We start from the raw sequence: 41,862 nt of genomic DNA on the forward strand, positions 1-41,862 counted from the left end.
CATTCGGCCCTATAACCCAACAACGGAACGGCGGCTAACCACCAATTTACGCCATTCACGGCTGACTAAAACTCGGCAACGCACACTGTCGCGACGCCCCTTCTAAACGCGCGACAAGCCCTAAACCCGCTTCCCCTGCCGCCCCGCCAATTCCACCACATATTGCCACGCCACACGCCCAGACCGGCTTCCCCGCCGCGTCGCCCATTGGATCGCATCCGCCGGCTCGAACACCAGCCCATGCGCCTCGGCATAGCCGCGCACGATCGCGACATAGGTGTCCTGATCGACCACATGGAACCCCAGCGACAGGCCGAAGCGATCGGCCAGCGCCAGATCGTCGTCGATCGAATCGCGCGGGTTGATCGCGCTCGATTGCGCTTCGATGTCGCGCGGCAGCAGATGGCGGCGGTTGGAGGTGACCAGCAGCCGGCAATTGGCCGGCCGTGCCTCGGCCCCGCCTTCCAGCATCGATCGCAGCGCGCGGGCATCGGCGGCGGCGTCGAAGCCGAGATCGTCGATGAAGATCGCGAACGGCCGATCGGTGCCGGCCAGCAGCGCGAACAGATCGGGCAGCGTCTCCAGATGCGTCGTCGCCGCTTCGACCAGCGCCAGCCGCCCGCCCTGCGCCTGCACCTCGCCCACCGCGCCTTTCACCAGCGCCGATTTGCCGGTGCCGCGCGCCCCCCACAGCAGCACGTCCTGCGCCGACGCGCCGGCCGACAGCCGCTCCAGATTGGCGAGGAGCGCGGCCCGCTGCTTCTCCACACCTTGCAGGAAGACCAGCGGCATCGGCGCAAACGCCCGCGCCGGCGCCAGCGCCCGGCCCCGCCACACATAAGCGGGGTGTGCCTGCAGGTCGGCGGGCGGCGCGGGCGGCGGCGCCAGGCGCTCCAGCGCCTCGGCGATGCGGATCAGCGGATCGGTCATATTGCTCCTATAGCCGGTTTCGGGTCGGGAGCGAGCGCACACCCTTGTACTTTGCCGTTATATTCCCTATATGTTCTCATGCCGTTAGCGGCCGCTCTTTGAACGATCCGTCAGCATGTCGCCCTCGTGCGCAAATCCGCGAAGAGCCTAAACTTCCTAAACTTCGGCGTAGCGCAGACGTGAGCAACAAGCAGATCATGGCTCCGATCGGCGGATGAACATGGCCAGACCTGGCCAGCGCCGTGGAAAGTACCGACCTTGCCAAGCATCATCACCTTGCGATTGCTGCAGGGAAGGGTAAACGGATCCAGTGCTTCGTCGTTCAGATCGTTTCGACAAAGAAATTTGGCCGTTGCTGTAACCAATTCGTCGCCTAGCGATTGCAGACCTATGCCTATTCTCGAGTTGATGAAGGAGCTTCCCTGCATGCTGGCACAAAAACCGATCACGCCCGTAATCCTTTCGGGCGGTTCGGGAACACGCCTGTGGCCGATGTCGCGGCCCGAACGCCCCAAGCAGCTTCTCTCGCTCACGGCCGAAGAGACGATGCTGCAGCTCACCGTCCGCCGCACTTCGGGCGAGCGCTTCACCGCGCCGATCATCGTGGCGAACGCCTTTCACACCGATCTGGTCGAAGAGCAGATCGCACATATGGATCTCGCGATCAAAGCGCTGATCCTTGAGCCCATCGGCCGCAACACGGCGCCTGCGATTGCGCTGGCGGCAATGGCGGCGGGCGGCGGCAGCGAGCCGATCCTGGTGATGCCCTCGGACCATGTGATCGGCGATGTCGCAGCCTTTCACGCCGCGATCGAAATTGCCTTGCCGCTGGTCAACGATGGCTGGCTGGTTACTTTCGGCATCGCGCCCGACTCGCCGGAAACTGGCTATGGCTGGATCAAGATCGGCGAAGAACAGCTCGCACCCGGTGTCCACCGCGTCGACCGGTTCGTCGAAAAGCCGCCGCGCGATCGCGCAGAAGCGATGCTCGCATCGGGCGACCATGCCTGGAACGGTGGCATCTTCCTGTTCCGTGCCGACATGTATCTGGGCGCACTCAGCGTGTACGCGCCGGAAATGCTCGTCGCCGCACAGCAATCGATGGACCGGGCCCGGCGTGAGGGCACGCGCATCTTCCCTGATGCTGAAAGCTTTGCCGCCTGCCCTGCCGATTCGATCGACTATGCGGTAATGGAAAAGGCACCGCGCGTTGCCGTTGTGCCGGTTTCGATGGGCTGGAGCGATGTCGGCAGCTGGGATGCGCTGCACGCGATCAGCAATCCGGATGCCGGTGGCAATGTCGTCCGGGGCGACGTGGTCGCGATCGAAGCAGAAAATTGCCTGGTGCAGAGCGAGCCCGGCAAGCGCGTCGCGCTGGTGGGTGTGAAGGATCTGATTGTCGTCGCCTCGGGCGCCGATGTGCTCGTGCTGCCTCGCGGCCGCAGCCAGGAAGTCAAAAAACTGATCGAGGCGATGAAGGGGTGAGACGTGGGGCGCTGCGCCAGCGCCCTGCCATCGACGCAGAAGCCGCCGGCCCGCAAAGCGGACCGGCGGCCCACCGAACTGCATCCGATCTGCGCTTTACTGGGGCGTTTTCACGCTCGCGTCGCGTCCATCACCCTGCGGGGCCGAAAGGATGTCGCGGGTCGTTGTGCCCTTGTCGACCACGTTGGTCGCCGGACTGCCGGCGCTGCTGCGGACACCGGCATCGGCGCTTGCCGCACCGGCCGCGTCCAGCGTGGCGTTCTCCGAAGGGCTGCGTGCGGCCGAACCGCCGAACAGCGCTTCCAGCGCCTGATCGGACGGGTTGGTATCCTGCGGGCGCGCCGCACCCGGCTGCGGCGGACGCAACGAGAAGTCAGGCGGGATCACCAGCGGTGCCTGACGGGCGACGGCGAACTCGTCCGGACGCGCCCGATCATACCCCTTTTTGCCGCACGCCGACAGCGAGGCCACCAGGGCGACGCCGGTCGCGACGAGGATCAACTTACGCATTGAATTTCTTCTCCACAGGGGCAGGCGACTTGGGTGTCTTGTCGCGAACGAGCAGGGCGCGGATCAGCAGGATCACCACGCCGATGGTAATCGCCGCATCGGCGACGTTGAAGACCAAAAAGGGGCGCCACTCGCCGAAATGCAGATCGGCAAAATCGACGACATAGCCGAGCCGGGCACGATCAAGGATGTTGCCGCAAGCGCCGCCCAACACCAAGCCGAGCGCAAGCACATCGCCCTTCTTCCGCTCGCGCAGCATCCACACCAGCACGCCCACCGCAATGGCCGCGGTCATCAGCACCAGCAGCCAGCGTGACGCCGGGCTGTTTGCCGAGAGCAGGCCCAGCGATACACCGACATTCTTGACGAAGCGCAGGTCGAAGATCGGCAGGATCGTCAGCGAATCATTCTGCACCACCAGCCCCAGCGGACCGGTGACGATATATTTGGTAAGCTGATCGAGCAGGAACACGATCAGCGCGGCACCAAAGCCCAATATCCGCACCGATTTCGTCACGACACCACCTCTGCGCAACGGTCACACAGGGCACCGTCCAGCATCACTTCGGGAAGATGCCGCCAACACCGGCCGCATTTGTGGCGATCGGTGGGCCTCACCGTGACATCGGCGGCGGAATCGACCTTCGCGACGATGAACAGCTCGGTGAGCTCCTCCGCCGGCATCGGCAGAGTCGGCACCGTCACTTCGGCCTCCAGACTGGAGCGGACCTTCTTCTCGCGGCGATAGGGCTCGATCGCCTCGGTGACGGTCTGGCGCAGCGCGCGGATCGCGGTCCAGTCATGCTCGACCGACGCGCCTTCCGGCAGCACCGGCCATTCCAGCTCGTGGACCGACCCGTCCTCGCTCGGGAAGCGGCTCTGCCACACTTCCTCGGCGGTGAAGGCGAGGATCGGCGCGGCATAGCGGACCAGCGCGTGGAACAGCACGTCCAGCACGGTGCGATAGGCGCGGCGCTTGGGATCGCTCTCCGCATCGCAATAGAGGCAGTCCTTGCGGATATCGAAGAAGAAGGCCGAGAGGTCCTCGTTCATGAAGTCGCCGAGCGCGCGCGCATAGCGGTTGAATTCGAACGCCTCCGCGGCCGAACGCAGCTCCGCATCGAGCGCCGCCAGCTTGTGGAGCACATAGCGCTCCAGCTCGGGCATGTCGGCAACCGCAACCTTCTCGGCCTCGCCGAACCCGTCGAGCGCACCCAGCAGATAGCGGAAGGTGTTGCGGATCTTGCGATAGGCGTCGCCGGTGCCGGCCAGCACTTCCTTGCCGATGCGGACGTCGTCGAAATAGTCGGTCTGCGCGACCCAGAGGCGCAGGATGTCCGCGCCGCTCTCGCCGATGATCTTCAAGGGATCAACGACGTTGCCGAGCGACTTGGACATTTTCTTGCCCTGGCCGTCGAGCGCGAAGCCATGGGTGAGCACCGCGTCATAGGGCGCCCGGCCGCGCGTGCCCGACGACTCCAGCAGCGACGACTGGAACCAGCCGCGATGCTGGTCCGAGCCTTCGAGATAGAGGTTGGCGCGCACGCCCTCGCCATAGCGCGCCTCGATCACGAAGCTGTGGGTCGAGCCGCTGTCGAACCACACGTCGAGAATGTCGGTGACGACCTCATAATCCTCGGCCCGGTAGTCGGGGCCGAGCAGCGCCTGGTGGTCGGCCTGGAACCAGGCATCGGCCCCGCCGGCGCGGAAGGCGTTGAGGATGCGGGCGTTGACCGCGGGGTCGCGGAGATAGTCGCCGGTGGCGCGGTTGACGTAGAGCGCGATCGGCACGCCCCAGGCGCGCTGGCGGCTGATCACCCAGTCCGGGCGTCCCTCGACCATCGCACGGATGCGGTTGATCGAGCGCTCGGGCACCCAGCGGGTGCGCTCGATCGAATCGAGCGCGATTTCACGGAGCGTGGGGGCGTTGCCTTGCGCTCCCCCTCCCGCCTGCGGGAGGGGGCTGGGGGGTGGGCCCCCGGCCTCCGCGAGTGCATCGCTGGTGGAGAGCGAGGGCCCACCCCCGGCCCCTCCCGCAAGCGGGAGGGGAGAGGGACGGTCCATCGGGATGAACCATTGCGGCGTGGCGCGGAAGATGATCTTCGCCTTGCTCCGCCAGCTGTGCGGATAGCTGTGCTGGAAGTCGTCCGAGGCGGCGAGCAGCGCGCCGGCGGCGCGCAGGTCCGAACAGATCGGGCCTTCGGCGCTGACGAACTTCTTGTTGATCACCGATCCCTGGCCGCCGAGCCAGAGCCAGTCGGCGCGGTACATGCCCGCGCCGTCGACCGCGAACACCGGATCGATGCCGTGCGCCTTGCACAGCAGGAAATCGTCCTCGCCGTGATCCGGCGCCATATGGACGAGGCCGGTACCCGCATCGGTGGTGACGAAGTCGCCGGGCAGGAACGGCCGCGGCTTGGCGAAGAACCCGCCGAGACGGTGCATCGGATGGCGGGCGACGGCGCCGGCGAGCTGGGAGCCCTTCAGCACGTTAGCGAACATCAAGCCCGCATCATCGGCGGGCAGCGAAGCCTCGTCACGGAGACTCAAACCGGTCCGCTTGAGGAATGCATCAACGAGATCAAAAGCAACGAGGTAGGTGCGTCCATCGCTCGCAGGTACGCGAGAGTAAGCGATCCCCTCGCCGTATGCCAACGCCTGGTTCACCGGGATCGTCCACGGCGTGGTCGTCCAGATCACCGCATGCGCGCCGACCAGCTCGGGCGCGTTCGGTGCCTCGGTGATCTCGAACGCCACGTCGATCTGCGTGGACGTGATGTCCTCATACTCGACCTCGGCCTCGGCCAGCGCGGTCTTTTCGACCGGGGACCACATCACCGGCTTGGCGCCGCGATAGAGCTGGCCGCTCTCGGCAAACTTGAGCAGTTCGCCGGCGATCCGCGCCTCGGCGTCGAACTTCATGGTGAGATAGGGATCGTCCCAGTCGCCCAGGATGCCGAGCCGCTCGAACTGGCCGCGCTGCACCGTCACCCACTTCTCGGCATAGGCGCGGCATTCGGCGCGGAAGGCGACGGGATCGACTTCGTCCTTGTTGAGCTTCTTGGCGCGGTACGCTTCCTCGACCTTCCACTCGATCGGCAGGCCGTGGCAGTCCCAGCCGGGGACGTAGGGCGCGTCCTTGCCCATCAGGCTCTGGCTGCGGACGACGATGTCCTTGAGGATCTTGTTGAGCGCATGGCCCATGTGAATGTCGCCATTCGCATAGGGCGGGCCATCGTGCAGCAGGAAGCGCTCGCGGCCGGCGCGGGCCTTGCGCAGCTTCTGGTAGAGATTAATTCGCGCCCAGCGCTCGAGGATGGCGGGTTCCTTGGCAGCAAGGCCGGCCTTCATCGGGAAATCGGTCTTCGGCAGGAAGACGGTGTCGCGCCAGTCGCGCGTGGGATCGGTTGCGTCAGTCATGGGTCGCGCGGGATTAGCGGGTGTGGCGGGGGAAGTCATCCCTTCGTTCTTCTTCCTAGCCCCCCCTTCAGTGGAGGGCTGGGGCTTAGAAGAAGGGATTACTCGTGCGCGCCGTTCGGCTGGGGCGTGACGGCCTTGGCGCGGGCGCCGGACTTGCAGGCCCGGATCGATTCCGGCTCAGGCCGCTCCCCACGCGCCTCGAACACCGCCATATAGCCGCCCGCCGATGCCATCGGCAGCATCGAGACCTGGGCATAGCCCACCGCCGCGAACTCGCATTTGAGCAGCGCCGGCGGAGTTCCGTGATTTTCGGTCGCGCGATCGGCGTCGACCACGATCACCTGCCCGCCCGGCGCGAGCGAGGGGCGCAGCCGCCACAGGAACTCATAGGGCGATTCGATCTCGTGATACATGTGCACCATCAGCACGCGATCGAAGCTGTTTTCGGGCAGCCGCGGATCGGCGGGCAGGCCCAGCCGCACGCTGACATTGTCGAGCTTCTCGCGCACCACGCGCGTTGCAAGCGCGCTGATGTAGTCGGGGACGATGTCCTCGGCGACCACCCGACCCTTGGCGCCGACACGCTGGCCCAGGCGGATGGTGTAATAGCCTTCGCCGGCGCCAATATCGGCCACCGTCATGCCGGGCCGGATGCCCGCCAGGTCCATCACCTTGCCGGCTTCGTTGAGCCGATCGCGTGCTTCCTCGTTCGACCAGCGGGAGGACACGATCGTCGCCACCGGCCGGTCTGCAGCCGGAAAGCCCGAGTTCGCCGGATCGGGGCGCTCTTGGCGCACAGCCCGCGGACTGCCGTCGCACGCCGCCAGCAGCAGCGCTACGCCGAGCAGCAGGGGCCGCGCGGGCAAGCTCAATCGACATCCTCCACCACGACGGCTTCGCCCGTCACGCGCTGTGCTAGCGCGGCAGCCATGAAGCTGTCGAGATCACCGTCGAGCACGTCGCTCGGCGCGGTGGAAGCCACACCGGTGCGCAGATCCTTCACCAGCTGGTACGGCTGGAGCACGTAGGAGCGGATCTGGTGCCCCCAGCCGATATCGGTCTTGGTGGCATTCACCGCGTTGGCCGCCGCTTCCCGCTCGGCCAGTTCGCGCTCGTAGAGGCGGGCGCGGAGCTGGTTATAGGCCTCGGCGCGGTTCTTGTGCTGCGAACGCTGGTTCTGGCACTGCACGACGATGCCGGTGGGCAAGTGGGTGATGCGCACCGCCGAATCGGTGGTGTTGATGTGCTGCCCGCCCGCACCCGAGGCGCGATAGGTGTCGATGCGCAGCTCGCTCTCGTTGATCTCGATGTCGATATTGTCGTCGATCACCGGATAGACCCAGACGGAGGCGAAGCTGGTCTGGCGGCGCGCGTTCGAATCGAACGGGCTGATGCGCACCAGCCGGTGCACGCCGCTCTCGGTCTTGGCATAGCCGTAGGCGTTTTCGCCCTTGAACAGCAGCGTCGCCGACTTGATGCCCGCCTGTTCGCCGGCATGATAGTCGACCAGCTCGACCTTGTAGCCGTGGCGTTCCGCCCAGCGCGTGTACATGCGCTGGAGCATTTCAGCCCAATCGTTCGATTCGGTGCCGCCGGCGCCGGCGTTGATCTCGATATAGGTGTCGTTCGGATCGGCCTCGCCGGAGAGCAGCGCCTTCACCTTGTCCTGCTCCGCGCGATCGGCGAGCTGGCCCAGGCTGGCGGTGCCCTCGCTCGCCATTTCCTCGTCGCCCTCGGCCTCAGCCATCTCGATCAGCTCGACGGTGTCGTTGAGCTCGCTCTCGATCGCCCGCGTCGCGGTGATCGATTCGTCGAGGCGGCGACGCTCACGCATCACGTCCTGCGCCTTCTTGGCGTCGTTCCACAGCGTCGGATCCTCAACGCGCGCGTTCAGCTCGTCGAGGCGGCGCAGCGCGCGGTCCCAGTCGAGCGAGCGGCGCAGCAGCGCCAGCGCGCTGTTGATCTTGTCGACATATGCCTGCGCTTCAGCGCGCATGTTCCAAACCTTCCGAAGTAACCGCTGGCCGCACCACGGACGATGCGGCGATCCAAGCCAATATAGGGTGTGGGCGCCCCGCTAGTAGATTCCGCCCTGCCGTTGCAAGAAATCGCTGTCGCCCTGGCGATCGGCCTTGCGCTGCGTGGTCGGCGCCGCGACGGGTGCCGCGCCTTCATTGGCGGTGCGGCGGGTGCGGCGCGGATCGCTTTCCGGTCGGAACGCTTCCCAAATCACCGGCGACAGCGGATCGTCGCTCGGCCAGCCGCCCTGTACCGGACGGCCGCTGCGCCGATCGATCCGCACCATGCGAACGCCCGGCGGCGCAGTAAAGGGCAGCACGTCCATATCCTTGAACGCCGGCACCGCGAACTGCTTGAAGATCGGCGCAGCGATCGATCCACCCTGGGCATAGCCGCCCAGGTTCGACGGACTGTCATAGCCCAGATACAGGCCGCCGATCATCTGCGGCGTGCCGCCGACGAACCACACGTCGGTCGGGCCGTTGGTGGTACCCGTCTTGCCCATCATCGGCCTGCCGAGATCGCGAAGCACGGTGGCGGTACCGCGCTGGATCACGCCTTCGGTGATATGCACCATCTGATAGGCGACCATCGGATCCAGCACCTGGCGGCCGCGCGCCACCGGCCGCGGCATCGGCTTGCCGTTCCAATCGCTGGCATTGCACCCCTGGCACGGACGCCAATTCGCCGGGAAAATCACTCTGCCCCGGCGATCCTGCACGAAATCGATCAGCGTGGGATTCAGCGCGCGACCATGGTTCACCAGGATCGAATAGGCGTTCACCATCCGCAGCACGGTCGTCTCGCCGGCGCCCAGCGCATAGGAGAGATAGGGGTTGAACCGCGTCTTCGAGATGCCGATGCGCTGGATCATGTCGACCACCTTGTCCATGCCGGTGGTGTTGGCGATCTGCACCGTCATCAGGTTGCGCGACTGTTCGATGCCCCAGCGCAGCGTGCGCGGGCCGGCACCGCGGGCATTGCCGAAGTTGCGGAAGCATTTCTGCCCCAGCCCTGCGCCCTGCCACACACAGAACGGTCCATCGACAACGATCGAAGCGGGGGTCATCCCATTCTCGAGCGCGGCGGCATAGACGATCGGCTTGATCGTCGAGCCCGGCTGGCGGGTCGCCTGGGTGGCGCGGTTGAACGCCTGTAGCCGGGCATCGAAGCCGCCCTGCATCGCCAGGATGCGGCCGGTGGACGGGTCCTCGACGACCATGCCACCGGAGATCTTGGGCACACTGCGCAGGCTCCACGCGCCGCCTTCGGGGGCCACCGCCAGAATGTCGCCGACCTTGATCGCGTCGAACGCACGCCCGCCCTTGCCCCGCACCGGCATGGCGGCGGCGCCGGCCGGAAGCGTGCCGGTTTCGCCATCGTCGAAGCCGAGCTGGGCCGCGCGGGCATCGCGGGCAATAACCACCGCCGCGCGCCAGTTGTCGTAATCGACGCCGACGTTCTTCGAGGCAAAGGCCGAATACCAGCCATCGCCTTCGAACTGCACCTTGCCGATCGGGCCGGACCAGCCGCGCCCGCGATCATAGCGGAGCAGGCCGTCGCGCAGCGCCCGCTGGGCATAGGCCTGCAGCTGCGGATCGAGCGAGGTGCGCACCCACAGTCCGCCGTCATAAACGCTGTACGGCCCATCCTCGCGCTTCTCGCCGAAGGTGCGGGCGAGCTGGCGTCGGACTTCCTCGACGAAATAGCCGCCTACCCGCTCGAAGCGCGGGGTCTGGCGCGGCACGGTGCCGAGCGGCGCCGCCACCGCCGCGTCGTGCTGCGGCTGATCGATAAATCCGTTGCGCAGCATCTCGCCGAGTACCCAGTTCCGGCGAGCGAGCGCACGGGCGGTATTGCGATCGGGATCGTAATTGGCCGGCCCTTTGGGCAGAATTGCCAGATAGGCCATCTGCGGCAGCGTCAGCCTGTCGAGCGGCTTGCCGAAATAGGCCTCGCTCGCCGCTGCCACGCCGCCGGCATTGCGGCCAAGCTCGATGGAATTGAGGTACAATTCCATGATCTGCTGCTTGCTCAGCGTATCCTCGATCCGCCAGGCAAGGATCGCTTCCTTCAGCTTGCGCATGTAGCTCGCCTCGCTTCCGACGGCGAGGTTCTTGGCCACCTGTTGCGTGATGGTGGATGTGCCGCGCGGCGTCTGCCCGCGGAGCACGCCTTCGCCGGCCGCGCGCACCAGCCCGGGGAAGTCGAGGCCATGGTGCGAGAAGAAGGTGCGGTCCTCCGCAGCCATGAAGGCGCGGACGAGCAGCGGCGGGAACTCGTTATAGCTCAGCTGCACGCGCCGCATCTGGGCATAGGCGTGGATTGGCGTACCATCGGCCGAGCGGACATAGCTTGGCAGTTCCGGCTCGTAACGGCGCAGCGTCTCCACCGAGGGCAGGTGCCGCGCGACCAGCAGCCACAGCAGGAAAACGCCAAGCCCGGCGAGCAGCGCCAGCGTCGCTAGAATGCGGAACCACCAGCGGCGCCGCAGCCGCTGCCAGCGTCCACGCCACCGGCCGGGCTCCCGCTCGATGCGCAAATGGGTGGTGGAAGTGTCGCCGTCGGCCATGCGGCGCGGGGTGTAGCACCTTTTGCGCGCGAGAAAAGGGAGCGGTGCCGGCGGCTTGCCGCAGCTTCAGCGTTGCGGGCCGCGTGTGGCGAGAAAGATTTCGGTGGCGCGGCGCACACGCGCGGCGAGTTGCGCTCGCCCCGCCTCCGACCGGAGAAAGCGAAGATCCTCCGGATTCGAGACATAGCCCAGCTCGAACAGCACCGACGGCATGTCCGGCGCCTTCAGCACCATCAATGCCGCCATCCGCCGCGGCCTGGGGTGCAGCCGCATCACCCCCTTCACCTCGCGGGCCAGCAGATCGGCATAGCGGGCGGAAACCTCCATCGTCCGGCGCTGCGCCAGGTCGATCAGCAGCGATGCGACGTCGGCACCCGCCGCGCCGAGATCTACGCCGGACAGCAGGTCGGCACGATTCTCCCGGGCCGCCAGCCGCGCAGCTTCCTTGTCCGACGCGACTTCCGACAGGGTGTAGATCGTTCCGCCCGCCGCCTTCGCATCCCCCGCATCGTCGCAATGGAGTGACAGGAACAGCGCGGCGCCCATCGCACGAGCCCGATCTACGCGCTGCTGGAGCGATATGAAGCGATCGTCGTCGCGCGTCAGCGCCACCCGCATCCGGCCGGAAGCGCGCAGCGCGTCGCGGATCGCTTGCGCAGCGGCCAGCGTCAGCGCCTTTTCCGGCACCCCGTCCGCGCCGATCGCCCCGGGATCGCGGCCGCCATGGCCGGGATCGAGCACGACCAGGGGCAGATCGCGGCGCTGGGCGGAGGGCGCCGGGCGCGGCGTATCGCTCCGGCCACTGCCGGTCTCGGGCGCAGCCATCGCCAAGCCGGCGATCAGGGCCATTGCAAGCAGCACCCGATCGCTATGCCGCGGCGGCGGCCTGCCGGTCCAGCCGATTTCTCGAGCCGGCATTAACCATATCCCCACCCATCGATGGCATGCCCCGCTGGCGCCCGAGGCGCAGTTCCATCCCAATGGAAAGATCAAGTCGCCTTCTTGCGCCGCCAGTTGCCGCAGCGACAGAGCGGTGCTAGGCAAGTAACGCTTCCGGCATTGCGCCGGATCAGGCCGCGACCCTAAATGTCGCGACAGTTCAGGTTGACGCTCGCATGAGGCAATTTCCCCACCGTCCGCATCGCCAGGCCGTTTCGGCCGGCATCGCGGCGATGGTGGAGCCAGTGGACCGCCGGTCCGGGCGTGCCTGTGCAGCAACAGCAGTTTTTGAAACCCGCGCCACCCGGATCGGCCTTGTCGGTCGTCCGGTGCGCTTCTTGTATCGCGCGCTCGCGCCCCATTCCTTCGAGGAACTGTGCCGGCGCGCCCGGAGAATCATAAATGACCATGCGTATGCTGATCGACGCACGCCACCGGGAAGAAACCCGCGTGGCCGTCGTCAAAGGGAATCGAATCGAGGAATTTGACTTCGAGTCCGCCGAGCGCAAGCAGCTCAAGGGGAATATCTATCTCGCCAAGGTGACCCGGGTCGAGCCGTCGCTGCAGGCGGCGTTCGTCGATTACGGCGGCAACCGCCATGGCTTTCTCGCCTTTTCGGAAATCCATCCCGACTATTACCAGATCCCCAAGGAAGACCGCGAAGCCCTGCTGCGCGAAGAGGCCGAGCATGCCGCGCAGGAAGCCGCGCTGCGCGAGGCCGATGGGGACGATGACGACGATCACCACGACCACGATCATGACCACGACGACCACGAAGACGGCGTCGAGATGGTCGAGCGTGCTCATGACGACGAGGAAGCCTCGGAAGGCGAAGACGCGCCGCAGGGCGGCCGCCGCCGTCGCGGTCGTGGCGGCAATGGCGACGAGGCGGAGGCGCTGCGCCAGCGCCGCATGAATCTGCGCCGCCGCTACAAGATCCAGGACGTGATCCGTAGGCGTCAGGTGCTGCTGGTCCAGGTCGTCAAGGAAGAGCGCGGCAACAAGGGTGCGGCGCTGACCACCTATCTCAGCCTCGCCGGCCGCTACTGCGTGCTGATGCCGAACACCGCGCATGGCGGCGGCATTTCGCGCAAGATCAACTCGGCCGCCGATCGCAAGCGCCTCAAGGGCATCATGGCGGACCTCAAGCTGCCGCCGTCGATGGGCTGTATCGTCCGCACCGCCGGCCTTCAGCGCACCAAGACCGAGATCAAGCGCGATTTCGATTATCTCGCCAGGCTGTGGGACGAGATTCGCGAGAAGACGCTGTCTTCCTCCGCGCCCGCACTCGTCTATGGCGACAGCGACCTGATGAAGCGCGCAATCCGCGACATCTACAATCGCGACATCGATGAAGTGATCGTCGAGGGCGAGGAAGGCTATCGCCAGGCGAAGGACTTCATGAAGCTCCTGATGCCGAGCCATGCCCGCAAGGTGAAGCAATATGCCGATGCGGTGCCGCTGTTTCAGCGCGCCGGCGTCGAGGAGCAGCTGTCGGCGATGTACCATCCGGTGGTGCAGCTGAAGTCCGGCGGCTATCTGGTGATCAACCCGACCGAGGCGCTCGTCTCAATCGACATCAACTCCGGCCGTTCGACGCGCGAGCACAATATCGAGCAGACCGCGACCGCAACCAATCTCGAAGCCGCCCAGGAAATCGCCCGCCAGCTCCGCCTGCGCGACATGGCGGGCCTGGTCGTCATCGACTTCATCGACATGGATCATTCGTCCAACGTCCGGAAGGTCGAGAAGGCGATGAAGGAGGCGCTGAAGAACGATCGCGCCCGCATCCAGGTCGGCCGCATCTCGCCCTTCGGCCTGATGGAAATGAGCCGCCAGCGCCTGCGCACCGGCGTGCTGGAGGCCTCCACCCGCACCTGCCCGCATTGCGAGGGCACTGGCCTGGTCCGTACCGCCTCGTCGGCGGGCCTGTCGGCGCTGCGCATGATCGAAGACGAGGCCGCCCGCGGCCGCGGCTCGGAAATTCTGCTGCGCGCCAGCCAGGAAGCGGCGTTCTACGTGCTCAACAAGAAGCGCGGCGAGCTGGCGGAGATCGAGGATCGCTACGGCGTGATGATCGAAGTCGCCGCCGATGGCGAGCTCGAAGGCGCGCGCATGACGGTGGAGGCCTCGGGCCCGCCGCCGGCCTATGCGCCGAAGATCGAGCCGCTGCTCGAGGAGCCCGAAGAGGAGTTCGTCGAGGAGATCGAGGACGAGGAAGAGGAACTCGAAGCCGAGGCAGACGCCGAAGCCGCCGAGCCGCGCGACCGTGGTGAGCGGAGCGAGCGGAACGACAACGAAGGTCGCGCCAAGCGCCGTCGCCGCCGCCGGGGCCGCGGTCGTCGCGGTCGCGAGGAAGGCGGCAGCGATGCCGGCCAGGATGAGCAGGCCGACGCCGAAGCACCCGAAGGCGATGCCGACGAAGCGCCGGCCGAGGCCGACATGGTTGCGGAAGGCGAAGAGACCGTCGCCCAGCGCGAGGAAGGCGAGCGGAACCGCAAGCGCCGCCGTCGCGGACGTCGCGGTGGCCGTCGCGGTGGCGGCGACGAGGGCAGCGAGCAGTTGGCAGAGGACGGCAGCGAGGCAACCGACGCCGAAGCACCGGCCGAGCCGGTCGCCGAAGCGGCACCTGCTCCCGCCGCGGTAGAAGCCGAAGCGGAAGCCGAGGCCGAACCCGCCCCGGCACCGAAGAAGCGCACCCGCCGCAAGAAGGCAGATGCCGAGGCCGCACCAGCCGCCGAAGCGCCGGCCGCCGTCGAGGCTCCGGCCGAGGAGGCGCCCGCCAAGCCCAAGCGCACCCGCCGCAAGAAAGCGGATGCCGAAGCCGAAGCCGCCCCCGCGGTCGAAGCCCCTGCCGCTGTCGAGGAAGCGCCGGCCAAGCCCAAGCGTACTCGCCGCAAGAAGGCCGACGTCGCGGCCGAAGCGGCGCCCGAAGCACCGGCCGTCGAAGCGCCCGTGGCGCAGGACGTAGCGCCGGTCGAGGACGCTGCGGCAGCCGAGTCCGCGCCGGCTGAAACAACGTCGCAAGCCCCTGCAGAGGATGGCCAGCCGCGTCGCGGCTGGTGGCAGCGGACCTTCGGCGCTTGATGGGATCGCCCCGGCCGGGACGCCTTGCGCCGGGCCGGGGCGCCACCCACCATTAAGGGCGGCCGCGCCAGGGCGCCCGGCGTAGGAGTGCAGGAGTTCGATATGGCGCGTATCCATCGTCTGGCCACGCTGCTCGCGATGCTTTGCCTCGCGCTCTTCGCCGCACGGCCGGCGCTCGCGCAATCCGTTCTCCGCGACGCCGAAACCGAAGCGCTGCTGGCGGACATGGCGAATCCGCTGTTCAAGGCCGCAGGCCTCTCGCCGGCCAGCGGGCAGGTCGTGCTCATCGGCGATCCGTCGATCAACGCCTTCGTCGCCGGCGGCCAGATCGTCTATATCAATGCCGGCCTGATCGACGCCGCCGATAGCGCAAACCAGGTCCAGGGCGTGATCGCCCACGAAATAGGCCACATTATCGGCGGCCATGCCGTGTTCCAGCGCGACGGCGGCTATGGAAACATCTCGATCCTCAGCCTGCTGCTGGGCGCCGCGGCGATGGCGGCCGGCTCGGCGGAGGCGGGTACCGGTATCCTGATGGCAGGCCAGCGCGCCGCGATCGGCAAGTATCTCGCCTATAGCCGCGTCCAGGAATCTTCGGCCGATGCCGCCGGCGCGCGCATCCTCAACGGCGCCGGCGTAACCGGCAAGGGCATGATCGGCTTCTTCGAGAAGCTGACGCAGCAGATGCACCAATATGGCTATTACACCACCGGCCCGGAAGTGGATCCGTTCGCGCAGACCCACCCGCTGTCGCAGGATCGCGTGCAGACGCTGACGGCGGACCTGCAGAATGCGCCGAGCTGGAGCAAGCCGCTCGACCCCGATCTGGAACGACGCTTCAAGCGCGTTCAGGCCAAGCTGCGCGGCTATGCCAACGATCCCAAGGCCACGCTGCGGATCTATCCGAAAACCGATACGTCGGTGCCGGCGCACTATGCCCGCGCCTATGCCTATCACAAATCGGGATATCCGGAGCAGGCCGCGGCCGAAACGCAGGCGCTGGTGAAGCTAGCGCCCACCGATCCCTATTTCCTCGAGCTGGAGGGCCAGATCCTACTGGAGTCCGGCCAGCCGCGCAGCGCGCTCGAACCGCTGCGCAAGGCCACGCAGCTGTCGAACAATGCCCCGCTGATTGCCAGCACTTTCGGCCACGCGCTGGTCGCGACCGAAGACAAGGCCAATCTGAAGGAAGCCGAGCGCGTGTTGCGCGATTCGCTCACCCGCGATCGCAACAATCCCTTCGCCTGGATCAATCTGGGCACCGTCTATGATCGGCTGGGCGACGAGCCACGCACCGCGCTCGCTACCGCCGAGCGCGCCAATCTTATTGGCGATCCGCGCACCGCGCTGATCAGCGCGCGGCGTGCCATGGGCGGGCTGGCGCAGGGTTCGCCCGACTGGGTCCGCGCGCAGGACATCGCGATGGTCTCCGAACAGGCGATGAAGGACGACAAGCGCTATCGGGGCGGACGCTGATGGCACGCTGGTTCCGCCATCCGCTGGCGCTGATCGCCGGGTTTCTGGTGGCCGCGATCCTGGGCGGGGCGGTCGCGCTGGGCCTGCAGGCGGCGCTGCCCGGCCTGGGGGGTAACAAGGCGCAGGTGGAGCGCATCGTTCGGGCTTATCTGCTCGACCGGCCCGAAATCCTGCGCGAGATGATGGAACGGCTGCAGCAGCAGGAAACTGCCCAGCAGCAGCAGGCGCAGGAAGCGGCGCAGGGCGCGATCGCCGCCCAGATGCCCGCGCTCACCACCGCCTTCGGCAGCGCCTGGGCGGGCAACCCCAAGGGCGATGTGACCGTCGCCGTGTTTATGGACTATGCCTGCGGCTATTGCCGGGCGAGCCTGCCGGCAGTGGCGGAACTCGTCGCCAAGGACCCCAATGTCCGCATCGTTTATCGGGAATTCCCGGTGCTGGGGAATGCCAGCGTCACCGCCGCGCGCTTCGCGCTTGCCGCTGCCCAGCAAGGGAAGTTCCGCGCCTTCCACGATGCCTTGTTCGCTGCCGACGGGCCCAGCGACGCAGCGATCGCCGACGCGCTCACCAAGGCCGGGCTCGACCGGGCGGTCGCGGAAAAGGCAGCCGCATCGGAAAGCGTGACGCGCGAGATCGAAAGCAATCACAAGCTGGGTGCCCAGCTGGCGATGAATGGCACGCCTTCCTGGGTCGTGGGCGGCAAGATCCTGTACGGCGCGCGCGATTATGCCGCGCTGGCGGAGGCGGTGGCAGCGGCACGCAAGGCCAAGTAGAGCCATATGCCCTTGCCGCTCCGGCGGCTGCCCCCTACCTAACGGCTTCCTTCCGGCCGGGGCTTTCTTCCATGCAACCCATCCTGTCGCTACGCCAGGTCAGCAAGACCTACGCGTCGGGCCATACCGCGCTTGATCACGTTGATCTCGACATCCGGCGCGGCGAAATCTTCGCCCTGCTCGGCCCCAATGGCGCCGGCAAGACGACGCTGATCTCGATCATCTGCGGCATCGTTACTCCCAGCACCGGCACGATCCTGGTCGATGGCGACGATGCGATCCGCCATCCCCGTACTGCGCGCGCGAAGATCGGGCTGGTGCCCCAGGAAGTGGCGGTGGACATGTTCTCGCGCGTCGGATCGGCCGCCCGCTTTTCGCGCGGCCTGTTTGGCAAGGCGCCGGATTCCGCCTATTGCGACCAGCTGCTGAAAGACCTGTCGCTGTGGGACAAGCGCGACGCCAAGGTGATGGAGCTTTCCGGCGGCATGAAGCGGCGCGTGATGATCGCCAAGGCGCTTGCGCACGAGCCCGAGATCCTGTTCCTGGACGAGCCGACCGCCGGCGTTGACGTCGAGCTGCGGCGGGACATGTGGAAGCTGATCGGGCGGCTGCGCGATCGCGGCACCACCATCATCCTGACCACCCACTATATCGAAGAGGCCGAGGAAATGGCCGATCGGGTGGGCGTGATCAACAAGGGCAAGCTGTTGCTGGTCGAGGAAAAGGCCACGCTGATGCGTAAGCTCGGCAAGCGCGAACTGGATCTTAGCCTGGTCGAGCCGCTCCATGCCCTGCCGCCAGCGCTGGCCGACTGGCAGCTGAGCCTGGAGGACGAGGGCCGGCGCCTGCGCTACACCTTCGATGCCCAGGCGGAGCGCACCGGCATCCCCTCGCTGCTGCGTACGCTGCACGAACTGGGCATCGCCTTTAAGGATCTCGATACGTCCAAGTCGAGCCTGGAAGATATCTTCGTCGATCTGGTGGGGGCACGCGGATGAGCGGCATCAACGTCCATGGCATCTGGGCCATCTACAAGTTCGAAATGGCCCGCACGCTGCGCACCCTGTGGCAGTCGATCGCGACGCCGGTGATCACCACGTCGCTCTATTTCATCGTGTTCGGCGGCGCGATCGGCAGTCGGATCGATTCGATCGGCGGGGTGAATTACGGCAGCTTCCTGGTGCCCGGGCTTATCATGCTGTCGCTGCTCACTCAAAGCATCGCCAATGCCTCGATCGGCATCTATTTCCCCAAATTCACCGGCACGGTGTTCGAACTGCTCTCCGCACCGATCTCGGCGGTCGAGATGGTGGTCGGCTTTGTTGGCGCCGCTGCCACCAAGTCGGTGGTCATCGGGCTGATTATCCTCGCCACCTCGGCGCTGTTCGTGCCGCTGCGGATCGACCATCCGGCGGCGATGTTTGCCTTTCTGGTGCTGACGTCGATCACGTTCAGCATGTTCGGCTTCATCATCGGCATCTGGGCGCGCAGCTTTGAACAGCTGAACATCGTGCCGTCGCTGCTGGTGACGCCGCTCACCTTCCTGGGGGGCGCCTTCTACTCGATCGACATGCTACCCCAGCCCTGGCACGCGATCAGCCTGTTCAACCCGGTGGTGTATCTGATCAGCGGTTTCCGCTGGAGCTTTTTCGGCAAGGGCGATGTGGCGATCGGCTGGAGCCTTGGCTTTACCGGCGGCTTCCTGCTGCTGTGCCTCGCCTTGATCGTTTGGATCTTCCGCACTGGATATCGCCTGAAGAACTGACGTAACGGCGTGCTGCGTTACAGCAGCACGTCCACTGCATGGATGGCAACGCCCACCATGCCGCCCACCAGCGTGCCGTTGACGCGGATATATTGCAGGTCGCGGCCGACGGCGTTTTCGAGGCGCGACGTCACCGTGCGCGCATCCCAGCCGCGGATCGTGTCGGACACCAGCCGGACGATCCCGTCGCCATAATCGGATGCCGCGCCGACGGCGGTGCGGCGGACGAAGCGATTGATCGTGCGGGCCAGCCGCGCGTCGGTCTGCAGCGTGCCGCCGAACTGCCGCAGCGCCTCGCCCATGCGGCCGCCGAGCGCGCGTTCGGGATCGCGGGCCAGCCGCAGCATCGCCGCGCGGCTCTGTTCCCACAGTCCGTCTATCCAGCGCTGGAAGCCCTGGTTCTCCAGCATCTCGAGCTTGAACGCCTCTACCCGCGCCTGCAGCGCCGGATCGTGCTGAAGCCGTTCGGCCAGGCTTTCCAGCCCTTCCTCCACCTTGGCGCGCACGGGGTGCTCGGGGTCCTCGGCCATCTCGTCGATCAGCTTCTTCAGCCCCTCGATGATCTTTGTGGCGAGCGTCTCGTCGAGCCCGGTCCAGCGCATCACCGTTCCGGCGCGGGCGTGCACCATGTCGCGGATCAGATGTTCGTTGGCATCGAGGATGCGGGCGCCACCACGAACCATTGAGTCGAGCAGCGGCAAGTGGCGACCATTGGCGATCGCGGCTGCCAGCGCCTGGCCGAACAGCGGCGCGACATCGATCGCCCGGAGGCGGGAGGCGATCGCACCCTTCGCCATGCCGCCCAGCCGTTCCTGATCGAGCGATTCGAGCACGCTGGCCGCCAGCCGAGATGCCCCCGCGCCGATGCGGCCTGTGCCGTGCGACGGCGCCGCCAGCCAGCGCCCGGCAGCGCCCGCCACGTCCAGCCGCTGCATGCGCCGGGCGACGACCCTGGGAATGAGGAAGTTGTCGCGCAGGAACTGGCCGAGCGTCTCGGCAATGCGATCCTTGTTGCGCGGGATGATGGCGGTGTGCGGGATCGGCAGGTGCAGCGGATGCCGGAACAATGCCGTCACCGCGAACCAGTCCGCCAGACCGCCCACCATCGCTGCTTCGGCGAAGGCGCGCAGAAAGGGCATGACGGGATGCAGGTCCGCATACTGACGCGCCAGCAGGAACAGTGCCGCCATCAGCAACAGCAGTCCGGTGGCGACGCGACGCATCCGGCGAAGGCCGGGAGGAACGCTGTCGGCGGACGAGGGAGAAAGCGGGGTCATGCAACGTGCAACGCGGTTCAGCGCCGCATGCTCCCCGGATCACGCGGGCAACGAGATCGGGAGGACATCATACAGGCGCACATGCGCCGGACCATGCCCTCCCCCGCCCGCCCCCGCAAGCATGCGGGAGGCGGTTACTCCGCCGGCTGGACGTTGTCGTCGCCCGGCTTGTGATCGATCGCGGGCTTGTTCTGCGCCGGCCCGAGCACGATGCTGCCATCGTCCCCCGGCCGATAGGTGAGCAGCCGCCGCGACAGGCGCGGGCCGAGCCAGCCTTCCAGCCCCACGGCCAGGCTGAACAGCGCCGGCACGATCACCAGCGTGAGCAGAGTGGACACGATCAGGCCGCCGATCACCACCACGCCCATCGGCGCGCGGAACGAGGAGTCGCCGTTGATCGACAGCGCCGTCGGCACCATGCCCGCCACCATCGCGATCGTGGTCATCACGATCGGCTGGGCGCGCTTGCGGCCGGCATCGACGATGGCGACCATCTTCGGCACGCCCTTCTCCATCTCCTCCAGCGCGAAGTCGACGAGCAGGATCGAGTTTTTGGCGACGATGCCGAACAGCATCAGCATGCCGATATAGACCGGCAACGACACCGGCATGCCGAGGATCGCCAGCGCGATCAGCCCGCCCAGCGGCGCGTTCCACAGGCTCGCCATGTTGACGATCGGCGACACGAAGCGGCGATAGAGCAGCACCAGCACCGCGAAGACCAGGAAGATGCCCGATGCCAGCGCGATGATGAAGTTGTTGATCATCTCGCCCTGCCACTTGGCCTGGCCCACGGTCATCTCGGTCACGCCGAGCGGCAGGTTCTTCATGATCGGGAGATTGTGGATCTCCTTCATCACGTCGCCCGAGACATAGGGCTTGCCGGTCGCGGGATTGACGCCCAGGTCCGCGCCCACCACCAGGCGGCGCTGCAGGTTCAGCCGCTCGATCTTGGTCGGCCCCGCGGCAAAGCGGATATCCGCCACCACCGACAGCGGCACCGATCCGCCGGTCTGGGTCTGCACGCGCATGTTCTGGAGCGTATCCAGCTTCGTGCGGGCATCCTCGTTCAACGCGACGCGGATCGGGATCTGGCGATCGGAGAGCGAGAAGCGCGCACTGTTCTGTTCGATATCGCCCAGCGTCGCGACGCGGATCGCGTTGGACAGCGCCGCGGTGGTCACGCCCAGATCGGCGGCGAGATCGAGCCGCGGCGCGATCACGATTTCCGGCCGCTGCAGATCGCCCGAAACGCGCGGTGCGACCGCAGACTTCAGCCCTTCCATCTGCTTCACCAGCGTCAGCGCGGTCTGGTTGAGCAGTTCCGGATCCTCGCCGCCCAGCGTGATCGTCAGGTCACGCCCCGACGAGCCCCAGCCGAACTGCGACCGGAAGTTGACGCGCGCATCGGGAATGGCGCGCAGCTTCGGCGCAACGCGCTTCTCGAACTCGGTGCTCCGCTCGGCCCGCTTTTCGGCGAGATCGGCGGTGACCCGGCCGCTGCCGACCAGCGTGCGGGCATAGGTATGCTCCACGCCCGGTTCGGCGCGCAGGATGCCGGCGACCTGCTGCACGACGCGGTCGGTCTGCTCGAGCGTGGTGCCGGGCACCATTTCGATGGTCGCGGTGACGCTGTCCTGGTCCTGCGCCGGCTGGAAGGTCTGCGGCATGGTGACGAGCAGGCCGATGGTGCCGGCAAGCGACAGCACATAGGCGAGGATCGCTACCCAGCGGTGCATCAGCGTCCATTCGAGCAGCCGCACATAGCCGCGCATCACAGCGCCGCCGCCATGTTCGGTATGGCCGTGCGCCTTCAGGAAATAGGCCGCGATCATCGGCGTCAGCATCCGGGCCACCGCCAGCGACATCAGCACGGCGGCAACGACGGTGAGGCCGAAATTTTTGAAGAACTGGCCCGAGATGCCCGGCATCAGGCCCACGGGGAGGAACACCGCGACGATCGACATGGTGGTGGCGAGCACCGCTACACCGATCTCGTCGGCGGCATCGATCGATGCCTGATAGGCCGATTTGCCCATGCGCATGTGGCGAACGATGTTCTCGATCTCCACGATCGCGTCGTCCACCAGCACGCCCGCCACCAGGCTGAGCGCGAGCAGCGTCATCTGGTTGAGCGTGAAGCCCAGCATGTCCATGAACCAGAAGCTCGGGATCGCGGACAGCGGGATCGCCAGCGCCGAGATCACCGTCGCCCGCCAGTCGCGCAGGAACAAGAACACGACGATGACGGCGAGCACCGCGCCCTCGATCATCGCCTCCATCGCGGTGTGATACTGCTCGAGCGCATATTTGCTGGCATTGTCGAGCAGCTCGAAGCGGACCTTCGGGTTGCTCTTTTCCAGCGCGCGCAGCTTCTTCTGGGTTTCGTCGAAGATGGTGACGTCCGACGCGCCCTTGGCGCGCTGGATGTCGAACGAAATCACCGGATGGCCGTCATAGCGGGCGAAGTTGCGCTGCTCGGCATTGCCGTCCTTCACCAGCGCGATATCCGCCAGCCGCACGACGCGGCCGTTACCGGTGGAGATCTGGGTCTGCCCCAGCGTATAGGCGTCCTTGGCGTTGCCAACGACACGCAGCGACTGTTCGAAGCCCGAAATCTCGGCGCGGCCGCCGGCGGCGTTCAGGTTCACCTGGCGCAGCTGCTGGTTCACCTGGCTCGCGGTAAGGCCGAAGCTGGCGAGCTTCACCGGGTCCAGCACCACGCTGATCTCGCGGCTCACCCCGCCGTTGCGCTGCACGGCCGCCATGCCGCTGATCGACAGCAGTTCCTTGGTGACGGTGTTGTCGATGTACCAGGAAAGCTGCTCGACCGTCATGTCGGTGGCAATGGCGGTGAAGCTGGCAACTTCGTTGGCGCTGGCGGCGTCGACGCGGCCGACCTGCGGCTCCAGGATGCCGTCGGGCAGGTTGCCGCGGATCTGCTGGATGGCGCTGCGCACATCTTCCACCGCGCGGTCGATCGGCGTGCCGATCGCCAGCTGGACCACCGTCTGGCTGTTGCCTTCGGAAACGGTGGAGTTGATCTCGTCGATGCCCTGCAGGCTGCGCACCGCGGATTCAACACGCTGCGTCACCTGCGTCTCCAGCTCGCTCGGCGCGGCGCCGGGCTGGCTGATCGAGATCCAGACGATCGGGAAGTCGATGTCCGGATCGTTGTTCACGTCCATGCGCGAAAAGCTGACCAGCCCCGCGATGGTGAGGAACAGGAACAGGACGATCGGCGGGACCGGGTTACGGATCGCCCAGGCAGAGATGTTGCGAAAGCTCATCGCGCCGGTCCCTTACTTTTTCTCGAGTTGGGGAATGACCTTCTGGCCCGGGTTGAGGAACGCGCCCGCGGTCATCACCACGCGCTCGCTGCCGTTCAACCCGCTCGTAACCCGCACGCCCTGATCCGTAACATCGCCCGTGGTGACGGAACGGCGCACCGCTTCGTTCTTTTCGTTCAGGATGTAGACGAAATTGCCCTGCCCATCGCTCTGCACCGCAGATTGCGGCAGCACCACCGCCGTCACCGAACCGGCGACGATGGTCGCACTGGCAAAGCCGCCGGGGCGGAGCGCAGGATTATAGGGCAGCTCGACGCGAGCGATGCCCTGCCGCGTCGACGGATCGATCACCGGCGACACCTGCCAGACCTTGCCTTCGAACCGCAACTGCGTGCCGACCGGCGTCACTTCGGCGGGCGCGCCCACGCGCAATTTCTGGATGTCCGCTTCGGCAAGCTGGGTGCGCAGTTCGAACTGGCCGCCCATCGCCATGCGGAACAGCGCGCCCGAGGCGGAGCTGACGATCTGGCCCGGCTCGATCTGGCGAGCGAGCACCAGCCCCGCTTCCGGCGCGCGGATATCGAGCCGATGGTTGCGGGCCTGGGTCTCGGCGAGCTGCGCCTTGGCGACTCGCACGCGGGCAAGCGCCTGGTCGCGGGTGGCGGTGCGCTGATCGATATCGGCGCGCGAAATGAAGCCGTTGCTCACCAGCTTCTGCGCACGCTCGAGATTGGCCTGGGCGAGCTTCGCCTCGGCTTCGGCGACGCGGATCTGCGCGGCGAGCGACTCGGCGGTCTGCACCTGCACCGAGCGATCGACCGTGGCGAGCACCTGTCCCCGCTGCACCCAGCTGCCTGCATCCACCAGCACGCGCGTGACGATGCCGCCTTCGCCGGCAACGCCCACCGGCATTTCGCGCTTGGCGGCCAGCGATCCGGTACCGGTGACGATCGTGGAGATCGTCTGGCGGCCCGGCGCGGCGACGGTCACCGTCTGCAGCTGGCCCTGCGCCTTGCCGCCCTTGGCGGCTGGCACCTGCTCGCTGCCGGAACGGCTCATCATCAGGAAGGCGGCGATCACGACCAGCGCAAAAGCACCCAGCCCGATCCACAGCCAGCGCCGCCCCCGCCGCGCCGGTTCCCCCTCGAAACCGAGCTGCTCCTGCCGTCCCAACATGCCTGCCTCGTAATTCATGCGCCTACCCCGCTCAGGACGAGCGATCGCCCCCGGTCGCACTGTATTATCGGAATATATCACCGCCGACAAGCCGGTGTCTTGCCGCGGCAAGAAATGCCCGGTTCCACGGTCACGCGCAAGTCGCCACCAGAAAATGCCATGTATATGCGATTGCTTGCAAGTAACGACGGGCCCGTGGGCCCGAACAATCCGTTCAGGCTGCATTCGTCTGCAACCGTCGACAAGCCGGGGCAGATCAACGATCAAACCGAGGAGACCTTCATGATCCGCACCCTGCCGCTGGCCGCCGCACTGCTCGCATGCGCTGCGGCGCCGGCCGCCTACGCCCAGGCGATTCCCTTGGCACAGGCGATTCCGGCCGATGGCACCGTGCTCGATGTCGTCGCCGACGGCACCACCACCCGCGTACCCGATCTCGCGTTGATCCGGGCCGGCGTCGTAACCGATGCACCCAGCGCGGCAGAGGCGCTTCGGCTGAATGCCAGCCGCATGGGGGGCGTGCTCGCGGCGCTGCGCAAGGCCGGCGTCGCCGAACGCGACTTGCAGACCACCGCCGTCAGCCTGGCGCCGCAGTATCGCTATCAGGAAAACAAGCCGCCAGTGATCACCGGCTATCAGGCATCCAACCAGGTGACGGTGCGGTTCCGCGACGTGGCGAAAAGCGGTCCGATCCTCGATACCCTGGTCGCTCAGGGTGCGAACAACATCAGCGGCCCTGAACTGACGCTATCCGACGCGGACGGCGCGCTCGACGAGGCGCGCCGAGACGCGATCAGCCGCGCTCGTGCGCGGGCAACGCTCTATGCCCAGGCGGCGGGTCTGAAGGTGGAGCGCATCCTGGTGATTTCGGAGGCCGGCACCACCGCTCCGCCTGCCCCCATGCCGATGCTGATGCGCGCCAAAGAATTCGCGCCGCAGGCCGATACCGCCATCGTGCCGGGTGAACAGAAAATCACCGCCAGTGTTTCGGTGCGCTTCCTGCTGAAGTGAGCTAACTGCGGCAGAATGCGCCAACCAAGAAAAAAAGGGCCGCCCCCATGGGGGCGGCCCTTTTTGATAGTCGCGTTCGTGCTTAGCGCACTGCGCCACGACGAACCAGGTTGACGATCGCGAGCAGGATGACAGCACCCAGCAGCGACACCAGGAACGTCATCGGGGTGATGACACCGCTGTTGATGTTCCCGCCGAAAAGCAGGCCGCCGATGAAGGCGCCCACGATGCCGACGACGATGTTCAGGAAGATACCCTGCTGGGCATCGGTCCGCATGATGATGCTGGCAAGCCAACCGACGACGCCGCCGATGACGAGCCAAATGAGAAAACCTACCATTCGTCCCTCCTTTACTTGCCCGGCGTCCCGGGCGACATGGAGGAAATCAATCAATGCCACAGTTTGTTCCGGAAGCATATTTTCGCGGATCGGCGGAACCGGAATGCAGGCAGCCAACATGGCAAGGCGGCCGAAACGAAGTGGCATGAAGTTGCCATACGACGGGCAACGATGTGGCGGCGCTCCCCCTGCCGAGCGCGCGCCAGGATCTTCAGAATTTCTGCTGCCGCTCGTACAGTGATCGATAGTGCTGGATCCGCGTGACGCGCAGACCGGGCATGCCGGATCGATCGATCGCCCGCTGCCATCCGGCGAATTCCTCCACCGTAAGGCCGTAACGCTCGCACACCTCGTCGACGGTCAGCAATCCCCCGTTCACCGCGGCGACGACTTCCGCCTTGCGGCGCACCACCCAGCGGGTAGTCTCCGGCGGCGGCAGCGTCTCCAGCGTCAGCGGTTCGCCGAGCGGACCGATAACCTTGGCGGGACGGATCTTCTGGTTCTCAATCATCTACCAACCTCTTCGGGGCGAGGCCCTCGTTACGCAAACACGGCAGAGACTGTTACGCATCCGCCTTGAACATCGGCTAAAATGGCAAGGTAAACACGCACTTCACTCTTCCCGCCACCGGCTGAGCGCCGCCGCCGCTGCATGGTGGAAGGCACCATGGGCAGGGGCGAGCAGCGCCGCGCGCGGCATCGGCATAGAAAGGCGCGTCTGGATGCGCGCGGTGGGGCTTGCCGCCTGCCGCGTGGCAATGCCGACCAGCAGCACCGCGAGCCCGATGGGCATCGCGGCGGCCGCAGGATCGCTAGCCAAACGGGCAAAACTCAAATCCACCAACGCATTCCAGTTCGCTCTGTCTACAATGGGCGTGTACGCCAACAGTGCTGAAGGGCGGGTAAAAGCCGTGGGAACGGTAGCTTAACCTGGGTTCCCGAAGGCTTTCCACCCGCACCGGGTAGCGTCCGCATCGGGAAAACCCTATTTGGCCGCGCATGAACCTAGGTGATTTCCAGCTGCCCGAGCCGCTATCGGCGCGCAGAATCGTCGTTGCCATGTCGGGCGGCGTCGATTCTTCGGTCGTGGCCGCGCTCGCCGCGCGCAGCGGCGCGGAGACGATCGGCATCACGCTGCAGCTCTATGATCATGGCGAAGCGGTGGGGCGTGCCGGCAGTTGCTGCGCCGGCCGCGACATCCGCGACGCCCGTGCCGTATGCGACAAGCTGGGCATTGCCCATTACGTGTTCGATCACGCCAGCAGCTTCCGCACCAACGTGATTGACGATTTCGCGGACGAATATCTCGCCGGCCGCACCCCAATCCCCTGCGTCAAATGCAATATGGGACCGAAGTTCACAGATCTTTTCGCGCTCGCCCGCGATCTGGGCGCAGACTGCCTGGCGACCGGCCATTATGTCCGCCGCGTGGTCGGCACCGAGGGTTCAGAACTGCACCGCGCGGCCGATCCGGCGCGAGACCAGAGCTATTTCCTTTTTGCGACGACGGCAGCACAGCTAGACTACCTGCGATTCCCGCTTGGCGGCCTGCCCAAGCCGGCCGTTCGCACCCTGGCCGCCGATCTGGGCCTGGCCGTGGCGGGCAAGCCCGACAGCCAGGACATCTGCTTCGTGCCCGACGGCGATTACGCGTCGCTGGTAAAGAAGCTGCGGCCGGAGGCGGAGGACGGCGGCGACATCGTCGACGAGACAGGCCGCAAGCTGGGCGAGCATCGGGGACTGATTCATTTCACCGTGGGCCAGCGCCGCGGGCTGGAGATCGGTGGAGCCGCCGAACCTTATTATGTGCTACGGCTAGATGCGGCGACCCAGCAGGTGGTCGTAGGGCCGCGGCGGGCCCTGGCGGTTGCGGCAGCGCGACTGGAAGGCGTGAACTGGCTGGGAGGCGCGTACCGCGGCCCGATGCGCGCCAAGGTCCGCAGCCTTGCCAAGCCGATACCAGCCCGTTTCGACGGGAAGCGCGTGGTTTTTGACACGCCTGAATATGGCGTTGCTCCTGGTCAGGCGGCGGTGCTGTATGCCGAGGATCGCGTGCTCGGCGGCGGGTGGATCGCACAGACCGAACGGGCCGAATAGCGGCACGGCGAAGGCACAGGCCCATACGGCCCATGCCTTTCCAAAGACTTGACGATACGCACATAATCACAGAAGCGCAGTCGCCTGCTGGGGCTGCGTGTTTGCGCGACCGGCCATGCTGTGTTCGAGCGAGACCGTATATGCACTCCCTTTTGGCGGCGCCATTCTGGCTCGCTCAACTTGCAACGGGCGCAAAATCCTTTCGCGACAACCCGCTGATCGGCTCGCATCGCCTGAATGCCATGGGGCTGCACGCCGCCCGCGTTCGCATCGCCCACCACCTCGCTTGGCTGCGCCGCCGGCGCCTGGCGGCGGGCGTCGATGCGGAGCAAAGGGCGGCATTTGATCGGGACGGCTTCGTCCTGGTTCCCGATTTTCTTCCCGCTGCGCTGTTCGAGCAGTTGCGGGAACGCATCCTGCAGCAGCGCTTCGAGACACGCGAGATGCGCCAAGGCGACACGATCACCCGCCGAGTAGCGATCGGGCCTTCCTTTCTCCGCAGCGTACCCGAAGTACGCGCACTAATCCGGGATCATCGATTCGCCGGGCTGTGCCGCTATGTCGGCAGTTTTCGCAGCGAACCGCTTCATTATGTGCAGACCATCGTTACCGAATGCGATCCCGGTGATCCCGATCCGCAGACGCGGCTGCACGCCGACACCTTTCATCCGACGGTAAAAGCCTGGTTCTTCCTCAACGATGTCGAGGAAGCCGACGGGCCCTTTTCCTATGTGTCCGGCTCCCATCGCCTGACAGCCGAGCGACTGGAATGGGAGCACCGCCGTAGCCTGGAGGTGGGCCGAAGCGACGACTTCCTGTCCGCACGCGGATCGCTTCGGATCGGCGCGGAGGAACTGGCAGGCCTCAAGCTGCCGCCGCCCCAATCCTTCCCGGTTAAGGCCAATACCCTTGTGGTGGCGGATACCTGCGGATTCCATGCCCGGGTGGCGGCCAGCCGGCCAAGCCGCCGTCTCGAACTCTGGTCGTTCGGACGGCGCAATCCGTTCCTGCCTTGGGCGGGCGGCGATCTGCTGAGTATGCCCGGCATCGCCGAACGCCGGATAGAAGCGATGTGGTCAGCCCGCGACCGACTCCAGAAGTGGATGGGGCAACCGTGGCAAACAAGCGGCAGTAAGAGGGTATTCGACGATTGATCTCGTCGGCAAGTCTTGCGCTCGGCCGTGATGCCTGCAAGAAGCGGGCCGGAATTTATTGGATTTCAGTGTAGTTGATCGGGACGCCCTTGCGGCGTTCGTCACGCACGAGTGGGGAAGTGCGGAGAACGGAATGCGTGTATTGAGCGTAGAATCGATCATCGAGGCGGGCGCGGCGGTTATCCGCCAAGAAGCGGAAGCGCTGGTCCTGCTCGCCGACGAACTCGATCTACAGTTCGCCAAGGCGGTCGACCTGCTAGTGCGCGCACCGGGCCGAGTCGTTCTGGTCGGCATGGGCAAGTCGGGGCACATCGCCCGCAAGATCGCGGCAACGCTTTCCGCCACCGGCAGCGCCGCCTATTTTCTCCACCCGGGAGAAGCCTCGCATGGCGACCTTGGCGTGCTGCGCGAGGGCGATCTGCTGCTGGTCCTGTCCAATTCGGGCCAGACGCCGGAGATCACGGCGGTGCTTTCCCACGCGGAGCGCCTGAACGTGCCGGTGATAGGGATCACGGCGGGCGCGGAATCGATGCTGGCGCGGCGGGCGAACATCACCCTGTTGCTGCCCGGCTGCAGTGAAGCCTGCCCGGAAGGCGTTGCTCCCACTACATCGACGACGATGATGCTCGCGCTCGGCGACGCACTTGCCGTCTCTGCGATGCGCAAACGTGGCGTCTCGCGGACAGAACTGGCCCGCTGGCATCCCGGAGGACGAATCGGCTGGGGCCTGCAAACAATCGAAGCATTTATCGGCCGCAACGAGGCGCTCCCGCTAGTCCGACCGGAAACCAGCGCGCGCGATGTCGTGCTGGAGATGACGTCGTGCGGCAAGGGCATTGCCGGCGTGGTTGATGCGGACGGCGATCTGGTGGGCGTGATAACCGATGGCGACTTGCGGCGCGCGTTCGACCGAATGCTGATCGCGGTCGCTGGCGAGATCATGTCACGCGATCCGGTCACCATTGCCAAAGGCGCTTCGATCGACGATGCCATCGAGCGCATGCAGGAGAACAAGATCACTGTGCTGTTCGTGATGGAGACCGAGACGTCGCGCCGCCCTTGGGGGCTTCTGCATATCCACGATCTTCGCCTGAACGCTTGAAGCCGGTTCAATGGGGCGCGGCATCCTCGTCATTCCGGCCCGCTACGCGTCGTCGCGCTATCCGGGGAAGCCGCTTGCGCCGATCCGTGGCGCTATGGGCGCCTCGCAGTCGCTGATCGCGCGCAGCATTGCGGCTGCGCGATCCGCGCAGCTGGCGCTGCCGTTGTACGTGGCAACCGATGACGCCCGCATTGCAGACGCGGTGACGGCGCTCGGCGAGCAGGCCGTCATGACGCCGGACACCTGCGCGAACGGCACCGAGCGGGTCGCCGCAGCGGTCGAGGCGCTGGGGATAGCGCCTGATTTCGCCATCAATTTTCAAGGCGACGCGCTGCTGACACCGCCAGAGTTCGTCGCCGCCCTGGCCAACTGGATGGAAACCCATCCCGATTGCAAAGTCGCCACCGTTGCCGTGCGCTGTTCCGCAACCGTGTACGCGCATCTGGTGATCGATCAGGCAGCGGGCCGTAGCGGCGGAACGACCGTCGTTGTCGATGCGCAGGGACGGGCGTTGTATTTCTCGAAGCGGGTACTGCCGTTCCTGCCAGAGCCGCCGTACGACGGATCGATCCCGGTGCTGCTGCATCTCGGTCTCTATGCCTATCGACCGGAGGCGCTGCAGCGCTATGGTAGCCTGCCGCCCTCTCCGGCGGAACTCGCGGAGGGGCTCGAGCAGCTGCGATTCCTGCATCACGGCATCCCGGTCGATGTCGTCGTTATGGATGCACCGGCCTGGGATCCGATCGAATTCAATAATCCCACCGATCTGGCGCCGATCGAAGCAATCCTGATGGCGCGCGGAGTCGCCTGACATGATAACCTCGCGGCAGGAACCCATGCCGTTCCTGCGCATCCCTCCCTTCCCCCGGTCGCGTCCGGTGCGGATCGTGGACGTGGCGGACCGATCCGCATCCGACGATGTCGCATACGTCGCGGCGCGGCTTCGCAGCGATCGTGTCGGAGGCGCCTTCTGGGGGGCGCAGCCCGAACTTCCCGCAGGTTGCGATATCCTGCTCGCGCCCGCATCCGCAGCGCAGGGCAACGCGATGGTGCAGGCGCTGCCCGCCGAGCAGCGCGCGCGTGCGCTGGCGTTGGGCCGGGTCGGCCATGGCATTGCAGCGCTTGCACAACGCCGACCCATCGATCCCTGGTGGCTGGCCGAACGAGCCGCCAGCATCCTGGTGGACGCGAACGATGAACTGGCATTGGTCGCGGCGCTCGTCGGCTGCGACGTCCGGTTGTTCGGAACTGGCCGCTTTGCCGGCATTGATACTCCCGAGGGACTTCATCGCGCCCTTCATGCCGAACTGCTCGCCAACCGCACCTATCGCGATCCGTTCACCGGCGCGTCGTGCGGGATCGGGGCAGTCCTTTCGCTGCTGTCGGACTGGCGGCGGTTGATCGACAGCAATCGTAGTATCGGTCAGGTCCTCGGCGTGGCCGGATGGAAGCGGGAAACGGTCGAAGCGCTGCTATGGGATGGCGGCGTGGGGCCGTCCTATCGCCTATCTGCCAGTGCCCGGGGCGCCACCGTGCTGTGGCGCGCGCGGGTACCCGCGTCGGTGCAGCGCCGGATCGAGCGCCGGGCGGCACCGGTCGCCGAACTCGAAGACGGTTTTCTGCGTTCGGCCGGCCTAGGGGCGAACTGCGTGCCGCCGCTGTCGATCGCCATTGACTTCCAAGGCATTCATTTCGATCCCGCGATGCCCAGCGACCTTGAAACGCTGCTTGAGACGGCGGTGTTCGAAGCACCGTTGCTGGACCGGGCATCCGCCTTGATCGAACGCATTGTCAACGCTGGGCTGAGCAAATATGGTCGCGGCGGCCAGCGCCTGAGGCCGCCAGGAGGCGCCAGGCGGCATGTCCTCGTCACCGGGCAGGTCGAGGATGATCGGTCGGTCATGACGGGTGGCGGCGGCAAGACCAACCTGGACCTGCTGCAAGCCGCCCGCGCCGCCGAGCCCGATGCGTACCTGATCTACAAACCCCACCCGGATGTTGAGGCCGGCCACCGCAAAGGTGCGATCGACGACGGCCTCGCCGCGCACTATGCCGATCGCATTGAACGGCAGGCGCCAATTTCGAGCCTTCTGGAAATCGCCGATGCGGTGCACGTACTGACGTCGCTCGCGGGGTTCGAGGCCCTCTTGCGCCAGAAAAAGGTCGTGACCCACGGCGTGCCCTTCTATGCCGGCTGGGGCCTGACGACGGATCTCGGGCCGGTGCCTTCTCGCCGCAACAGACGGCGGACTTTGCTCGAATTGGTGGCGGCGGCGCTGATCGTCTATCCGCGTTATCTTGATCCCGTAACGCGGCTGCCATGCGATGTTGAAATACTTGTCGCCAGGATGATCGCCGATGAGACCGGCGAGCCGACGCAGTTAGAACGATTGCGCACGGCGCAAGGCAAGGTTAGACGGTGGCTTGTCCGTATCGGATCGGGTTTATGAAACACATCCATCGCACAAGGCGGTCCTTTCTGTTCCTGCAAGGTCCGCCTGGGCCGTTCTTCTGGCAACTGGGCCAGAAGATCGCATCGCATGGATCATCGGTGTACCGAATCAATCTGAACGGCGGCGACACTTATGACTGGCCCGGCGAGGCTACGGATTATCGGGGTCGCGCCAGTAGCTGGCCGATTTTCTTCAATCGTTTCCTTCGCGAGCACGCGATCACCGATCTCGTACTATATGGCGATTGCCGGCCCCTGCATCTTGCCGCACATCAGCTGGCAAAGCTTCGCGGCGTGGCCATCCACGTGTTCGAGGAAGGTTATATCCGACCCGATTGGATGACGCTCGAGCCGGACGGCGTGAACGGTCATTCGACGCTCAACCGCGATCCGGCAGCCCTGCGGGAAGCCGCACGCACGCTGCCAGCGGTACCCGATCTGCCCTCGATCACCGCCAGCTTCAGCCGGCGGGCGCGGGATTCCTATTGGTACTATCATCGGGTCGTCACCGGGCGCCTGCGCTTCCCCTTCTACAGGTCGCACCGTAGAGGCGTGATCGTCTTGGAAGGCTTTGGCTGGATGCGAAAATTCGCGCTCGCTCGCCTGCGATCGGTGCAAGCGGGGCAAACGCTCTCCAAGCTGGCGGACAAATCTTTCTACCTCTTCCCGCTCCAGCTCACCGGCGACTATCAGATCCGCGAGCATTCGCCCTTTGGCACGATGTACACGGCGGCCGATTATGTGCTCGACAGTTTTGCGCATCGCGCGCCGGCCCATACGCATTTGCTGGTGAAGGAACACCCGCTTGACTGCGGTTTCCACAACTGGCGCCGATTCCTACAGAGCCGCGCCCGCGCGCTGGGCATCGAAGATCGCGTACACCATATCGATGGTGGCGAACTCGCGGTACTTGCTCGACGGGCCAAGGGAATGGTGTGCGTGAACAGCACCTCGGGCACGCTGGCGCTCACCGCTGGCAAGCCGGTGATTGTGCTGGGCGAAGCGATCTACGACGTGCCCGGCATCACGCATCAAGGACATCTCGACGAGTTCTGGGAAGCGCCGGCCGCGCCGGACATGGAGTTGTTCGATGCTTTCCGCCGCGTACTGCACCAGCATTGCCTGGTCCGCGGCGGATTGGCGAGCGAGTCTGCCACCGAAACGCTGATCGACAACAGCTTTCAACGGCTGATGGGAGACCCGCAGCACGCGATTCCGGATTTCGAGAAGATCTCGATTATCGCCTGACGCCTCCAGCGCAGATCAGGCCCCGGGCTCCAGCCCGGCATCATCCAGCATTCCACGCCGCCGCAAGGCAAGGAACAGCCGGTTCACCAGCGGGTTGGACCACCCACAATTCGTGGCAAAGTCCCGCTGCAGCGTATCATGATGCAACTGGTGCGCCGCCGGTGTCATCAGCAGCCTGCACCGCCGCAGCGCATTGACAATCCACGGATTGCGCTCGCGGTGAAGAGCTCCATGGAAATATTGCGCAAACGCCCCTCCGACAATCAGCGCAACGCCCGCCGCTGCCGCCCAGCCAGGCGCAACACCGCTGTACGCCGCCGCGTTCAGCAGTAACGAGAACGGCAGGGCCGCAAGAATCACGGTGCTACCGATCAGGCGCCAAAGGTCGCGCCGGCCTAGAGCATCCGGTCGCGGGTGATGGTTCTTAAAGTCATAGACCAGCCGATCCAGCGGACCGACCTTGCCCATGCGCTCCCGCCAGAGCGCTTTGTACGCATCTGATTCACGCGACCCTGCATAGAAGTACAAGGCGTCTAGGCCCTTGCCCGCCGGGCAGGGCCGGTAATCCATGTACATATGGACCAAGCCCGATGCGAGATCGGCGACATACCAGCCGGCCAGCAGCGCGGGGATTACCCACCAACTCGGGTTCAGCAACACGGCCATCACGTTCGCTGCCAGGGACAGGAGGAACAACGGCATCAGAATTCGTCTTGCCATCACCGGCCCCACACTACGCCGCCGACGGGGCGGCTTGTCTCACAAATCGTCCTAGCTAGTGCATCGCCCCGCAGCAACGGCTTGATTTGTCTTGCGAGCGGGCGCAATCCGCCCAGCGACCGTGACCTTTATTATCAACTGCTCTCTCCGATCAACCTAAGGCGGACAAAGTTCCAGCAACGATGCCGCGCGATCTCCTCATCGATGTCAGCCGTCTCATCTGGCGGACCTGGACGGGCCGGCTCCCTACCGGCGTCGATCGCGTTTGCCTCGCCTATGTCGAGCAATTCGCCGCGCGTGCGCAGGCAGTTGTCCAGCGCGGGAATCTACGCCAGATCCTCACGCCTGCACTGTCGGATGCGATATTTCGCCTGATTCGGGAAGGCGGACCGCAGTTCCGCACTCGAGCACCGCGCCTGGCAATGCGTGCGGTGGTAGCGCAGCGGGGCGGCCAATGGGGTGGCGATCGGCTCTACCTGAATGTCGGCCACACCGGGCTGGACGCCAGCGGCCTCGTCACCTGGGCACAACGCGCCCAGGTTCGGCCGGTCTATCTCATCCATGATCTCATCCCGCTGACGCATCCTGAGTTTTGTCGGGTGGGGGAAGATATTCGTCATAATCGTCGTATGGCCAATGCCCTGACGAGCGCGACCGGCATCATCGGCAACTCCCAGGCGACGCTCGACCTTTTCGCCGCTTTTGCCGAGGCACAGGGAAAGCCCTGTCCGCCCATGCTGCCGGCGCTGCTGGGCGGACATCCGCTGCCGGCCGACGCACCGCCGATCGCACTCGATCGCCCCTATTTCGTCACGCTCGGCACGATCGAGGGCCGCAAGAACCATGTGTTGCTGCTGCAGCTGTGGCGCCGGCTGATCACGCACAATGCCGCCGCCTGCCCGAAGCTGGTCATCATCGGCCAGCGCGGCTGGGAGGCGCAGACGGCGCTGGCGATGCTCGACCGGCTGCCATTGCTTGCCGGCCATGTGCAGGTGATCGAGGATTGCGGCGATGCGGCGCTTGCCGGCTATCTGCGCGGCGCGCGTGCGCTGCTGATGCCGAGCTTCACCGAAGGCTATGGCCTGCCCATAGTGGAGGCGCTGGGCGTCGGCACGCCGGTGGTGGCGAGCGACCTGCCGGTATTTCGCGAACTTGCCGGCGATCTGCCGATCTATTGCGACCCGCTCGACGGCACCGCCTGGCTGGCGGCGATCGCCCATCATCTGCAGGAAGGCGAGATCCGACAGGCGCAGCTAGCGCGGGTACGGAACTACACGATGCCCAGCTGGGAAGCGCATTTCGCTGCCGTAGAGCCCTGGCTGGCGACGCTCTGATCGACCTCACGGCGCGCTGATCGAAACGGTCCAGGGGGTTCTGTTGCCCGGCCCCCCTGGCGGCCGCTGGAATCCACTTCTGTTGCCCGGTGTGGCCCGACCGCGCATTTTAGAATAACCTTAGGCCGTTAAGCCGTGAGGTTACGCCGCAATAGCGAGTGCTTCGTTATCGTTGGCACTTGTGTAATGGGCCGTTGCGGTGGTCCCATTCCGAGCGAAGACAGCGCTTTTCAATACACGTCGATCCTGGTTCGGCCCCGTCAGAAACGGTGTCCAGATACACCACCGGTTATGGTGGAGCCGCCGGGTACTGCCCCCGGGTCCGCTGCATCTATTATACGCCATTGTTTATCGCCATAGCCGGGCGAACCCGGCAACGACCCATATAAGCGATCCGCGCTTAATGAAAAGGTCAGGTAACAAGGATTATCGCCTTCACACGGCCCAATTCGGTTGGCATGGAGAGTGCATCATGTTGACGCAGCGTTCCCGCTATGCGCTCCGCGCAATGCTCTTCCTTGCCGAACAGCCGATCACCGGCGCACCCGTGCCGATGAACCGCATCGCAAGCGAAGCCAATGTGCCGCGCAAGTTCCTGGAACTGATTCTTGCCGATCTGCGGGAAGCAGGGTTTCTGCTCTCCACGCGCGGCAAGATGGGCGGCTATCGGCTCGCCCGCCCCTCGCACCTTATTTCACTGGGCGAGATCATCCGCGTGATTGAGGGGCCGTTGGCGCTCGTCCCCTGCGTCAGCCGTACCGCCTATCGCCCCTGCAACGACTGCAAGGATGAAGCGGCCTGCGCGATCCGCCAGGCGATGGCCCGTGTGCGCGATGAAACCGCGCGGATCCTGGACGGCACCAGCCTGGCCGATGCCGTGGCCGAGGATCTGGCGGCCGCCTAAGCGGCGCCGTTGCGCTTCTTCAGTTCGTCGAGAATCTCGCGCAGCAGCACCACATCGGCCGGATCGGCAGCAGGCGGCCCCTCCCCTGCGGCCTTGTCACGCTCTGCGGTCGCGAGCAACCTGTTGACCGAGCGCACCAGCAGGAAGACGATGAAGGCGAGGATGAGGAAGTTGATCACCACGGTGATGAACTGCCCGAACCCGAACAGCGGCACGCCGGCGGCCTTCAGCGCCGCATAGCTGGTGGTGGAGCCGGTATAGCCCTCCGGGAGCGCGCCCAGCCGGATGAAGTAGCCGGAAAAATCGACGCCGCCGAAGATCGCGCCGACCACCGGCATGATGATGTCGTCGGTCAGCGACTTGGTGATCGTGCCGAACGCCGCGCCGATGATGACGCCGACGGCGAGATCGAGCACATTGCCGCGCGCGATGAACGTTCTGAATTCCTTCAACATTCCTCGTTTCTCCCGTTCCGTGCCGCAGCATGATGGCGGAATCCGCTGTCAATCGCCAACCCCGGGCGTTCGATTTCCCTTCCGCTGACCGGTGTCGCTACCATATAAGACACTTCGATCGATGGGATTTGGAGGAACCTTGCCCATGAAGTTTCATACCGCACTGGTGCCGGTGGCAGCGCTTTCGCTCTCGGCCTGCGGGCTCAACAGCGTCCCCACCGCCGAGGAGAATGCCAAGGCCAAATGGGCGGACGTGCAGGCGCAGTATCAGCGCCGCGCCGACCTGGTCCCGAACCTGGTCGCGACGGTGAAAGGCGCCGCCGCGTCCGAAGGCAAGATCCTGGCCGACGTGATGAATGCCCGCGCCAAGGCCACTTCAGTGCAGGTCAACGCCACGGACCTGACCGATCCGGCCAAGGTCCAGCAGTTCCAACAGGCGCAGCAGCAATTGGGCGGCTCGCTCTCGCGGCTGCTGGCGACGGTGGAAGCCTATCCGGACCTCAAGAGCCAGGGCAACTTCACCACGCTGATGAGCCAGCTGGAAGGCACCGAGAACCGGATCACCATCTCGATCCGCGACTATAACCAGGCCGTGCAGGATTATAACACGCGCATCCGCACCTTCCCCGACGCAGTGGGTGCGAAGGTGTTCTACGGCGCCAAGCCGATGACGCCATTCCAGGCCAAGGCGGGTGCGGATGTAGCCCCGACGGTGAACTTCGGGAATAGCAACTGACCCGTCCTTTTCCCGGAGCGTCGATGATGCGCGTACTGCGCTACGTGCTGCTGCTCGTCGCCCTGCTCGCCGGGGCGACGAGCGCGCTGGCCGATCCTAGCTTCCCCAAGCTGACCGGCCGGGTGGTGGACGACGCACATCTGCTCTCGCCCGAGCAAGTCGCGCAGCTTACCCAGCTTTCGGCCGAGGTGGAGCAGGCGTCGAGCCGGCAGCTGGTCGTCGCGACGATCCCGGACCTGCAGGGCTATGACATCGCCGATTACGGCTATCAGCTCGGCCGTGCCTGGCAGATCGGCCAGAAGGACGCGAATAACGGCATCCTGCTGATCGTTGCGCCGAACGAGCGCAAGGTGCGGATCGAGGTCGGCTATGGCCTCGAGCCGATCATGACCGACGCGCTGTCGAGCCAGATCATCAACCAGGCGATCGTACCCCGCTTCAAGGCCGGCGACATGGCCGGTGGCATCATGGCCGGCGCGCAGGCAATTGCCGAGCAGATGAAGCAGCCGCTGGAGGCGGCCGAGCAGAAGGCCAAGGCGGCGCAGGATGCCGCCGCCAAGGCCCCGCGCCGAAAGGGCGGCAGCAGCGGGCTGCCGATCGGGCTGCTGTTCTGGTTCATTCTGCTGATCGTCATCCTGATTCCCATGTTCGCCCGCTTCGGCGGCAAGCGCCGGCCGGGCCCCTGGGGCGCAAAGCGCTACCGCGGCGGCGGCGACAGCGGCGCACTGCCGATCATCCTCTGGACGATCGCGAGTGAAATCGGCCGGGCGGCAAGCCAGCATGATGACGACGATCGCGGCGGCGGCTGGGGCGGCGGCGGCGGTGGCGGCGGTGGCGGCTTCTCCGGCGGCGGCGGATCGTTCGGCGGCGGCGGGGCTTCGGGGAGCTGGTGAGGATGCGATTGACTGATCAGGACCGCGCCACGGTCGCGGCGGCCGTAGCGCGGGCAGAAGGCGGCACCAGCGGCGAGATCGTCACGGTGGTTGCCGGGCGTTCGGACGACTATGCCGATGTCGCGCTGCAATGGGCGGTGCTGACGATGCTGCTGGTGCTGGCGCTGCTCGCCTGGCAGCCCGCCCCGATCGAGTGGCTGCACAGCCGGATGATCGATCCCTGGGCGCAGACCGTGCCGGCGCATTGGTACCTCACCGCCGCGTTGGTGGTGAGCGCGCTCACCTTCCTGCTGGTGCGGGTGGTGCTCGCCAAGGACGCGCTGCGCATCGCGCTCGCGCCCGGATCGACCAAGACCCGGCGGGTCCATGCCCGCGCGCTGGCGCTGTTCCGCACCGCCGCCGAGAAGCGCACCACCGGCTCCACCGGCGTGCTGCTCTACCTCAGCCTCGCCGAGCATCGTGCCGAGATCCTGGCGGACTCGGCGATCCATTCGCGCGTCACACCCGAAGTGTGGGGGGCGGCGATGGCCGCCCTGCTCGGCCATGTGAAGGAAGGCCGGGTCGCCGAAGGCATGGCCGCGGCGGTGGCGCAGATCGGCATCGTACTTGCCGAGCATTTCCCGCGTGCCGCCGATGACGTGAACGAGCTTCCCGATCGCCTGATCGAACTCTAAGGCCTTTTTCCATGACCGACGAACCGATCGAGACCCCCTGGACGGGCAAGTGGATCACCGTGCGCCGCCAGGGCAAATGGGAATATGTCGCCCGTGCCCGCGGCATCCGCGCGGTGGTGATCGTCGCGATCGACGATCAGGACCGGGTGATCCTGGTCGACCAGTATCGCGTGCCGATGGGCCGCCGCTCGATTGAGCTGCCCGCCGGACTGGTGGGAGATACCGAGCAAGGTGACACGATCGAGGCCGCCGCGCGCCGCGAGCTGGAGGAAGAAGCCGGCTATGCCTGCGAGCGTGTCGAGGAACTGGGCGAGTATTTCGCCTCGCCCGGCATGGTCAGCGAAAGTTTCACGCTGGTGCGCGTGCATGGGCTGACCCGGGTCGGCGAAGGCGGCGGCGTCGACGGCGAGGACATCAACGTCCACCATGTGCCGCTGGCCGACCTGCCGGCGTTCATCGCCGACTGCCGCGCGCAAGGCATGGGCGTCGACGTGAAGATGCTGCTGCTGCTCAGCGGCGCGCTGCTGGGGAACGGCTGAGTCGCGTCTGAAGGCGCACGCCGGCCAAAACCTCCGCCGTACCCGCGCGGGCGGGGATCCATTGGTGGGCCTGTCACGGCTCGCCCCCAGCGTCCTGGCAAATGGATCCCCGCCTGCGCGGGGATGACGACTGGTGTAGATGCGCTGAGCCCGCCACTTCACCTGCTATGCAGGCGAAGCGTCCGCGATCAGCGAAAATTGTCGGCGTAGGCCTGCAGCTTGAGCTTGCGCTGCGGCGCCGGCACGACGTGATAGGCATAGCCTTCACGCTCGGCATATTCCTTTGCCGCTTCCAGCGTCGGAAAGCCGATGCGCACCTGATTGGCGGTCTCGCCGCCGCCGGCCCAGCCGGTCAGCGGATCGGGCCGCTGCGGCGTGTGCGGCTCGAACTCGAGAACCCAGTTGTCGGTCCGGGCGCGGCCGGACTGCATCGCGTTCTTGACGCGCTGATAGATGCGAGCGGACTTCATGGGGCCACCCTTTAGCGCGCCGCGCGCGCCCTTGCATCAGCGTTTTTCGTCCGTAGCGTTGCGGAGGCCGCCGCCGGGTCCTCGGGCCAGGGGTGGCGGGGGTAGCGGCCGCGCATTTCCTTGGCGACCGCCGCCCAGCTACCCTTCCAGAAGCCCGGCAGGTCGCGGGTGGTCTGGATCGGCCGGCCGGCGGGCGAAGGGAGGCTGAGCACCAGCGGCACGTTGCCGCCGATCATCGGATGCTCGGCGAGGCCGAACAGCGCCTGGACGCGCACTTCCACCGTGGGGCCGGCTTCGGCGGCATAGTCGATAGCGTGGGAGGAACCGGCGGGGGTCTCGAAGCGCGCAGGGGCGAGCCGGTCGAGCGTCTTCTGCCCATCCCAGCCGAGCAGATTCTGCAGCGCCTGGGTGAGCGATTCGGGGCTCACCGCGTCGAGCCGGCGCTTGCCTTCCAGCGCGGGCGGCAGCCACTCGTCGAGGGCGACGAGCAGGGCCTCGTCGGTCAGCGCCGCGATGCCGGCATAGGCGCCGCGGGTGCGGAGCGCCTGCGCGGTATCGGACCAGGGGAGCAGGTGGAGGCCATGGGTCCGCACGCCTTCGAGCAGTGCCGATTCGATTTCGGCGGGCGTGGCACCCGAGTCGCTGCCGCCGGACAGGCGCACGGCACCCAGGCGGCGTTCGCGCAGCGCTTCGATACGGCCGGTGGCGGGATCAAAGCTGACGGTGCGGCGCGTCTCGATGCGATCGGCAAACAGCGATTCAACCGTGGCGGCATCGATCGGCGCGGCCGAGAGGATGCGCGCGCCGGCGGCCATGCCCTGCGTCTCGGCGACGGCGAGCCAGTCGGCGCGGGCGAGCGGCGAGGCGGGGTCGAGCTTGAACCCGCGCCCGCCGACCGAGGCCCAGGTCTCGCCAGAGCCGTCGCGGCGTTTGGCGACGCGATCGGGGAAGGCGAGCGCGACGCAAAGGGCGACGTCTTCTCCCTGCGCTCCCCCTCCCGCGCGCGGGAGGGGG

At 66.1% G+C, this 41,862-nt stretch carries 37 protein-coding genes and 1 other RNA gene; 19 read left to right on the forward strand and 19 right to left on the reverse strand.

Going from position 1 to position 41,862, the window contains the following annotated elements; all coding sequences use genetic code 11:
• Positions 1-120: 120 nt before the first annotated feature.
• Positions 121-930, reverse strand: a complete 810-nt coding sequence (locus B215_RS0109050; protein WP_019369329.1) for an ATP-binding protein — start codon at positions 928-930, stop codon at positions 121-123.
• 426 nt (positions 931-1,356) lie between these two features.
• On the opposite strand from B215_RS0109050, the gene B215_RS0109055 reads away from it, so the two are divergent.
• Positions 1,357-2,415: a mannose-1-phosphate guanylyltransferase/mannose-6-phosphate isomerase gene (locus B215_RS0109055; protein ID WP_173644883.1), complete on the forward strand. Its 1,059-nt coding sequence runs from the start codon at positions 1,357-1,359 to the stop codon at positions 2,413-2,415.
• Between the two features lie 96 nt (positions 2,416-2,511).
• On the opposite strand, the gene B215_RS0109060 is transcribed toward B215_RS0109055, so the two are convergent.
• The 7 genes from B215_RS0109060 to B215_RS19915 all read right to left on the reverse strand — a co-directional run bounded on the left by B215_RS0109060 (position 2,512) and on the right by B215_RS19915 (position 11,854).
• Entirely contained in the window at positions 2,512-2,925 is a 414-nt protein-coding gene (locus B215_RS0109060) for a DUF3035 domain-containing protein (RefSeq protein WP_019369331.1), read from the reverse strand.
• Positions 2,918-3,442 carry a signal peptidase II gene (gene lspA, locus B215_RS0109065; protein WP_019369332.1) on the reverse strand — a complete coding sequence of 175 codons (525 nt, stop codon included), beginning with the start codon at positions 3,440-3,442 and terminating at the stop codon, positions 2,918-2,920. The genes B215_RS0109060 and lspA overlap by 8 nt, the downstream gene beginning before the upstream one ends.
• Positions 3,439-6,345, reverse strand: a complete 2,907-nt coding sequence (gene ileS / locus B215_RS0109070) for an isoleucine--tRNA ligase (protein ID WP_019369333.1) — start codon at positions 6,343-6,345, stop codon at positions 3,439-3,441. The genes lspA and ileS overlap by 4 nt, the downstream gene beginning before the upstream one ends.
• Before the next feature lie 98 nt (positions 6,346-6,443).
• Complete coding sequence (locus B215_RS0109075; protein ID WP_019369334.1) at positions 6,444-7,211, reverse strand: class I SAM-dependent methyltransferase; 768 nt, start codon at positions 7,209-7,211, stop codon at positions 6,444-6,446.
• Positions 7,212-7,213: 2 nt separating this feature from the next.
• Positions 7,214-8,341, reverse strand: coding sequence for a peptide chain release factor 2 (gene prfB, locus B215_RS0109080; protein ID WP_019369335.1), 1,128 nt, complete (start codon positions 8,339-8,341; stop codon positions 7,214-7,216).
• 81 nt (positions 8,342-8,422) lie between these two features.
• Positions 8,423-10,936 carry a penicillin-binding protein 1A gene (locus tag B215_RS0109085; RefSeq protein WP_019369336.1) on the reverse strand — a complete coding sequence of 838 codons (2,514 nt, stop codon included), beginning with the start codon at positions 10,934-10,936 and terminating at the stop codon, positions 8,423-8,425.
• A gap of 66 nt (positions 10,937-11,002) precedes the next feature.
• Positions 11,003-11,854: an N-acetylmuramoyl-L-alanine amidase family protein gene (locus B215_RS19915; protein WP_019369337.1), complete on the reverse strand. Its 852-nt coding sequence runs from the start codon at positions 11,852-11,854 to the stop codon at positions 11,003-11,005.
• Positions 11,855-12,277: 423 nt separating this feature from the next.
• Here B215_RS19915 and B215_RS0109100 point away from each other — a divergent pair, with 423 nt between their 5' ends.
• The 5 genes from B215_RS0109100 (at position 12,278) to B215_RS0109120 (ending at position 18,976) form a co-directional block, all read left to right on the forward strand.
• Positions 12,278-14,962, forward strand: a complete 2,685-nt coding sequence (locus B215_RS0109100) for an Rne/Rng family ribonuclease (protein ID WP_173644886.1) — start codon at positions 12,278-12,280, stop codon at positions 14,960-14,962.
• Positions 14,963-15,064: 102 nt separating this feature from the next.
• Positions 15,065-16,438 (forward strand): M48 family metalloprotease, encoded by a 1,374-nt coding sequence (locus B215_RS0109105; protein ID WP_026009111.1) that lies wholly within the window; start codon positions 15,065-15,067, stop codon positions 16,436-16,438.
• Positions 16,438-17,211 (forward strand): DsbA family protein, encoded by a 774-nt coding sequence (locus B215_RS0109110; protein ID WP_019369341.1) that lies wholly within the window; start codon positions 16,438-16,440, stop codon positions 17,209-17,211. Before B215_RS0109105 ends, B215_RS0109110 begins: the two co-directional genes overlap by 1 nt.
• Before the next feature lie 71 nt (positions 17,212-17,282).
• Positions 17,283-18,209 carry an ABC transporter ATP-binding protein gene (locus B215_RS0109115; RefSeq protein WP_019369342.1) on the forward strand — a complete coding sequence of 309 codons (927 nt, stop codon included), beginning with the start codon at positions 17,283-17,285 and terminating at the stop codon, positions 18,207-18,209.
• Positions 18,206-18,976: an ABC transporter permease gene (locus B215_RS0109120; protein WP_019369343.1), complete on the forward strand. Its 771-nt coding sequence runs from the start codon at positions 18,206-18,208 to the stop codon at positions 18,974-18,976. Before B215_RS0109115 ends, B215_RS0109120 begins: the two co-directional genes overlap by 4 nt.
• Positions 18,977-18,993: 17 nt before the next feature.
• On the opposite strand, the gene B215_RS0109125 is transcribed toward B215_RS0109120, so the two are convergent.
• From B215_RS0109125 to B215_RS0109135, 3 genes are all read right to left on the reverse strand, one after another.
• Positions 18,994-20,199 carry a DUF445 domain-containing protein gene (locus tag B215_RS0109125; protein ID WP_019369344.1) on the reverse strand — a complete coding sequence of 402 codons (1,206 nt, stop codon included), beginning with the start codon at positions 20,197-20,199 and terminating at the stop codon, positions 18,994-18,996.
• A gap of 188 nt (positions 20,200-20,387) precedes the next feature.
• The gene (locus B215_RS0109130) at positions 20,388-23,543 is read right to left on the reverse strand and encodes an efflux RND transporter permease subunit (protein ID WP_019369345.1); all 3,156 of its coding nucleotides are present in this window, start codon (positions 23,541-23,543) and stop codon (positions 20,388-20,390) included.
• Between the two features lie 12 nt (positions 23,544-23,555).
• Positions 23,556-24,737 (reverse strand): efflux RND transporter periplasmic adaptor subunit, encoded by a 1,182-nt coding sequence (locus tag B215_RS0109135; protein ID WP_019369346.1) that lies wholly within the window; start codon positions 24,735-24,737, stop codon positions 23,556-23,558.
• 264 nt (positions 24,738-25,001) lie between these two features.
• On the opposite strand from B215_RS0109135, the gene B215_RS0109140 reads away from it, so the two are divergent.
• The gene (locus B215_RS0109140) at positions 25,002-25,730 is read left to right on the forward strand and encodes an SIMPL domain-containing protein (RefSeq protein WP_026009112.1); all 729 of its coding nucleotides are present in this window, start codon (positions 25,002-25,004) and stop codon (positions 25,728-25,730) included.
• Positions 25,731-25,812: 82 nt separating this feature from the next.
• Here the strand turns inward: B215_RS0109140 and B215_RS0109145 are convergent, their stop codons facing one another.
• The 3 genes from B215_RS0109145 to B215_RS0109155 all read right to left on the reverse strand — a co-directional run bounded on the left by B215_RS0109145 (position 25,813) and on the right by B215_RS0109155 (position 26,863).
• Entirely contained in the window at positions 25,813-26,070 is a 258-nt protein-coding gene (locus tag B215_RS0109145; RefSeq protein ID WP_026009113.1) for a GlsB/YeaQ/YmgE family stress response membrane protein, read from the reverse strand.
• Positions 26,071-26,281: 211 nt separating this feature from the next.
• Positions 26,282-26,581 (reverse strand): CtrA inhibitor SciP, encoded by a 300-nt coding sequence (gene sciP / locus B215_RS0109150; protein ID WP_019369349.1) that lies wholly within the window; start codon positions 26,579-26,581, stop codon positions 26,282-26,284.
• Positions 26,582-26,683: 102 nt separating this feature from the next.
• Positions 26,684-26,863, reverse strand: coding sequence for a hypothetical protein (locus B215_RS0109155; RefSeq protein ID WP_082664482.1), 180 nt, complete (start codon positions 26,861-26,863; stop codon positions 26,684-26,686).
• Between the two features lie 206 nt (positions 26,864-27,069).
• Here B215_RS0109155 and mnmA point away from each other — a divergent pair, with 206 nt between their 5' ends.
• The 6 genes from mnmA to B215_RS0109185 all read left to right on the forward strand — a co-directional run bounded on the left by mnmA (position 27,070) and on the right by B215_RS0109185 (position 34,123).
• Positions 27,070-28,167: a tRNA 2-thiouridine(34) synthase MnmA gene (gene mnmA / locus B215_RS0109160; protein ID WP_019369351.1), complete on the forward strand. Its 1,098-nt coding sequence runs from the start codon at positions 27,070-27,072 to the stop codon at positions 28,165-28,167.
• A 140-nt stretch (positions 28,168-28,307) separates the two neighbouring features.
• Complete coding sequence (locus B215_RS0109165) at positions 28,308-29,321, forward strand: phytanoyl-CoA dioxygenase family protein (protein WP_026009115.1); 1,014 nt, start codon at positions 28,308-28,310, stop codon at positions 29,319-29,321.
• A 133-nt stretch (positions 29,322-29,454) separates the two neighbouring features.
• Positions 29,455-30,423 carry a KpsF/GutQ family sugar-phosphate isomerase gene (locus B215_RS0109170; protein WP_019369353.1) on the forward strand — a complete coding sequence of 323 codons (969 nt, stop codon included), beginning with the start codon at positions 29,455-29,457 and terminating at the stop codon, positions 30,421-30,423.
• A gap of 10 nt (positions 30,424-30,433) precedes the next feature.
• Positions 30,434-31,234 (forward strand): 3-deoxy-manno-octulosonate cytidylyltransferase, encoded by an 801-nt coding sequence (locus tag B215_RS0109175; protein WP_019369354.1) that lies wholly within the window; start codon positions 30,434-30,436, stop codon positions 31,232-31,234.
• 235 nt (positions 31,235-31,469) lie between these two features.
• The gene (locus B215_RS19920) at positions 31,470-32,873 is read left to right on the forward strand and encodes a capsular polysaccharide export protein, LipB/KpsS family (RefSeq protein WP_236704505.1); all 1,404 of its coding nucleotides are present in this window, start codon (positions 31,470-31,472) and stop codon (positions 32,871-32,873) included.
• Positions 32,870-34,123: a capsule biosynthesis protein gene (locus B215_RS0109185; RefSeq protein WP_019369356.1), complete on the forward strand. Its 1,254-nt coding sequence runs from the start codon at positions 32,870-32,872 to the stop codon at positions 34,121-34,123. Before B215_RS19920 ends, B215_RS0109185 begins: the two co-directional genes overlap by 4 nt.
• 15 nt (positions 34,124-34,138) lie before the next feature.
• Here B215_RS0109185 and B215_RS0109190 read toward each other — a convergent pair whose 3' ends face one another.
• Positions 34,139-34,825 carry a fatty acid desaturase CarF family protein gene (locus tag B215_RS0109190; RefSeq protein ID WP_019369357.1) on the reverse strand — a complete coding sequence of 229 codons (687 nt, stop codon included), beginning with the start codon at positions 34,823-34,825 and terminating at the stop codon, positions 34,139-34,141.
• A gap of 200 nt (positions 34,826-35,025) precedes the next feature.
• Between B215_RS0109190 and B215_RS0109195 the strand changes: the two genes are divergently transcribed.
• Entirely contained in the window at positions 35,026-36,177 is a 1,152-nt protein-coding gene (locus B215_RS0109195; RefSeq protein ID WP_019369358.1) for a glycosyltransferase family 4 protein, read from the forward strand.
• A 68-nt stretch (positions 36,178-36,245) separates the two neighbouring features.
• On the opposite strand, the gene ssrA is transcribed toward B215_RS0109195, so the two are convergent.
• Positions 36,246-36,591: a transfer-messenger RNA gene (gene ssrA, locus B215_RS20860) on the reverse strand.
• 58 nt (positions 36,592-36,649) lie between these two features.
• Between ssrA and B215_RS0109200 the strand changes: the two genes are divergently transcribed.
• Positions 36,650-37,081 (forward strand): RrF2 family transcriptional regulator, encoded by a 432-nt coding sequence (locus tag B215_RS0109200; protein ID WP_019369359.1) that lies wholly within the window; start codon positions 36,650-36,652, stop codon positions 37,079-37,081.
• On the opposite strand, the gene mscL is transcribed toward B215_RS0109200, so the two are convergent.
• Positions 37,078-37,536 carry a large conductance mechanosensitive channel protein MscL gene (mscL, locus tag B215_RS0109205; RefSeq protein ID WP_019369360.1) on the reverse strand — a complete coding sequence of 153 codons (459 nt, stop codon included), beginning with the start codon at positions 37,534-37,536 and terminating at the stop codon, positions 37,078-37,080. The two genes, B215_RS0109200 and mscL, sit on opposite strands and share 4 nt — an antisense overlap.
• Before the next feature lie 145 nt (positions 37,537-37,681).
• Here mscL and B215_RS0109210 point away from each other — a divergent pair, with 145 nt between their 5' ends.
• The 4 genes from B215_RS0109210 to B215_RS0109225 are packed head-to-tail and all read left to right on the forward strand — an operon-like array spanning position 37,682 to position 40,378.
• Positions 37,682-38,272: a LemA family protein gene (locus B215_RS0109210; RefSeq protein ID WP_019369361.1), complete on the forward strand. Its 591-nt coding sequence runs from the start codon at positions 37,682-37,684 to the stop codon at positions 38,270-38,272.
• Positions 38,273-38,295: 23 nt separating this feature from the next.
• On the forward strand, positions 38,296-39,165 hold the full coding sequence (locus tag B215_RS0109215; RefSeq protein ID WP_019369362.1) for a TPM domain-containing protein: 870 nt from the start codon (positions 38,296-38,298) through the stop codon (positions 39,163-39,165).
• Between the two features lie 2 nt (positions 39,166-39,167).
• Positions 39,168-39,839: a TPM domain-containing protein gene (locus B215_RS0109220; RefSeq protein ID WP_019369363.1), complete on the forward strand. Its 672-nt coding sequence runs from the start codon at positions 39,168-39,170 to the stop codon at positions 39,837-39,839.
• 11 nt (positions 39,840-39,850) lie between these two features.
• On the forward strand, positions 39,851-40,378 hold the full coding sequence (locus B215_RS0109225; RefSeq protein ID WP_019369364.1) for an NUDIX hydrolase: 528 nt from the start codon (positions 39,851-39,853) through the stop codon (positions 40,376-40,378).
• Between the two features lie 188 nt (positions 40,379-40,566).
• Here the strand turns inward: B215_RS0109225 and B215_RS0109230 are convergent, their stop codons facing one another.
• Complete coding sequence (locus tag B215_RS0109230) at positions 40,567-40,848, reverse strand: ETC complex I subunit (protein ID WP_019369365.1); 282 nt, start codon at positions 40,846-40,848, stop codon at positions 40,567-40,569.
• Positions 40,849-40,859: 11 nt separating this feature from the next.
• Positions 40,860-41,862 (reverse strand): ATP-dependent helicase C-terminal domain-containing protein (locus tag B215_RS0109235; RefSeq protein ID WP_019369366.1); only part of this gene is annotated, 1,003 nt, incomplete at its 5' end.

Source organism: Sphingomonas sp. ATCC 31555 (assembly GCF_000282895.1).
Classification (GTDB): domain Bacteria; phylum Pseudomonadota; class Alphaproteobacteria; order Sphingomonadales; family Sphingomonadaceae; genus Sphingomonas.

Bases quoted from the DNA above. Each gene is read 5' to 3' on its own strand.
- B215_RS0109050 (WP_019369329.1), bottom strand. From the start codon at position 930: ATGACCGATCCGCTGATCCGCATCGCCGAGGCGCTGGAGCGCCTGGCG.
- B215_RS0109055 (WP_173644883.1), top strand. From the start codon at position 1,357: ATGCTGGCACAAAAACCGATCACGCCCGTAATCCTTTCGGGCGGTTCG.
- B215_RS0109060 (WP_019369331.1), bottom strand. From the start codon at position 2,925: ATGCGTAAGTTGATCCTCGTCGCGACCGGCGTCGCCCTGGTGGCCTCG.
- ileS (WP_019369333.1), bottom strand. From the start codon at position 6,345: ATGACTGACGCAACCGATCCCACGCGCGACTGGCGCGACACCGTCTTC.
- prfB (WP_019369335.1), bottom strand. From the start codon at position 8,341: ATGCGCGCTGAAGCGCAGGCATATGTCGACAAGATCAACAGCGCGCTG.
- B215_RS0109085 (WP_019369336.1), bottom strand. From the start codon at position 10,936: ATGGCCGACGGCGACACTTCCACCACCCATTTGCGCATCGAGCGGGAG.
- B215_RS19915 (WP_019369337.1), bottom strand. From the start codon at position 11,854: ATGCCGGCTCGAGAAATCGGCTGGACCGGCAGGCCGCCGCCGCGGCAT.
- B215_RS0109100 (WP_173644886.1), top strand. From the start codon at position 12,278: ATGACCATGCGTATGCTGATCGACGCACGCCACCGGGAAGAAACCCGC.
- B215_RS0109105 (WP_026009111.1), top strand. From the start codon at position 15,065: ATGGCGCGTATCCATCGTCTGGCCACGCTGCTCGCGATGCTTTGCCTC.
- B215_RS0109110 (WP_019369341.1), top strand. From the start codon at position 16,438: ATGGCACGCTGGTTCCGCCATCCGCTGGCGCTGATCGCCGGGTTTCTG.
- B215_RS0109115 (WP_019369342.1), top strand. From the start codon at position 17,283: ATGCAACCCATCCTGTCGCTACGCCAGGTCAGCAAGACCTACGCGTCG.
- B215_RS0109120 (WP_019369343.1), top strand. From the start codon at position 18,206: ATGAGCGGCATCAACGTCCATGGCATCTGGGCCATCTACAAGTTCGAA.
- B215_RS0109125 (WP_019369344.1), bottom strand. From the start codon at position 20,199: ATGCGTCGCGTCGCCACCGGACTGCTGTTGCTGATGGCGGCACTGTTC.
- B215_RS0109130 (WP_019369345.1), bottom strand. From the start codon at position 23,543: ATGAGCTTTCGCAACATCTCTGCCTGGGCGATCCGTAACCCGGTCCCG.
- B215_RS0109135 (WP_019369346.1), bottom strand. From the start codon at position 24,737: ATGAATTACGAGGCAGGCATGTTGGGACGGCAGGAGCAGCTCGGTTTC.
- B215_RS0109140 (WP_026009112.1), top strand. From the start codon at position 25,002: ATGATCCGCACCCTGCCGCTGGCCGCCGCACTGCTCGCATGCGCTGCG.
- B215_RS0109145 (WP_026009113.1), bottom strand. From the start codon at position 26,070: ATGGTAGGTTTTCTCATTTGGCTCGTCATCGGCGGCGTCGTCGGTTGG.
- sciP (WP_019369349.1), bottom strand. From the start codon at position 26,581: ATGATTGAGAACCAGAAGATCCGTCCCGCCAAGGTTATCGGTCCGCTC.
- B215_RS0109155 (WP_082664482.1), bottom strand. From the start codon at position 26,863: ATGCCCATCGGGCTCGCGGTGCTGCTGGTCGGCATTGCCACGCGGCAG.
- mnmA (WP_019369351.1), top strand. From the start codon at position 27,070: ATGAACCTAGGTGATTTCCAGCTGCCCGAGCCGCTATCGGCGCGCAGA.
- B215_RS0109165 (WP_026009115.1), top strand. From the start codon at position 28,308: ATGCACTCCCTTTTGGCGGCGCCATTCTGGCTCGCTCAACTTGCAACG.
- B215_RS0109170 (WP_019369353.1), top strand. From the start codon at position 29,455: ATGCGTGTATTGAGCGTAGAATCGATCATCGAGGCGGGCGCGGCGGTT.
- B215_RS0109175 (WP_019369354.1), top strand. From the start codon at position 30,434: ATGGGGCGCGGCATCCTCGTCATTCCGGCCCGCTACGCGTCGTCGCGC.
- B215_RS19920 (WP_236704505.1), top strand. From the start codon at position 31,470: ATGGTGCAGGCGCTGCCCGCCGAGCAGCGCGCGCGTGCGCTGGCGTTG.
- B215_RS0109185 (WP_019369356.1), top strand. From the start codon at position 32,870: ATGAAACACATCCATCGCACAAGGCGGTCCTTTCTGTTCCTGCAAGGT.
- B215_RS0109190 (WP_019369357.1), bottom strand. From the start codon at position 34,825: ATGCCGTTGTTCCTCCTGTCCCTGGCAGCGAACGTGATGGCCGTGTTG.
- B215_RS0109195 (WP_019369358.1), top strand. From the start codon at position 35,026: ATGCCGCGCGATCTCCTCATCGATGTCAGCCGTCTCATCTGGCGGACC.
- B215_RS0109200 (WP_019369359.1), top strand. From the start codon at position 36,650: ATGTTGACGCAGCGTTCCCGCTATGCGCTCCGCGCAATGCTCTTCCTT.
- mscL (WP_019369360.1), bottom strand. From the start codon at position 37,536: ATGTTGAAGGAATTCAGAACGTTCATCGCGCGCGGCAATGTGCTCGAT.
- B215_RS0109210 (WP_019369361.1), top strand. From the start codon at position 37,682: ATGAAGTTTCATACCGCACTGGTGCCGGTGGCAGCGCTTTCGCTCTCG.
- B215_RS0109215 (WP_019369362.1), top strand. From the start codon at position 38,296: ATGATGCGCGTACTGCGCTACGTGCTGCTGCTCGTCGCCCTGCTCGCC.
- B215_RS0109220 (WP_019369363.1), top strand. From the start codon at position 39,168: ATGCGATTGACTGATCAGGACCGCGCCACGGTCGCGGCGGCCGTAGCG.
- B215_RS0109225 (WP_019369364.1), top strand. From the start codon at position 39,851: ATGACCGACGAACCGATCGAGACCCCCTGGACGGGCAAGTGGATCACC.
- B215_RS0109230 (WP_019369365.1), bottom strand. From the start codon at position 40,848: ATGAAGTCCGCTCGCATCTATCAGCGCGTCAAGAACGCGATGCAGTCC.